This window comes from Blautia sp. MSJ-9 (genome assembly GCF_018919065.1).
Lineage (GTDB): Bacteria > Bacillota > Clostridia > Lachnospirales > Lachnospiraceae > Blautia_A.
Map to the genome: position 1 here is coordinate 1 of NZ_JAHLQG010000052.1, position 57,671 is coordinate 57,671.

At 42.2% G+C, this 57,671-nt stretch carries 48 protein-coding genes, 2 tRNA genes, 1 pseudogene and 1 riboswitch; of the genes and pseudogenes, 6 read left to right on the forward strand and 45 right to left on the reverse strand.

Translation table 11 applies throughout. From position 1 onward, the window contains the following. Window positions 1–288 precede the first annotated feature (288 nt). The 7 genes from KQI87_RS14520 to tsaE all read right to left on the reverse strand — a co-directional run bounded on the left by KQI87_RS14520 (window position 289) and on the right by tsaE (window position 5,483). Window positions 289–378: transfer RNA gene (locus KQI87_RS14520), tRNA-Ser, on the reverse strand. A gap of 172 nt (window positions 379–550) precedes the next feature. Beyond that, window positions 551–636: transfer RNA gene (locus tag KQI87_RS14525), tRNA-Ser, on the reverse strand. A 216-nt stretch (window positions 637–852) separates the two neighbouring features. After that, window positions 853–1,545: a 2-C-methyl-D-erythritol 4-phosphate cytidylyltransferase gene (gene ispD / locus KQI87_RS14530; RefSeq protein WP_216460759.1), complete on the reverse strand. Its 693-nt coding sequence runs from the start codon at window positions 1,543–1,545 to the stop codon at window positions 853–855. A 1-nt stretch (window position 1,546) separates the two neighbouring features. Continuing rightward, window positions 1,547–2,566, reverse strand: a complete 1,020-nt coding sequence (gene tsaD / locus KQI87_RS14535; RefSeq protein ID WP_216460760.1) for a tRNA (adenosine(37)-N6)-threonylcarbamoyltransferase complex transferase subunit TsaD — start codon at window positions 2,564–2,566, stop codon at window positions 1,547–1,549. Between the two features lie 120 nt (window positions 2,567–2,686). Continuing rightward, entirely contained in the window at window positions 2,687–3,598 is a 912-nt protein-coding gene (locus KQI87_RS14540; protein ID WP_216460761.1) for a ribonuclease Z, read from the reverse strand. A 161-nt stretch (window positions 3,599–3,759) separates the two neighbouring features. Continuing rightward, window positions 3,760–4,920, reverse strand: a complete 1,161-nt coding sequence (gene tsaB / locus KQI87_RS14545; RefSeq protein ID WP_216460762.1) for a tRNA (adenosine(37)-N6)-threonylcarbamoyltransferase complex dimerization subunit type 1 TsaB — start codon at window positions 4,918–4,920, stop codon at window positions 3,760–3,762. 128 nt (window positions 4,921–5,048) lie between these two features. Continuing rightward, window positions 5,049–5,483: a tRNA (adenosine(37)-N6)-threonylcarbamoyltransferase complex ATPase subunit type 1 TsaE gene (gene tsaE, locus KQI87_RS14550; protein ID WP_216460763.1), complete on the reverse strand. Its 435-nt coding sequence runs from the start codon at window positions 5,481–5,483 to the stop codon at window positions 5,049–5,051. 93 nt (window positions 5,484–5,576) lie between these two features. On the opposite strand from tsaE, the gene KQI87_RS14555 reads away from it, so the two are divergent. Then, on the forward strand, window positions 5,577–6,095 hold the full coding sequence (locus KQI87_RS14555; protein ID WP_216460764.1) for a peptidylprolyl isomerase: 519 nt from the start codon (window positions 5,577–5,579) through the stop codon (window positions 6,093–6,095). Window positions 6,096–6,294: 199 nt separating this feature from the next. Here KQI87_RS14555 and KQI87_RS14560 read toward each other — a convergent pair whose 3' ends face one another. Further along, entirely contained in the window at window positions 6,295–6,951 is a 657-nt protein-coding gene (locus KQI87_RS14560) for a YigZ family protein (protein ID WP_216460765.1), read from the reverse strand. 201 nt (window positions 6,952–7,152) lie between these two features. Between KQI87_RS14560 and KQI87_RS14565 the strand changes: the two genes are divergently transcribed. Beyond that, window positions 7,153–9,750 carry a transglycosylase domain-containing protein gene (locus KQI87_RS14565; protein WP_216460766.1) on the forward strand — a complete coding sequence of 866 codons (2,598 nt, stop codon included), beginning with the start codon at window positions 7,153–7,155 and terminating at the stop codon, window positions 9,748–9,750. Between the two features lie 257 nt (window positions 9,751–10,007). Here the strand turns inward: KQI87_RS14565 and KQI87_RS14570 are convergent, their stop codons facing one another. The 4 genes from KQI87_RS14570 to ftsH form a co-directional block, all read right to left on the reverse strand. Then, window positions 10,008–10,952, reverse strand: coding sequence for an ROK family glucokinase (locus KQI87_RS14570; protein ID WP_216460767.1), 945 nt, complete (start codon window positions 10,950–10,952; stop codon window positions 10,008–10,010). A gap of 136 nt (window positions 10,953–11,088) precedes the next feature. Next, window positions 11,089–12,024 (reverse strand): HPr(Ser) kinase/phosphatase, encoded by a 936-nt coding sequence (gene hprK / locus KQI87_RS14575; protein WP_216460768.1) that lies wholly within the window; start codon window positions 12,022–12,024, stop codon window positions 11,089–11,091. Between the two features lie 198 nt (window positions 12,025–12,222). Further along, window positions 12,223–14,082, reverse strand: coding sequence for an excinuclease ABC subunit UvrC (gene uvrC / locus KQI87_RS14580; protein WP_216460769.1), 1,860 nt, complete (start codon window positions 14,080–14,082; stop codon window positions 12,223–12,225). 70 nt (window positions 14,083–14,152) lie between these two features. Beyond that, complete coding sequence (ftsH, locus tag KQI87_RS14585) at window positions 14,153–16,195, reverse strand: ATP-dependent zinc metalloprotease FtsH (RefSeq protein ID WP_216460770.1); 2,043 nt, start codon at window positions 16,193–16,195, stop codon at window positions 14,153–14,155. 484 nt (window positions 16,196–16,679) lie between these two features. On the opposite strand from ftsH, the gene KQI87_RS14590 reads away from it, so the two are divergent. Continuing rightward, window positions 16,680–18,161 (forward strand): DUF1846 domain-containing protein, encoded by a 1,482-nt coding sequence (locus tag KQI87_RS14590; RefSeq protein WP_216460771.1) that lies wholly within the window; start codon window positions 16,680–16,682, stop codon window positions 18,159–18,161. A 75-nt stretch (window positions 18,162–18,236) separates the two neighbouring features. Here KQI87_RS14590 and KQI87_RS14595 read toward each other — a convergent pair whose 3' ends face one another. The 8 genes and pseudogenes from KQI87_RS14595 to KQI87_RS14630 form a co-directional block, all read right to left on the reverse strand. Further along, complete coding sequence (locus KQI87_RS14595) at window positions 18,237–18,536, reverse strand: hypothetical protein (protein WP_216460772.1); 300 nt, start codon at window positions 18,534–18,536, stop codon at window positions 18,237–18,239. A gap of 177 nt (window positions 18,537–18,713) precedes the next feature. Beyond that, window positions 18,714–19,457 carry a glycerophosphodiester phosphodiesterase gene (locus KQI87_RS14600; RefSeq protein ID WP_026649255.1) on the reverse strand — a complete coding sequence of 248 codons (744 nt, stop codon included), beginning with the start codon at window positions 19,455–19,457 and terminating at the stop codon, window positions 18,714–18,716. A 132-nt stretch (window positions 19,458–19,589) separates the two neighbouring features. Further along, window positions 19,590–20,372: pseudogene (locus KQI87_RS14605) on the reverse strand (extracellular solute-binding protein); the annotation flags it as partial. A gap of 104 nt (window positions 20,373–20,476) precedes the next feature. Beyond that, the gene (locus KQI87_RS14610) at window positions 20,477–21,334 is read right to left on the reverse strand and encodes a carbohydrate ABC transporter permease (protein ID WP_026649258.1); all 858 of its coding nucleotides are present in this window, start codon (window positions 21,332–21,334) and stop codon (window positions 20,477–20,479) included. A 196-nt stretch (window positions 21,335–21,530) separates the two neighbouring features. Continuing rightward, window positions 21,531–22,664, reverse strand: coding sequence for an ABC transporter ATP-binding protein (locus KQI87_RS14615; RefSeq protein ID WP_216460774.1), 1,134 nt, complete (start codon window positions 22,662–22,664; stop codon window positions 21,531–21,533). A 100-nt stretch (window positions 22,665–22,764) separates the two neighbouring features. Continuing rightward, window positions 22,765–23,559: an HAD-IIA family hydrolase gene (locus KQI87_RS14620; protein WP_216460775.1), complete on the reverse strand. Its 795-nt coding sequence runs from the start codon at window positions 23,557–23,559 to the stop codon at window positions 22,765–22,767. Between the two features lie 410 nt (window positions 23,560–23,969). Next, entirely contained in the window at window positions 23,970–26,081 is a 2,112-nt protein-coding gene (locus KQI87_RS14625; RefSeq protein WP_216460776.1) for a hypothetical protein, read from the reverse strand. A gap of 143 nt (window positions 26,082–26,224) precedes the next feature. After that, window positions 26,225–27,034, reverse strand: a complete 810-nt coding sequence (locus KQI87_RS14630) for a carbon-nitrogen hydrolase family protein (protein ID WP_216460777.1) — start codon at window positions 27,032–27,034, stop codon at window positions 26,225–26,227. Window positions 27,035–27,222: 188 nt separating this feature from the next. Between KQI87_RS14630 and KQI87_RS14635 the strand changes: the two genes are divergently transcribed. After that, a complete protein-coding gene (locus KQI87_RS14635; RefSeq protein ID WP_216460778.1) occupies window positions 27,223–27,468 on the forward strand; it encodes a type II toxin-antitoxin system RelE family toxin in 246 nt (81 codons plus the stop codon). 4 nt (window positions 27,469–27,472) lie between these two features. Continuing rightward, window positions 27,473–27,706, forward strand: coding sequence for a hypothetical protein (locus KQI87_RS14640; RefSeq protein ID WP_216460779.1), 234 nt, complete (start codon window positions 27,473–27,475; stop codon window positions 27,704–27,706). An 80-nt stretch (window positions 27,707–27,786) separates the two neighbouring features. Here KQI87_RS14640 and galE read toward each other — a convergent pair whose 3' ends face one another. The 6 genes from galE to KQI87_RS14670 form a co-directional block, all read right to left on the reverse strand. Further along, a complete protein-coding gene (gene galE, locus KQI87_RS14645; RefSeq protein ID WP_026649263.1) occupies window positions 27,787–28,803 on the reverse strand; it encodes a UDP-glucose 4-epimerase GalE in 1,017 nt (338 codons plus the stop codon). 349 nt (window positions 28,804–29,152) lie between these two features. Next, on the reverse strand, window positions 29,153–30,253 hold the full coding sequence (locus tag KQI87_RS14650; protein ID WP_216460780.1) for an aminoglycoside phosphotransferase family protein: 1,101 nt from the start codon (window positions 30,251–30,253) through the stop codon (window positions 29,153–29,155). A 4-nt stretch (window positions 30,254–30,257) separates the two neighbouring features. Then, window positions 30,258–31,184, reverse strand: a complete 927-nt coding sequence (locus KQI87_RS14655) for a sugar phosphate nucleotidyltransferase (protein WP_026649265.1) — start codon at window positions 31,182–31,184, stop codon at window positions 30,258–30,260. A 147-nt stretch (window positions 31,185–31,331) separates the two neighbouring features. Beyond that, the gene (locus KQI87_RS14660) at window positions 31,332–32,210 is read right to left on the reverse strand and encodes a carbohydrate ABC transporter permease (protein WP_019160841.1); all 879 of its coding nucleotides are present in this window, start codon (window positions 32,208–32,210) and stop codon (window positions 31,332–31,334) included. 13 nt (window positions 32,211–32,223) lie between these two features. Further along, window positions 32,224–33,129: a carbohydrate ABC transporter permease gene (locus KQI87_RS14665; protein WP_025580677.1), complete on the reverse strand. Its 906-nt coding sequence runs from the start codon at window positions 33,127–33,129 to the stop codon at window positions 32,224–32,226. A 246-nt stretch (window positions 33,130–33,375) separates the two neighbouring features. Beyond that, the gene (locus tag KQI87_RS14670; RefSeq protein ID WP_055200988.1) at window positions 33,376–34,620 is read right to left on the reverse strand and encodes an ABC transporter substrate-binding protein; all 1,245 of its coding nucleotides are present in this window, start codon (window positions 34,618–34,620) and stop codon (window positions 33,376–33,378) included. Between the two features lie 259 nt (window positions 34,621–34,879). On the opposite strand from KQI87_RS14670, the gene KQI87_RS14675 reads away from it, so the two are divergent. Then, the gene (locus tag KQI87_RS14675; RefSeq protein WP_020993456.1) at window positions 34,880–35,779 is read left to right on the forward strand and encodes a helix-turn-helix domain-containing protein; all 900 of its coding nucleotides are present in this window, start codon (window positions 34,880–34,882) and stop codon (window positions 35,777–35,779) included. A 40-nt stretch (window positions 35,780–35,819) separates the two neighbouring features. On the opposite strand, the gene KQI87_RS14680 is transcribed toward KQI87_RS14675, so the two are convergent. The 19 genes from KQI87_RS14680 to KQI87_RS14770 form a co-directional block, all read right to left on the reverse strand. After that, on the reverse strand, window positions 35,820–37,088 hold the full coding sequence (locus KQI87_RS14680; protein ID WP_062807319.1) for an ABC transporter substrate-binding protein: 1,269 nt from the start codon (window positions 37,086–37,088) through the stop codon (window positions 35,820–35,822). A 301-nt stretch (window positions 37,089–37,389) separates the two neighbouring features. Beyond that, entirely contained in the window at window positions 37,390–38,742 is a 1,353-nt protein-coding gene (locus tag KQI87_RS14685) for a sensor histidine kinase (protein WP_216460781.1), read from the reverse strand. A 33-nt stretch (window positions 38,743–38,775) separates the two neighbouring features. Next, entirely contained in the window at window positions 38,776–39,444 is a 669-nt protein-coding gene (locus KQI87_RS14690) for a response regulator transcription factor (protein WP_055153383.1), read from the reverse strand. A 370-nt stretch (window positions 39,445–39,814) separates the two neighbouring features. Next, window positions 39,815–41,584, reverse strand: a complete 1,770-nt coding sequence (locus KQI87_RS14695) for a Na/Pi cotransporter family protein (RefSeq protein WP_216460782.1) — start codon at window positions 41,582–41,584, stop codon at window positions 39,815–39,817. A 342-nt stretch (window positions 41,585–41,926) separates the two neighbouring features. Then, on the reverse strand, window positions 41,927–42,427 hold the full coding sequence (gene greA, locus KQI87_RS14700; protein ID WP_117677284.1) for a transcription elongation factor GreA: 501 nt from the start codon (window positions 42,425–42,427) through the stop codon (window positions 41,927–41,929). 15 nt (window positions 42,428–42,442) lie between these two features. Next, window positions 42,443–45,148 (reverse strand): translation factor GTPase family protein, encoded by a 2,706-nt coding sequence (locus KQI87_RS14705; RefSeq protein ID WP_216460783.1) that lies wholly within the window; start codon window positions 45,146–45,148, stop codon window positions 42,443–42,445. A gap of 220 nt (window positions 45,149–45,368) precedes the next feature. After that, window positions 45,369–45,722 (reverse strand): CGGC domain-containing protein, encoded by a 354-nt coding sequence (locus KQI87_RS14710; RefSeq protein ID WP_216460784.1) that lies wholly within the window; start codon window positions 45,720–45,722, stop codon window positions 45,369–45,371. A gap of 67 nt (window positions 45,723–45,789) precedes the next feature. Continuing rightward, complete coding sequence (locus tag KQI87_RS14715) at window positions 45,790–46,545, reverse strand: ABC transporter ATP-binding protein (protein ID WP_119234327.1); 756 nt, start codon at window positions 46,543–46,545, stop codon at window positions 45,790–45,792. Then, window positions 46,545–47,630: a FecCD family ABC transporter permease gene (locus tag KQI87_RS14720; protein ID WP_243009553.1), complete on the reverse strand. Its 1,086-nt coding sequence runs from the start codon at window positions 47,628–47,630 to the stop codon at window positions 46,545–46,547. Before KQI87_RS14720 ends, KQI87_RS14715 begins: the two co-directional genes overlap by 1 nt. Window positions 47,631–47,644: 14 nt before the next feature. Beyond that, entirely contained in the window at window positions 47,645–48,751 is a 1,107-nt protein-coding gene (locus KQI87_RS14725) for an ABC transporter substrate-binding protein (RefSeq protein WP_216460785.1), read from the reverse strand. 115 nt (window positions 48,752–48,866) lie between these two features. Beyond that, window positions 48,867–49,140: riboswitch (cobalamin riboswitch) on the reverse strand. Window positions 49,141–49,220: 80 nt separating this feature from the next. Then, window positions 49,221–49,871 (reverse strand): ABC-2 transporter permease, encoded by a 651-nt coding sequence (locus tag KQI87_RS14730; RefSeq protein ID WP_216460786.1) that lies wholly within the window; start codon window positions 49,869–49,871, stop codon window positions 49,221–49,223. After that, complete coding sequence (locus KQI87_RS14735) at window positions 49,868–50,713, reverse strand: ABC transporter ATP-binding protein (protein WP_216460787.1); 846 nt, start codon at window positions 50,711–50,713, stop codon at window positions 49,868–49,870. The genes KQI87_RS14730 and KQI87_RS14735 overlap by 4 nt, the downstream gene beginning before the upstream one ends. Window positions 50,714–50,716: 3 nt before the next feature. Beyond that, entirely contained in the window at window positions 50,717–51,088 is a 372-nt protein-coding gene (locus KQI87_RS14740) for a GntR family transcriptional regulator (RefSeq protein ID WP_008705927.1), read from the reverse strand. Window positions 51,089–51,225: 137 nt separating this feature from the next. Beyond that, window positions 51,226–52,092 carry a patatin-like phospholipase family protein gene (locus KQI87_RS14745; protein WP_216460788.1) on the reverse strand — a complete coding sequence of 289 codons (867 nt, stop codon included), beginning with the start codon at window positions 52,090–52,092 and terminating at the stop codon, window positions 51,226–51,228. Between the two features lie 212 nt (window positions 52,093–52,304). Continuing rightward, window positions 52,305–53,432: an aldo/keto reductase gene (locus KQI87_RS14750; protein WP_216460789.1), complete on the reverse strand. Its 1,128-nt coding sequence runs from the start codon at window positions 53,430–53,432 to the stop codon at window positions 52,305–52,307. Window positions 53,433–53,796: 364 nt separating this feature from the next. After that, the gene (locus tag KQI87_RS14755; protein ID WP_118339861.1) at window positions 53,797–55,182 is read right to left on the reverse strand and encodes a sodium-dependent transporter; all 1,386 of its coding nucleotides are present in this window, start codon (window positions 55,180–55,182) and stop codon (window positions 53,797–53,799) included. A gap of 332 nt (window positions 55,183–55,514) precedes the next feature. Beyond that, the gene (locus KQI87_RS14760; protein WP_216460790.1) at window positions 55,515–55,919 is read right to left on the reverse strand and encodes a hypothetical protein; all 405 of its coding nucleotides are present in this window, start codon (window positions 55,917–55,919) and stop codon (window positions 55,515–55,517) included. 149 nt (window positions 55,920–56,068) lie between these two features. Then, window positions 56,069–56,491, reverse strand: a complete 423-nt coding sequence (locus KQI87_RS17620) for a transposase (protein WP_442860626.1) — start codon at window positions 56,489–56,491, stop codon at window positions 56,069–56,071. Window positions 56,492–56,602: 111 nt separating this feature from the next. Continuing rightward, a complete protein-coding gene (locus KQI87_RS14770; protein ID WP_216460792.1) occupies window positions 56,603–56,989 on the reverse strand; it encodes a MurR/RpiR family transcriptional regulator in 387 nt (128 codons plus the stop codon). Window positions 56,990–57,671: the final 682 nt, after the last annotated feature.

Sequence of the window (57,671 nt, forward strand, 5' to 3'; positions counted from 1 at the left end):
CAACCAACTAGCTTAGTTATCTCTCGTTTTTACTGTTTTTGGTTTATTCAACCGTTCTTAAAAATGTAAAGAATTTTCGAGAATCGTATGTGTTTCACTGTTTAGTTATCAAGGTTGTCTGTCTTGCGACAGCTTTGCTATTTTATCATGTTGTTTTTAGTTTGTCAAGAACTTTTTAAGCTTTTTTTCAAACTTTATTTTCAACATTTGTTCTTTTCAACAGCCTTTCGAGTTAATCACAACTCTTTCGTTCTGTCAAGAACTTTTTCTTTCTTTTTTCGAAAGAAACGGAGAAGGAGGGATTTGAACCCTCGCGCCGCTATTAACGACCTACTCCCTTTCCAGGGGAGCCCCTTCGGCCAGCTTGGGTACTTCTCCAAATTGTCCTAGATTCGTTATTTTTCAAAATAACTCTTTTCGCATTCTCATGCTCTTTATCCAGTTTTTAAGTTCTTCACTGAAGAACCTTGTGCATTATATCGCACTTTCTTTTTGTTTGTCAAGTACTTTTTTAGTTTTTTCAAAAACTTTTTTTCAGCAACCTGACGAGCGGAGAGAGTGGGATTCGAACCCACGCGCCCTTGCGGACAAACGGTTTTCAAGACCGCCTCGTTATGACCACTTCGATATCTCTCCATATGTTGTTGTTTGCGTTCGTTGTGTTCTCACCGCCGACGCAAGTGATATTTTAGCACTAAAGTATTCACCTGTCAACAACTTTTTTACATTTTTTTCATTTTTTATTTCCAGTTTCTGTTTTTCCCTGCAAAATCCGCATAAATACGGCATTTGCAGGGATCCAGTTTTTTTGAAAACCCTGTGATTTTATCAAAAAATCTTCTTGCCGACACATTAATGTTTCAAAAATTCTTCCGCAATATCCAGATCTTCCGGTGTGGTGATCTTAATGTTCTGATAAGAACCTTTTGCCAGAGCAACCTTTACTCCTGTCTCCTGCTCTACCACCATAGCATCATCTGTGATCTTACTCATATCTTTCCGACGAATACTGTCATGTGCCCCACGGATCAGTGAATAAGAAAAAATCTGTGGAGTCTGAATGGTCCATACGCATTTTCTGTCTGGCGTTTCTTTTACATATCCTTCGGCATCAGAAAGTTTAACCGTGTCTTTGGACGGCATGCCGATCACACATGCACCTGTTTCTTTCACTTTCTGCAGGCCACGTTCAATGATTTTTTCTGTTATAAAAGGTCTCGCACCGTCATGGATCAATACATACTCACAGTCTCTGCACTCACAGAGTCCTGCATAGACAGAGTCGTAGCGTTCTTTTCCACCCGGAATTACTGCTGACACTTTTGTAAATCCATATTTCTGTACGATTTCTTCTTTACAGTAGGATATAGACTCCTCACCTGTTACAAGAATGATATCCCGGATCAGCGGACTCTCCTGAAAACAGCGCAGGGAATAATACAAGACCGGGTAGCCCTGTATCTCCAGAAACTGTTTCTGTATTTTGCTGTGCATTCTTTTTCCCTGTCCTGCTGCCAGAATAATGGCTGTATTTTTCCCCGCCATTCTAGCGTTCTCCCAGTTTAAGATTCGGTACAGCATTCAGGTCCCATCCATGGCGTGTACCTTTGATATATTCATAATAAGCCGCTACGCCGATCATCGCTGCATTATCTGTACAGAAAATCGGTGACGGACGGTAGAAGCTGTAGTTATTTTTCTTACAAGCTTCTTCCATCGCTGCTCTTAATGTTCCATTGGAAGCCACTCCACCTGCGATTGCAATCTTGTTCATTCCATAATCTTTTGCAGCAAGCATCGTATGTTCCACCAATACATCAACAACTGCTTTCTGGAAAGATGCAGCCAGATCAGCTCTGTTAACTTCTTCTCCTGTCATCTGGGCATGATTAATATAATTTAATACCGCAGATTTCACACCGCTGAAGCTGAAATCATATGGGCAGTCCCCAATCTTAGCCTTAGGAAATTCGATTGCATCCGGATTTCCCTCTTTTGAAAGTTTATCAACCTTTGGTCCTCCCGGATAGCCCAGACCGATTGCTCTTGCAACTTTATCAAAAGCTTCTCCTGCAGCATCATCACGGGTACGTCCCAGAATTTCAAATTCGCCATAATCCTTGACAATTACAAGGTGTGTATGTCCGCCTGATACGATCAGACAGAGAAATGGCGGTTCCAGATCCGGATGTTCAATATAATTTGCAGACACGTGTCCTTCAATATGATGAACTCCTACCAATGGAAGTTTCTTTGCATAAGCGATTGCTTTTGCTTCTGCCACGCCCACCAGAAGTGCACCTACCAGTCCCGGACCGTAGGTGACACCAATTGCATCCAGATCATCGAGAGTTACTCCTGCATCTGACAGAGCCTGCTCAATTACCTGATTGATTTTTTCAATATGTTTACGGGAAGCAATTTCCGGAACTACTCCGCCGTATAAAGTATGGAGAGCGATCTGTGAGGAGATCACATTTGACAGAATGGTTCTGCCGTTTTTGACAACTGAAGCTGCGGTCTCATCACAGGAACTCTCAATTGCGAGAATTAATGTATCTTTCATTTTTTATTCCTCATAATATCTGCACTATCTTTGATTTGGTCTCCTGAAATCGCAGGTCCGAAAAATGTAAACTGAGCCAAAAAAATCTCGGTTTCAATAGATCTGACCTCCGATATCATCTTATTCTTCTTCAAAATTTAATTCAACACTCTTGCCATCTTTTCCCGGATATGCATTTGGAAAAATCTCGCGGACTTTATCCATAAATTCATCCGGTCTGACCAGAGATGGACTGTAATGTGTCAGCCACATTTCCTGTACCTGTGCATCACGGGCCAGAACTGCTGCCTCACGGAACGTCATATGCTTGTATCCGCGTGCTTTGTCTGCTTTATCATCTTCTCCGTACATTCCTTCGCAGATAAACAGGTCTGAATCCTTTGCGTTGCGCAGAATAGACTCTGTCGGTCTGGTATCTGTTGTATAAGTAAGTTTGATTCCCTTTCTTGCAGGGCCAAGTACCATCTCCGGTGTATAGGTAATGCCGTCTGCTTCGATGGTCTGCCCTTTCTGAAGAGGATTCCAGTATTTCAACGGGATTTCCTGCTCTTTCGCTCTCTCTGCTGAGAATTTTCCCTGACGCAGGATCTCAAGGGTATAGCCATAGCAAAGTACATTATGGTTTACTTTAAAAGCCGTGATCCGATAGCCATTTAATTCAATGACCTGCTCAGGCTGTGTGATTTCAATAAATTTAATTTCAAATGGAAGTTCCGGTGCGATCACGCGGAGCGCATTAACTACTCTTTCCAGACCTTTTGGTCCTATAAGAGTCAACGGCTCTGTACGGTCGGCATTTCCCATAGTAAGAAGAAGTCCCGGAAGTCCGCTGATGTGATCGCCATGATAATGAGTAAAACAGATCACATCAATAGGTTTAAAACTCCATCCTTTTTCTTTGATTGCTACCTGAGTACCTTCACCACAGTCGATAAGCAGACTGCTTCCGTTATACCTTGTCATAAGTGCAGTCAGCCACCTGCGCGGCAAAGGCATCATTCCTCCGGTTCCAACTAAACATACATCTAACATATATTATATATTTCCTCTGTTTTCCAGCTGTCTGCTGCTTTTTCAGTCATTATATTTCTGACAGCTGATTCTTTCTGCTACGATTTTTAATTTTTCAGATACTAAAACTAAAAGTTCAAAGATCCTATCTTTATAACAGGATCTTTGAACCTGTTAAACATCTATTGAGGATGACGTGTCATAAGTAGTGCGTCCTCTACAGGATCACTATAATATGCCTTGCGGATCCCGTCTCTGGTAAATCCCATACGTTCATAGAGACGGATTGCAGTCTCATTTCCTACGCGGACTTCCAGATGGATGGTTGTAACATCCTGTTCTGTCGCAAGACGGATCAGACTCTGCATCAGAAAAGCACCGATTCCTTCTCTCTGCCGGTCTCTACGCACCGCCACATTCGTGATATCTCCCTCATCCAGAACCATTAAAAGACCACAGTAACCCAGAATTTTTTCTTTCTCTTCTACTACCAGAAACATGGCATCATCCCTTGTCAGGAAAGTAAAGAATCCCTCTTTTGTCCATGGCACATGAAAAAGATCCTGCTCGATCTCCATCACCTGATCCAGGTCATCTACAAGCATTTCCCTCAGGATCATATCTCTGCACCCGCCTGTTTCTGTACTTTCTCTCTCTGCACGTTCACGTTCTGCCTGAGATACACGGAGATACTCAGGAACATGTTCCATAGCAGTCTCTGTGCGTCCTTCTTTATAATAAATGCTTCCAAGAGCAGCTACTGCTGCAGCTCTCTGTTTATTTACATGCGCCGGTGCAAAGGAATATGGCACCTGCAGTTTCTCTGCGATCAGGTCGCGAAATACAGGTACGCCATCTCCTAAAAACGTAACCATCTCGCCTCTGTGGTTCAGTTCTTCCAGCAGTTCCTCGATCGGTGCTGCCCACTGTTCCTTCAATGTTACAAACTGATGTTCCTCAAATCTGTAGATTCCTGTGTACACCTGTTTTCTTCTGGCATCCATGATCGGGCAGATTACTCCCTGTGCATCATAAAGATTATATGCCAGTGCATCTACTGTCGGTACTGCTACCAGTGGTTTCTTCAGTGCAAGTCCCAGTCCTTTCGCAGTTGCTGAACCGATACGGAGTCCTGTAAAAGATCCCGGACCTGCTGCCACTGCGATGGCATCTATGGATTCCAGATCCAGTTCTGTCATCTTCACAATCTCATCCAGCATCGGAAGCAAAGTCTGAGAATGTGTTTTCTTATAATTTACAGTATATTCAGCCAGTAGTGTATCATCCTCCACAACTGCTACAGATGCTACGATCCCTGAGCTGTCCAAAGCTAAAATTTTCATTTCTACCTCCTGACTGTCTTTCTACAATAACAGTCTTCTAAACTATAGCCTTTTGTTTTCAGGCTGTATTCTGCACTGCTGTCTGTATTTTTACTTTGTACAGATGCTGTGCTTTCATTTTCCTCGGATCAGGCTTCTTCCAGACCGGTTACCGTGATCCTTCTGTAATCAAAACCTTTTTCCAGATCTTTCTCTATAGTTACTTTGATCAGATTTTCTGGAAGAATCTCTTCGATCAGATTCGCCCATTCGATTAGACAGATTCCCTGTCCGAAGAAATAGTCATCATATCCGATCTCTTCCATCTCTTCAATATCACCGATACGGTAAACATCGAAATGATATAATGGAAGACGTCCGCTCTCATATTCCTGAATGATCGTGAATGTCGGACTGCAGATAGGCTCTGTAATTCCAAGTCCTGCCGCAACCCCCTGGGTAAATACAGTTTTTCCAACTCCCAGATCACCTGTCAGAGTGTAGATCTGACCCGGTTTTGCATTCTCTCCGATCTTCTTTCCCACATCAAATGTTTCCTGTGGTGTTCTTGTCTCTATAATCATCTTTTCCACCTTTTTCTTGCAGAATTGTTCTTTGCATATTATAATAGAGCGAACAGGGAAATACAATACTTTTTGAAAAGGAGACTTGAAACTATGGCAAATCCAGTAGTTACAATTACCATGGACAATGGCGATGTGATGAAGGCAGAATTATATCCTGAGATCGCACCGAATACAGTTAACAACTTTATCAGTCTCGTAAAGAAAGGCTTCTATGACGGACTGATCTTCCACCGTGTTATCAACGGATTTATGATCCAGGGCGGATGCCCGGACGGAACCGGTATGGGCGGCCCGGGATACAGCATTAAGGGTGAATTTACTCAGAACAGATTTAAGAATGATCTGAAGCACACAGCAGGTGTTCTTTCCATGGCACGTGCTATGCATCCAAACTCAGCAGGAAGCCAGTTCTTTATCATGCATAAAGACGCTCCACATCTTGACGGTGCTTATGCTGCATTCGGTAAGATCACAGAAGGTATGGACGTTGTAAACCGTATCGCAGAAGAAGATACTGATTACAGTGACCGTCCGCTTGATGAGCAGAAGATCAAATCCATGACAGTCGATACTTTCGGTGTTGATTATCCGGAACCGGAGAAATGCTGATCAGCTCAGACAATTAATAGGTATATCTGTAATTAGCAGAAATGCCCAGTAATTATTATACCCCATGCAGCACTTCCACTGTATGGGGTATATTTATATCTTCTTTACTCATAATCATAATAATGTTCTGTCTGCTTCGATTTTCATCTTAACAGATTACTATTATAGGCTTTCTGCTTTAGCAGAGATCCCGGACATCTCAGTCTGCAAATACCTTCACTTCGCCATCGATCACTGCATAGTAAAGGTCTTTCTCTTTCTTCATCTTCGCTCTTCCGTTTGTTCCCTCTGTGATTGCTTTCTCTACAGATGCGATCTGATCTGACGGAACCAGCAGATGCAGAACTACTCTGTCTGTGTATTCAGAATCCAGGATTGGAAGCTTCTGCTCTCCTGCAATGTACTGAATCTTACCGATTCCTGTATAATCTGTGATCACTTCCATGGAAATCCCATATGTTTTCTCTATTACTGTACTGGCTGCAAGTCCTTCCTGAAGACTCTTTGAATATGCTCTGACAAGTCCGCCAGTTCCAAGCAGCACCCCACCGAAATATCTGGTAACTACAGCTGCCACATTATAAATATCTTCCCCCAGAATCACATCCAGCATCGGTCTGCCCGCTGTTCCTGACGGTTCGCCATCGTCACTGCATCTGGTATATTCCCGGTTCTTTCCCACAGAATACACATAACAGTTATGTCTGGCATCCCAGTATTTCTTCTTCATTTCCTCTATAAAAGCCAGAGCTTCCTCTTCTGTTTCCACAGGGCGTACAGTTGCAATAAATCTGGACTTTTTTTCCACGATTTCACCCTCGCCGCCTTCATAGACTGTCTTATATTTCTCAAGCATATATAATACTCCTCTTTCCATTCTCTTATTGACCCAGTGTACCATGAATTACAAAAATGTGCCAGCACAGTGTATACTTATCCTGTAAAAAAACACAATAACCATTAAAAAGCCACAAAAGCAATTGTGAATTTTTATTTTTCTGCTTTATTTACTTATTCTTATTTGATATAATAGAACGGATTATAAAGGAGGTTTAACATGAACTACGGTAAAAAGTCGACTGCAAAGAAGCGGACTGCGCTGATTTCCCGTTCTTCCATGATGGGAAAACGAGCAAGAGTTTCTTTCATCAGAGTCCTGTTCGTATCACTGATCGCACTCTGCATCGCAGTAACCTGCCTGGGTGTGGGGTCATTCAGAGGCGTGATCGATAATGCTCCTGATGTGAATGATATTGATATTATGCCTTTGGGCTATGCAACATTTCTTTACGACGACGCCGGAAATCAGATCCGTAAGCTGGCCGCACCGGATTCTAACCGACTGCCAGTTACTCTGGATCAAATTCCTGTAGATCTGCAGCATGCAGTAGTCGCCATTGAGGATGAACGATTTTATGAACATAATGGTATTGATGTGAAAGGTATTCTCCGTGCAGGAGTAAAAGCTATCACCACCGGAGATTTTTCCGAGGGTGCCAGTACAATTACTCAGCAGCTTCTGAAGAATAACGTATTCACAAACTGGACCAGCGAGTCTACTCAGCTTGAGCGATTCACACGTAAGTTCCAGGAACAGTACCTTGCCATTCAAGTTGAAAAGAAAACCAGCAAAGATACTATCCTTGAGAACTATCTGAACACAATTAACCTTGGTGCTGGATCCTACGGTGTACAGGCAGCTGCTCGACAATATTTCGACAAAGATGTATGGGATCTGAATCTGTCCGAATGTGCAACTCTGGCAGGTATCACACAGAACCCTACCAAATTTAACCCGATCACCAATCCTGACAGCAACCAGAAGAGACGTAAAGAAGTTCTCCAGCATATGCTGGATCAGAACTATATTACTCAGGAACAGTACGATGATGCTCTGGCGGATGATGTTTACTCCCGTATTCAGGCAGCGCAGGAAAAGAATTCCAGCACTGAGAATACAGTTTACACCTACTTCGAAGATGAGCTGACAGACCAGATCATTAATGACCTGATGAATATTAAGGGTTATACCAAGACTCAGGCAACCAACCTTCTGTACAGCGGTGGACTTAAAGTATATACAACACAGGATTCCACAATCCAGAATATCCTGGATGAGGAATATTCTAATCCTTCTAATTTCCCGGACGAGGTTCAGTACGAACTTGACTACGCACTGACCGTTACAGACCCGGACGGAAATCAGGTAAACTACAGTAAAGAAATGCTACAGCTATATTTCCAGAATGAAGATCCAAGTTTCGATCTTCTCTTCGATTCTCCGGAAGAAGGACAGACTTATGTAGACAGATACAAAGCAAGCATTCTTGCAGACGGAAGCAAAGTTGTTGCAGAACGTGTGAATTTCGCTCCGCAGCCACAGTCTTCCATGAGTGTCATTGATCAGCATACCGGCTATGTCAAAGCTCTCATCGGCGGACGCGGTGAGAAAACCGCCAGCCTGACTTTGAACCGTGCAACAGATACTACCCGTCAGCCTGGTTCTACATTTAAAATTGTTTCCACTTACGCACCTGCTTTAAACGAAAAAGGCATGTCTCTGGCAACAACTTTTGAAGATGAACCTTATGAATATCCGGATGGTTCTCCTGTAAACAATGCGACCCGTTCTTACAACGGAACCACAACAATCCGTACAGCAATCCAGAATTCCATCAACGTTGTAGCAGTTAAATGTCTGGAAGAGGTAACTCCTGAACTTGGATTAAAATATCTCGATAATTTCGGATTTACAACTCTTGCTCACGGAACCGAGGCAGATACAGATGCCAACGGTAATGTATGGAGTGATGCAAACCTTGCAACTGCACTTGGCGGTATCACCAAGGGCGTCACAAACGTAGAACTGTGCGCATCCTATGCAGCAATCGCAAATGGTGGAAATTATATCAAACCGATTTATTACACCAAAATCCTTGACCATAACGGAAATGTCCTGATTGAGAATACTTCCGCAGAACGATCCGTAATCAAGGAAAGCACTGCTTATCTTCTTACCAGCGCAATGGAAGATGTTGTTAAGAAAGGTACCGGTACTGCCTGCCAGCTTGATAATATGGCAGTTGCAGGTAAAACAGGTACAACCGAAGCATATAACGACTTATGGTTTGTAGGTTATACTCCATATTACACATGTGCTGTATGGTCTGGTTACGACAACAATGAGAAATTACCGGATTACGCACGTAACTTCCACAAAGCTTTATGGAAAAAGGTTATGACACGAATTCACGAGGGACTTCCTTCAAAAGAATTCGAGAAACCTGCAAGTGTAGAAAAATTAAGTGTATGCTCCGAAACCGGACTTCTTCCAAGAGCCGGTTGTCCTGTGATCACAGAGTACTTTGATGTAGGTACTATGCCAACTGAATATTGCGATCAGCATTTCTATGACAGTGATTATGATGAGTACGATAATAGCTATGATAATACCGCTGATTCTTCAGATCAGCAGGACGGAAATACTGATACTGACACTGATAACAATGGAACCGACAATAATGGTGATAACACTGATAACACCGATAATGGTGATAATGGTGATAACGGTGATTATGATAATAATGGCGGCGACAATGGTGATGGCGATAATGGTGGTGGCGATACTGACGATGCCTACCAAATCGATTATTAATTTTATATCCTGCAGCAGTTCACTCCTGCTGCAGGATATTTTTATGTCGTAGAAGATTGTTGCTCCGCAATGTTTCAATAATAAAAAGATTGCGCAAAATTGCATTCCAATGGCGGGGAATTATATCGTTGAATCATCCGTTGCAGACAAAAAATCCTGTTAGCAGAATTCTTTCTTGTAATATAAAAAATCCACAATCTCTGCATCTGCTGAGACTGTGGATTTTTTATTATATCATTTCTGAATCTATATACTTTTTATGCTTCTTTAATAACCATACGTGCGGATCCATAGATACCTGCATCATTTCCAAGGTTTGCAAGAATGATCGGTGTTTCCTTGCATGCTGAGAATGCATATTTCTTATAATATTTCTGGATACAGTCGATCAATGGCTGTCCTGCTTTGGAAACGCCGCCGCCGATAACGATTGCTTCAGGGTCTGTAACGCATGCAAACATAGCAAGTGTTCCGCCAAGCATTTCGCCAACCTGAGCCATAACATCGCATGCGACTTTATCACCATCCTTAAATGCGTCCAAAACATTCTTTGCTGAAAGTTTTGCACATTTGCGAAGTACAGAATCTTCTTCTGTAGCTGTCAGAGTTCTCTGAGCTACACGTACGATACCAGTTGCAGATGCATACTGCTCCAGGCATCCGCAGTTTCCGCAGTTGCATGCTTCTTTTTCTTCATGATTTACTGCTGCATGACCGATTTCTCCGCCTGCACCATGAGCGCCGCCTACGATCTTTCCATCAACGATAATTCCGCCGCCTACGCCTGTTCCAAGAGTTACAAGGATTACATTCTTAGAACCCGCTGCTGCACCTTTCCAAGCTTCTCCAAGCGCTGCTACATTGGCATCGTTTCCTGCTTTGGATTCAAGGCCTGTCAGTTCTGTCAGTTCTTTTGTAACTGCTTTAAATCCCCAGTAAAGGTTTACTGCGCATGGCACTTCACCTCTTTCATTAACCGGTCCAGGAACACCGATTCCTACACCGTCAATGTCTTCTTTATCCAGTTTACGCTCTGCAATCTTGTCCAGAATTGTTTTCGCAATATCCGGAATAATTGCCTCACCTTTATTCTCTTTGCGGGTTGGAATCTCCCATTTCTCAACTAAAACTCCATCTGTCTGAAAGAGTCCACATTTTACAGATGTACCGCCAACATCAATTCCAAAACAATACTTTCCCATGATAACCTCCAAATTACTATACTATATTACAGCTGCCGTCTTCGCTGTATACGGCAGCTACTTATCTACTGTTAAGATCAGTTACCGTTTCATCTGTGAAAAGTAACTATTTTTACTCCTTACAGTAAATTTCATTTTATCTCTCCTCACGTTTCTTAGCAAGGTTTGCCTGAACACGCTTGTACAGTTCTTCTGCCGCATTGTAGCCCATCTTCTTCTGTCTGTGGTTGACTGCCGCAGATTCAACGATGATGGCAAGGTTACGACCAGGACGGATTGGCAGAGAATGGCATACAATCTTGTTTCCAAGATATTCTGTGTACTCCTCATGCAGTCCCAGACGGTCGTATTCTTTTTCTTTGTCCCACTCTTCCAGTTTGATAACAAGGTCTACAGACTGGGTATCCTTAACACTCTCAACACCGAACAGAGTCTTGACATCGATGATGCCGATGCCACGAAGTTCAATGAAGTGACGTGTGATATCAGGAGCAGAACCTACCAGTGTTACATCACTGACTTTACGAAGTTCTACAACATCATCACTGACAAGACGGTGTCCACGTTTGATCAGTTCCAGAGCAGCCTCACTCTTACCGATCCCGCTCTCACCTGTGATCAGGACACCTTCACCATATACATCCACAAGTACGCCATGGATGGAAATACACGGTGCAAGCTGTACACCAAGCCAGCGGATGATCTCTGCCATGAAGCTGGATGTGGTACGCTCTGTCACAAATGTCGGAACATTATATTTAACAGCAAGATCGATCATATCCTGTGACGGTCTTGTCATTGTACTGAAGATTACGCAAGGGATCTTGCTGGAAATAAATCTCTCATATTTGAATTTCCGTTCTTCATCGCTGAGCTGCATCAGATACGTATATTCTACATATCCGATGATCTGTACACGTTCATTTGCAAAATGCTCCAGATATCCGGTCAGCTGCAGCGCCGGTCTGTTGATCTCGGCTGTCTTGATCACAATCTCAGACAGGTCAATTTCAGGAGTCAGATTGTGAAGTCCCAATTCCTGAACTAATTTTGTCAACTGTACACCCTTCATTTGTTTCTCCTTTTCAGTTCAAAATTTTACGTTATTTTTATTATATCACATCATTGTGCGCAACTTCAATTGCAAATAGCAGATAGTAGTTGGGTAACATGTAGAAGATTAGGAGAATGTTTCTACATATTTTATAAATTACTGATTGTTTTTCCACATCAGATAAAAAATCTCCACCAAAACCAGACTAATCTTTCGTTATTTATTTTCTGCAGGTACATGGAAAAACTCATAAACTTTTTGCGCACTTCCTGCATTCATGCTTTCTGTCTGCGCCAGTTCTTCCAGGGACGCATCTCTGATATTCTCAATGGATTTAAACTTTCTCATCAGTGCTTTTCTTCTCGTATCTCCGATTCCCGGGATGTCGTCCAGCAGAGAATGTACCTGATCTTTGCTTCGCAGAGAACGGTGGAATTCAATTGCAAAGCGGTGTGCCTCATCCTGGATTCTGGTGATCAGCCGGAAGCCTTCGCTATTGGTATCAATAGGGATCTCCAGATTATTATAATACAGTCCGCGTGTTCTGTGGTGGTCATCTTTGACCATGCCGCAGACTGGAATATCAAGCCCCAGATCTCCCAGTACTTTCAGAGCGATATTCACCTGACCCCGGCCACCATCCATCAGGATCAGGTCCGGCATGATGGAGAAGCTGTCGAACTCGTCTTTTCCCTCATGGGTGAAACGTCTGGTAAGTACCTCCTCCATACTTGCGTAATCATTTGGTCCCTGCACCCATTTAATTTTGAATTTACGGTAATCGCTGCGTTTTGGCTTACCTTTTTCATAGACAATCATAGAACCGACAGATTCGAAACCGCTGATATTGGAAATATCGTAAGCCTCCATTCGTCGGATGTCTGACAGACCAAGCCAGTCTTCCACTTCATGGACCGCACCGATAGTTCTGCCCTCTTCACGTTTAATCCGCTCTCTGTCCTTATCCAGAACCATCTTTGCGTTCTCTTCTGCCAGTTCTACCAGTTTCTCTTTCGTACCTTTCTTCGGTACGCGAATATAAACACGCTGTTTTCTTCTTGCAGTAAGCCATTCCTCGATGATCTGTGCATCCTCAATTTCTTTCTGCAGCATAATTTCGCGCGGAATAAACGGCGTCCCCGCATAGAACTGTTTCATAAAGCTGGACAGCACCTGTGCTTTCGTATCACCACGTGCCACACGCAGATAGAAATGCTCTCGTCCGATCAGCTTGCCATCACGGACAAAGAATACCTGAACAACTGCATCCTGTTCCCTCAGATCAAGACTCTCATCCATTGCCACTGCAATGATATCCTTATCCTCTTCGCCATAGCTTGTAATCTTCTGACGCTCTCCAATCTTCTGAATACTGCGTATCAGGTCTCGATATTCCATGGCATCCTCAAACCGCATTTCCTCTGATGCTGCCATCATTTTGTCTGTCAGCATATCTATTGTATCCTGAAAATCCCCATTGAGAAATTTCAGCAACTCTGTGATATTTTTCTTATATTCTTCTGAGCTTACATATCCCTGACAGGGAGCCGTGCACTGCTTCATATGATAATACAGACACGGACGGTCTTTTCCACAATCTCTCGGCAGCACACGATTGCAGGAACGAACTTTATAGATCTTGCGAACCAGCTCGATCACATCTTTTACTGCCCCTGCACTTGTATATGGTCCGAAATACTTTGCCTTATCCTTCTTCATTCTTCTGGCAAAAAGAACTCTGGGATATTCTTCATTGACTGTTACTTTAATAAACGGATAACTCTTGTCATCCTTGAGCATGGTATTATACTTTGGTCTATGCTCTTTGATCAGATTACACTCCAACACAAGAGCTTCCAGTTCCGAGTCCGTAATAATGTATTCAAATCTGGTGATGTGAGTGACCATCTGCTCAATCTTTGCCCCTTTATTTCTGCTGCTCTGGAAGTACTGGCGAACTCTGTTTTTCAGGCTGATGGCCTTTCCCACATAAATGATCTCATCTTTCTCCCCATGCATAATATAAACTCCCGGTTTCCCCGGAAGCTTCTTCAGTTCCTCTTCTATCTGAAACATAAAATTTCCTCCATTTTATGATCCTAATATACTAACAAGAGCCGGGATATTTCCCGGCTCTGTTATTGTATCACTGAATCTCTGTCTTATCCAGCGTTACTGTATTCTCTTTTGAATCTAAATCTGTTTCTTTGACCTGATCTACAGTTGGTTCCATTGTTGATTTCTCTGCAGATCCTTCCGGTTTGTCTTCTGTTTTCTCCGGGATCACCAGATCATCCAGATTCTCAGGAATCTCGATCCCGCGTTCTACTGCGCGGAAGATCTTCATGAATTCCTTACCTGTGATGGTTTCTCTGCGGATCAGATAGTCAGCGATCTTATCCAGTGCTTCTCTGTGGCCGCCGATGAGTCTCTTGGCTTCTTCATAGGAATTGTGGAGAAGTACCATAACTTCATGGTCAACCTCTGTAGCAGTATCATCGCCGCAGTTTAATATTGTTCTGCCGCTGAGATACTGATTCTCCTGCGTTGCCAGTCCCATCAGACCGAACTTCTCGGACATGCCGTACTGTGTGATCATTGCACGTGCCACCTTGGTAGCCTGTTCAATATCATTTGCAGCACCAGTAGTTACTGTGTCAAATACCAGCTCCTCTGCGGCACGTCCACCAAGATATCCCACAAGCATTGCTTCCAGTTCTTTCTTGGTATTGAGATATTTCTCCTCTTCCGGCACCTGCATTACATAGCCAAGTGCGCCCATTGTTCTCGGTACAATGGTGATCTTCTGTACAGGCTCTGCATCTTTCTGCAGGGCGCTTACCAGTGCATGTCCAACCTCATGGTAAGATACGATCCTGCGCTCCTGCGCACTGAGGATCCTGTCTTTCTTTTCTTTACCTACCAGAACAACCTCTACTGCTTCCAGCAGGTCTTTCTGGGATACTGCACTGCGTCCACTCTTAACTGCGAGAATTGCAGCTTCATTGATCATATTTGCCAGATCAGATCCCACTGCTCCGGAAGTTGCAAGTGCAATATTCTCAAAGTCAACCGTTTCATCCAGATGTACATTTCTGGCATGTACTTTCAGGATCTCGATCCTTCCTTTCAGGTCCGGACGGTCAACGATCACTCGTCTGTCAAAACGTCCCGGACGGAGAAGTGCTGGGTCAAGAACTTCCGGACGGTTGGTAGCTGCCAGGATCAGAAGCCCCTTGGAAGTATCAAAACCATCCATTTCGGCAAGCAGCTGGTTCAATGTCTGCTCACGCTCGTCATTGCCGCCGCCATAATGGGAATCACGGCTCTTACCAATCGCATCGATCTCATCGATAAAGATGATACACGGCGCATTCTTCTTCGCTTCCTCAAACAGGTCGCGGACACGGGATGCACCCACACCGACAAACATCTCCACAAACTCAGAACCTGACAGGGAGAAGAACGGCACATGTGCCTCTCCTGCTACTGCTTTTGCCAAAAGTGTTTTACCGGTTCCCGGAGGGCCTACAAGCAGGGCACCTTTCGGGAGCTTGGCTCCGATCGTCGTGTATTTTCCCGGATTGTGCAGGAAATCAACAACTTCCTGAAGTGATTCTTTCGCTTCATCCTGTCCTGCCACATCCTTGAACGTAATTCCTGTGTCTTTCTGAATATAGGCTTTCGCACGGCTCTTGCCAACGCCCATCATTCCGCCGCCTTTATTCATGCGGCGCATAAATACCATCAGAAGTACAAAGAGCAGAATCGTTGGCAGAAGCACACTGACCAGCATGGAAATAATTTCCCCTGCTGCATCCGGTTTCTTATACTCAAACTTGATTCCTGTTCCCTCAAGTCTCTCAGTCAGTTTATCCACTGACTCCATCTGATTGGCATAATAAACATCTTCTGAAAATCCTGATGACTGATGTTTCGGCGTGATGGTCAGTGTCTCTGACTGAAGAGTTACCTCTTTCACATCTCCATCCTCTACCATCTCAATAAACTCATCGTAAGTAATCTCACTGGAATTGTCTTTAAGCATATTGGTGAACATGGCGAAACATACTAAAGTAATCAGGAGGCATACCAGAAAAGCCAGAATCGACTGATGATTTTTATTCGGATCCTGTTTGCCAGGACCTTTATTATTATCAGGACGATTGCCATTCGGATTATTGTCCATATGATTATTCCTCCTAAACGTTATCGTTCTTATTATAAAGAGAATTTGGGTATAAATCAACCGGGAGATTGTGAAAATTGCGTTACTACTTACATTTTCCGCTTCCTGAGCCACTGTTTTCTGTGTAAAAGTTTCTAAAATTTTTTGATAAGCAGACTCCCCGGACAAGTATCTCAATTTCGCAAAATGCATTCCGGTTGTGCATATCTTTCTATAAATCTGAGAAAATTCCTCTGAACTTTTACAAATTCACCTGTTACAAATGGCTTCATTTGTAGTATACTATTGACAAAGTGATTACTGCTCACTTCGTTCCCAGTAATGCGCTCCGCGATGCACAGAATTTATGCTGACCGCATAAATTCGCGCTGTATGTCTCGGGATTTTGGCATATTCATGTCAAAACGCCTCGCGGGATATTCCAAATGGGCAGTACTCAAAATATGACTTATGTGATTAATGTGATGGGAAAGGAAATTAACAAATGAAGATAGGATTTGACAACGACAAGTATCTGAAAATGCAGTCCGAACATATTCGGGAACGTATCAGCAAGTTTGGAAACAAACTTTATCTGGAATTTGGCGGCAAGCTTTTTGATGACTACCATGCTTCCAGAGTTCTTCCGGGATTTGAGCCGGACAGTAAACTGCGCATGCTGATGCAGCTTTCTGATCAGGCAGAGATCGTCATCGTAATCAGTGCTGCTGATATTGACAAGAACAAAGTCAGAGGTGACCTTGGTATTACTTATGATGAAGACGTACTCCGTCTTATGGAAGTGTTTACAGAGCGCGGTCTTTATGTAGGAAGCGTCTGCATTACTCAGTATGCAGGCCAGGAAAGCGCAGATGCGTTCAAGAAACGTCTGGAGAAGCTTGGAATTAAGGTTTACGTGCTTTATCTAATCCCTGGTTATCCGAACAACACTTCTCTGATCGTAAGCGATGAGGGATACGGCAAGAATGATTATATCGAAACAACAAGACCGCTGGTTGTCATCACTGCTCCCGGACCGGGAAGCGGAAAAATGGCTACCTGCCTTTCCCAGCTTTATCATGAATACAAACGTGGTGTCAAAGCCGGATATGCGAAATTTGAAACTTTCCCGATCTGGAATATCCCGCTGAAGCATCCGGTAAACCTGGCATATGAAGCAGCTACTGCTGACTTAAATGATGTCAATATGATCGACCCGTTCCATCTGGAAGCATACGGTGAGACTACTATTAACTACAACCGTGACGTTGAAGTTTTCCCTGTTCTTCAGGCTATGTTTGAGAAGATCATGGGCGAGTGCCCTTACAAATCTCCGACAGATATGGGCGTAAATATGGCCGGTAACTGTATCGTTGATGATGAATCCTGCAAGGAAGCTGCACGCCAGGAAATCATCCGCAGATATTATAAGAGCATGGAAGCTCTGGTTCGCGGAACCGGACGTGAAGAAGAAGTTTATAAGATCGAACTTCTGCTGAAACAGGCTCATGTTGCATTGGAAGACCGCAAGGTTGTCCCGGCTGCACTGCAGCGCGAGGAAGAAACCGGTGCACCTGCTGCTGCCATGGAGCTTGATGATGGACGTATCATTACAGGAAAGACTTCCGATCTGCTTGGTGCTTCCTCTGCTCTGATTCTGAATGCACTGAAAGAGCTGGCAGGAATTGACCATAGCAAACACGTAATCTCTCCGGAAGCTTTAAGACCGATCCAGACTCTGAAGACAGAATATCTTGGAAGCAGGAACCCGAGACTGCATTCTGATGAGACTCTGATCGCGCTTTCTATCAGTGCTGCTGATAATGAAGATGCGAAGCTTGCACTGCAGCAGATCCCGAAATTAAAGGGCTGCCAGGTTCATACTTCTGTGCTGCTGTCTCAGGTGGATATTCTGGAGTTCCGTAAGCTGGGCGTAGAGCTTACTTGCGAGCCGAAATCTGAGCATGCTAAGAAGCTGCAGAAATAATTTCACAATAGCATAAAAAATCTCCTCTCTGAACATATGATTATTTCATATGAACAGGAGGAGATTTTTATTATACTATTTTCTGTCTATTCTTCCACTGTTTACATATCTAATCGTAAGGAAAATATCCAACGCAAAAATGATAATTGCGAGGATTAATAAAATCGGGCGCTGATCACCAGCATACAATATTAATCCGCCATTTAAAAGGCATATCGTCATGCTGATTCCAATGGTATTGTATGCTTTTCTTGCATCAAGTTTTCCATTGGAAGTAATTTTTTCTTCAATAATACCGCCTGGTTTTACGATACTGATAATAATCAAAGAAACAACAAGTATTGTACCAACAAATGCATTTGTATTCCACCGCATACTCATTTCTCCTCTTCATCAGATATAGGACACCTCACCTATGTCTCACGTCTTAGATTTTGTCAGAAATTTCTTCATTTACCTCTATTTATCTTTAAATTATCATTGTCAGGCACATCTGTCAATATCTTTATTTGATTGAATCAAGAAAATACTGAAGTGGATGATTTTATCCTCTTAACTATTTACAATCTCTAATGCTCTGTCCGGATAATTGGTGATGACGGCTTCTGCGCCTGCATCTTTTACAAGCTGGATGTGTTCTGGTTTGTTGGCGGTCCATACGTGCATTTTCAGGCCGGCGCGTTTAACTTCTTCCATGAACTGTGGGTATTTCAGGTGGTAAACTGCCGGGTGTACGGCGTTGATTCCGAGATTTTTAGCGTACATGGCTGGGTTTACCCATCCGTCGCTGAAAAGGATTCCGGTCTGTACATGGTCGTCGAGCTGTTTTAACTGTAACAGGCTGTAATGGTTAAAAGAGGAATAGATCAGCTGGTCTTCCATGTTCATTTCTTTTACCAGTTTCAGGATTTTCTCTTCCATTCCTGGATAGAAGCAGATGCTGTTCTTTAGTTCGATGTTTACCATCATATCTGTGGTGCGCATGAGATCCAGTACTTCTGCCAGAGTTGGGACGCGGTAGATTCCGGTTGGTTCTGCAGGGGTACTGACTTTTAATTCTTTTAACTGCGCCAGGGTCATGTCTTTGATCAGTCCAGTTCCATCTGTGACGCGGTCTACGGTTTCGTCGTGCATAACGATGAGTTCACCGTCTGCGGATGTATGTACATCCAGTTCGATTCCGTCTGCGCCTTGTTTGATGGCGAGTTCAAATGCTTCCAGAGTGTTCTCCGGTTTGTATCCGCTGGCACCTCTGTGTGCCCATACTTTTGTTGTTCTCTTTGCTGTTTCTGTCATTTTTTTTCTGCCTCTCTTTTTTAATCTTCATAAACAGGGAACCGCATACGCAGTTCCCTGTCATCATTTAAATATAAATATTTTTCCTGTGAATGATTATAACACCTCTCGGTATACTGTTATCAATATTTTTTATTCATTCAGTAAGTTATAATCTTCGATAGATTTGTTCATATCAGAAGCCATTTTGCTGACTGCATCTTCTGCGGACTGTTTTCCATTGAGCATGTTCTCGATTTCTGTTTCTACGATGGAACGTGCTTCCGGGAATACGCTGAGGAGTGCGCCTGCATATTCCGGTGCGGAATCATGGAGCTGGTCGATGGCTGTCTGGAACTGTGGGTATTCTGCGATGTTGTCTTTGAATACCTGTTCGTCATGTGCTGCTGTTGTTACAGGGAAGTATCCTGTCTGTGCATTCCAGTATGCCTGGGATTCTGCAGATACCAGATATTTTACGAATTCCCATGTTGCAGCTTTCTTTGCGTCATCCTGGTTGTCGAGCATCCAGAGGGAAGCACCACCGATGGATACACCACCTTTGTCATCATCTGTGATGGATGGGAAGTATGCAGTACCTACTTCAAAGGAACCGTTTACATCCTGCAGGATCTGTTTCAGGGATGCTGTGGAGCCTAATGTGATAGCAGCTTTTCCTGATGAGAAATCAGCAAGTCCGGAATCTCCGCCTCTTCCTACATTTGGTGCATAACCTGCGTCATAGAGTTTCTTCCACTCATTGAGGATATTCAGAGCGCCGCCGTTTTCGTCAAATACAACTTTCTCAGCTGCTGCCTCACGTCCGTTTCCGTTGTCTACATACTCAAGGCCCTGTTTGCACATGAATTCTTCGAAGAACCATCCGTAGATTCCCATGGATAATGCTTCTCCTGCGCCGCCTTTGTTTACAAGGTTATATTTCTGCTGCGCCAGCATTTTTGCCTTTGCTTCCTGAAACTTCTGGCGTTCCAGAGCCATCTGTTTTTCTTTTTCAGCAGTGATGCTGCCTATCTGTGACATTAATATTTCACTCCTTTTTTCTCGATTTTAAACATTACCAGTGTAAGTACCAGCACGATCAGGAAAAGTACAACTGACTGGGCTGCTGCACTTCCAAAACGGTAGTTAAAGAATGCATCTCTGTAAATAGAGTACACGATCAGGTTTGTAGATTCTCCCGGACCGCCCTGTGTCAGGATCTTGACCTGTCCGAATGACTGAAATGCCTGGATGATGTTTACTACTAATGTATAGAACATCATTGGTGCCAGTCCCGGAAGTGTCAGGCGGTAGAATTTCTGAAATGAACTTGCTCCGTCTACAGAAGCCCGTTCATAAATAGTTTCATCAATGTTACTTAATCCTGCTGAAAAATACAGGAAGTTGATCCCGCTATTGAGCCATGCAGTAAGAACTGCTACGCAGATCAGTGCATATTTCGGATCACTGACCCAGTTGATATCCAGATGGAAAATCTTGTTGATGATTCCCACGGACGGATGAAGCATGATCTTGAAGATCATAGCTGCGGAGCTGGATGCGATTGCCATCGGCAGTGCATACGCAGTACTGAAAAAGCGGATTCCAGGGAATGTTTTGTTGCAGAGAACTGCTGTTGTAAGTCCCAGGATCATGCTGACTGCTACTACGATCACAACAAAGATCAGGGTTACTGCCAGACTGTTCCAGAATGAGGATGACTGTAATAATTCTTTGTAATTGCCAAGTCCTACGAATAATTTTGCCTGTCCCATCTTATTTGTTTTAAAGAGACTTAAGTATAAGGTCTTAAAAAACGGATAGAATAAGAAGATTCCGAAGATCAGGAAACTTGGGAGCAGGTATGCGTAGGCACCTGTGTTTTTTAACTTCTTCATGTGTTGAACACCTTTCCTTTTTATTTTTTATGAGTTACAGATAACTCCAGAACCACACTGCTGCATTTTTACATTGTTACTTTGGCTATATCAAAGAAAAACTCTTCTTTAATTGTGATAATTAACAAACATTACCGCAAAACTTTCTCAAAGTTATAAAAACATTTTTGGCTGTAAAATGTAATTGTCTATGCCTTTATGAAAAAACGCCTTTTCTCAGAGTAATATTTTCCTGCGTTTCCAGGTCAAACGCAGAAATATATGCCATATCGATCCAGAGCGTTACTTTATCGCCTTTATCAATCAGACTGTCACCGGAAACTTTTGCGCAGCAGTCCTGCCCGTTGTGGTTGAAATGGAGGATGACCTCCGCTCCCAGAAGTTCTCTGGCTGTGACTGTAACTTCCATTTTCCACTCGCCTCTGGTATCTGCTCCTGCTGGTCTTTCCAGAAAATGCTCCGGGCGGATTCCGAGTTCGATATTTCTGCCAACATAACCCTGACGCTTCAGGATTTTCCATAAGAAATCCGGGATCGGGATATCTCCGTCATTCTCAGTGCAGAATGTAGGGATTCCTACTTTTTCTATTACCAGTCCTTTGATAAAGTTCATGGATGGAGAACCAATGAATCCTGCAACGAAACGGTTTACCGGGTAATCGTACAGGTTCTGCGGCGCATCTGCCTGCTGTACCACGCCCTGATTCATTACTACAATCCTGTCTCCCAGAGTCATTGCTTCTGTCTGATCATGGGTAACGTAGATGATCGTATTTCCAAGAGCTTTGTGAATGTTTGCAAGTTCTACCCGCATCTGGGTACGAAGCTTGGCATCCAGATTGGATAACGGTTCATCCATGAGAAGTACTTTTGGCTCACGGATGATGGCATTTCCGATGGCTACTCGCTGACGCTGGCCGCCGGAAAGGTTCTTTGGCCTTTGTCTGAGCAGATTTTCCAGTCCCAGAAGTTCTGCTACATGGTGAACTCTTTTATCAATTTCTTTTTTCGGTACTTTTCTTACCTGTAAAGAAAAAGCGATGTTATCGTAAATGTTCATCTGTGGATAGAGGGCGTAGCTCTGGAAAACCATTGCCAGGTCACGCTCTTTTGGTTCCAGATAATTGACTAGTTTGTCTCCTATCCATAATTCACCATCACTGATATCTTCCAGTCCGGCGATCATTCGGAGTGTGGTTGATTTTCCACATCCGGACGGACCAACGAATACTATCAGCTCACCTTTTTCTATTTCCAGATTAAAATTCTTTACTGCCTGAAAGCCGTTTTCGTAGCTTTTACAGATGTCTCTTAATATGATTTCCGACATTTCATTTCCTCTCCTGCTTTTACAACTTTTACAATCAATATTTTTCATCAGATATCTTGTGACGGGCTGATTTAACAGCATAATGCCTTTGCAGATATCTTTATGAAAAATATCCGGCAAGTTTTCCCAGTGACTGGCACTGGAAGCCATTTTTCCATTCTTCTGCACTGGCTTCGCCTGTCAATACCAGGCAACTGTCAACTCCTGCGCGTTTGCCACATTCCATGTCTGTGTAGATTCTGTCACCGATGAGCAGGGTCTGCTTCGGAGTGCATCCTGTTTCTTCCAGACAGGCGTACACCATTCCGGGTGCCGGTTTGCCGATGTATTCCGGTTCTCTGCCAACGGATGCAGTGATCATCCGGCAGATAGATCCGCAGTCCGGCACCATTCCAAAATCAATCGGACACCGCAGATCCGGATTTGTTGCAAACCAGGGAACATTTGTCTCCGTGAGCTGTTTACAGACCTGAATCAGTTTCTCGTAAGTAAGTTCTGTATCATAAGCACAGAGTACACAGTCTACATCATCCCCTGCCTGATCTGTAATGTTCAGGCCTGCTTTTCGCAGTTCACTGCAGTAGGTTTCGGTAGCTGCTACCAGGATTTTTTTATTTCCGTAATATTTCTTCATGAAATCTCTGGCATAAGTTCCGGCAGTGATAAATTCGTCTTCTGTCGTTTCAATTCCCCAGTCATGAAACTGTTCTACATAATCGTTGGCGGCTTTAGATGAATTATTTGTCAGGAAGCGGAAAATTCCGCCGTTTTCTTTTACTGTTTGAAGAAAGTCTGCCGCACCTGGAAGCAGCTCGCTTCCCAAAGCAACAGTTCCGTCAATGTCCAGAAGAAACAGCTTTTTTTCTTTTATCATTGATGCAAGATTGTGATGCATGTTAAATTGGTCTCCTCTTTTTCTCTTTTAATTCTCTGTACTGACAGTCAGCTTTGTGTATTTATTTCTGTCTGTGCTGCTGGCTGTTTTTGACCACTGGCATTATTATAAAAACTTTTTGGTGTCGCCAACAATCTTGTTTACGTCAAATAATTGTTAAATGCATATAAAAAAATCACGGTTGTTCGCCGTGATTTTTTTACATTTTTGTTTTATTGTTATTGTCTTAGCTGCCTTTTATGCCTTAGTCCCTCCCCACTGCTTATTGCATTCCACAATTGAAGCAGGAGGTTTACTTGATCCGGTTAAGGCATTTTAGATGAAACATTTTTCTACTTTACTTAGATTTTATATATTTATCCAAAACTCACCTACTATTCTTATAGGCTTCTAATATATATTTTCTTGTTTTACAGTGATTCCGGTCTTTCTACTTCATAGTTGGACCAGTCATCGATTGCTGTGGCACTTGAGGTATCTGCCTTGTCCTGATAGGAGCCTACTGTGATCGTATAATCACTGTCGCCCTCTACATAAGTAGTTCCGTCTGTACCTACGATGGAAACTGTTTTGCCATCTGCATCTGTGATGGTTCCTTCGTTTGACAGGGATGTGATGGTGCTATCGCCTGTTACTGTCCAAGTAGAGTCTTTGTCGATCACTACGTTGCAGTAACCGTCTCCGCCGTTTCCTGCATAAGTTTCGTCATTGACGAATGCACCTTCCAGTGTGCTGCCGTTGGTCATGTAGAAGTCAAGGTCGCTGATGGAATCCCAGATTACATTGCCCTTCATATCCTGGCTGTCTGCGGTAAAGTTGCAGTCGGATCCATTGGCACCACTCTGACCCCATCCACGCTGGTTGTTGTTTCCTGTGCACTGCAGGAAGAATTCACTGTCATCATTGTATGTGATATCTACGTCTTTTAATGCAATGGTGCATTCCGTGTTGGTTGTGTAGAATAAGCCGCCGTTCTTAGATGTGATCGTACCGCCATCCATCTGGAATGTGCTGTTACCTACTTCGGAGTCACCGGACATGCTCTGATAAAGGATGACTGTCCATGTTGTGTCGTTCTGGTCATCATCGCTCATATTTCCAGTCAGGTTGCTGTTGTAGAGTCTCAGGGAGTTTAATCCCTCGATGCATACTGCTTCTGAACCGTTTGCTGTCAGTTCTGCATTGTTGACTGCGATATCTGCGGTACAGTAAACTGCCGGAGAGCCTACGCCGTTAGATGTATAAGTACCGCCGTCTACTACCATTGTTCCACCGCCTCTGTCACTGCGGATAGCTGCTGAAGATTCACCGTTTGTCTCTACACTCAGATCCCATGCGTAAAGCGTTCCGCCACCTGCTGCGTGGATTCCACCTGAGGTATCCTGCTGTGTGGTGATATCTGTATCTGCTGCGTATACAGTTCCATCGCCGTATGCAAAAAGTCCTGCGCCGCCTTTGCTGTCTGTTGTTACTGTGCTGTCTTTGACATATGCTGTTCCGTCTGTGGCAAGGACTGCGGCACCTACGCCATAGAAACTGGAGTTGTCACCGCCCTGGCTGTCGGAAGATGTTCTGGAGATTGCGTCGTTATTAAATGTAACTTCTGCGCCATTGGAAACAAGTGCCGCGTTTTCGTCTGTTCCTGTGGATTCCAGAGATGTATCGGAAACTGTTTCGTCTGAGCTGTATTCGTTAGCTGCATCATAGCTGTCCACACCGGAAGCCTGACTGCCAGGACCTCCCTGACCGCCGCCCATTTCCATGGACTGAACTGTGATGGTTGCTGCGTTTCCGTCATCGTCTAATGTGATGGCTACTACATCACCTTCTTTAATGTCATCTAATGTAATTTCTTGAGTCTGACCTGCATCGTCTGGAGCCTGGCCATCAGGTTTTTCTGGTGCTTCTCCGTTATCCCCATCTGGTTTCTCCGGAGCCTCTCCGCCAGGTGCACCCTGGCCGCCGCCCATGGTCTGTTTTGTGATTACTGTACTGTCTGTAACTGTGATTTCCTGTTCTTCTCCTGTCAAGTCTAACATAGATGGTTTTTCTCCATCTGGAGCACCCTGTCCATCACCGTTGCTGTCTGATGCTTCGTCCGTTGATTCTGTGTCTTCTGTTCCTTCATCTGTATCTGCTGACTCGTCTGTGCTGGCATCGTCTGTTTTTTTTCCATCTGCATCTTCAGAATCTTTAGCATCACCATCTGCCTTTGCATCATCTCCGTCCGGTTTCTCCGGCGCTTCGCCATTTTCGCCGCCCTGCGGCTGTTCACCAGGCTGGCCCATTTCTTTTCTGGTTCCTACTGCGATGGTGATTTTTCCATCTTCTACGGACTTTACTTCTCCAAGGATTTCATTTGATTCTTCTTTATCTGATGCCTCTGCTGTATCTTCTGTGGTGTCGCCTGCATCCTGAGTACTTTCTGTCTTGCTGTCTGCTGCAAATGCTGTTTCTGCTGATCCAACAGATGTTGCTGTGATCATAACTCCCATAATCATTGCCAGATGTTTATACTTCATAGTGATACCTCTCTTTATACTTTTCTAATTCTTATTTTTTTAGTTTCTCTGTTTCTTTTGTTTTTGTTGATAGTATGACTATATCTGATAAATGTGTCTGATTTATGGTAAGTTTACGAAGAAAATGTGTCCTCTTATTTTTCTTATAAATGATACATCTCACATTTGCGATGCTTTAATAATGGAAGCTGCTCTCGAATCTGGTCTTCGCAGTCCAGATTTATTTCTTCTATTAAGATGCCTTCTTTCTCATCCAGTTGTTTCATAACCTGTCCCCAGGGATCGGTCACAATGGAATGTCCCCAGGAAATGTAGCCTGCCTGTGTGTCTCGTGCAGGAGCGCATCCAAGCATGTAAATCTGGTTATCAAGGGCTCTTGCACGGAAACTGAGTTCCCAGTGTGCAGGACCTGTAGTCATATTAAATGCTGCCGGGACGAAAATCATCTTCACACCGTCCAGCACCATTGTTCGGGCAAATTCAGGGAAGCGGATGTCGTAACAGATCATGACACCCATTTTTCCGAATTCAGTATCAAATACTGTGGCGTGGTCTCCCGGAGTTAAAGTATCGGATTCTTTAAAGTACTGTCCATTTTTTACATTGATATCGAAAAGGTGGGCTTTTCTGTGTTTGCCGATCTGTTTTCCGGCTCTGTCAAAAATATAAGAAGTATTATAAACATTTCCTGACTCATCTGTTTCCGGCATGGAGCCTGCGATCAGATAAATATGGTATTTTCTGGCATAATCAGACATTGCCTGCCAGGATGGGCCGCCTTCTTTTTCTGCATAAATTGGGAAGTTTTCAGTCTGATATGGACAGCAGAACATTTCCGGGAGAATCACGAAGTCCGGATTTTCTGCTTTTATTTTTTCTATATAAGTGCCTGCAGTGCGGATATTCTGCAATTTATCTTTTACTGTGGGCATCTGGATTGCTGCTACTTTCATTTGTATCCTGTCCTTTCTGTATTAATGACATAGTTTTCTACCTATATTATAGCAATAAAAAATACAGTAGCAATCATGTTAGATAAAGTTGATTCCATCATTTTTATATGCTATATTAAAAATACCAGAATAATTTCTGCTTTACGAAAGATAAAAAATAGCAATTTTTATCATAATTTCGTAAAGGAGTGAGAAAACTGGAAATCAAATATTCAAAACAAGCCCTTAAATTTTTAAAGAAACAAGAGATTGTAACTCAAAAACGTATTATCAACGCAATTTCTAATTTACCTAAGGGCGATGTAAAGAAATTACAGAACAGGAATGGTCGTCGATTACGCATAGGTGATTATCGCGTAATTTTTGATAATGTAGAAAACATTATCTTTATCCAAATTATTGATAATCGTGGACAAGTATATAAAGGGGTGTGACTTTATGACAGCTGTTAAAGAACGTATTATAGGTGCTGTATCCATTATGAGCGATAGGGACGCTGATATCTTCTGGCATATCATCCAAAAACATTTTACAGCTCCTGATTTATTTACAAATATTGAGGAAGTAGAACCTGATGAAGTAGATTTAATGATGTTAAAAGAAATTGAAAACAATCCTGACTGTCATGAATTTATTTCTCAGGAAGAACTAATGAAAGAACTTAATTTGTAATTTTCATATTTACATTCAAAATATCCCCCACACATGAGCTATTCTTCCCATGTGTGGGGGATGTTTGTATTCTGTATTAATTAGTCATCATAACCATTCGGGTTATTGGACTGCCATCTCCAGGAGTCGGCGCACATTTCTTTGATGTCGTTTTCTGCTTTCCATCCGAGTTCTCTTTCTGCTTTGGAAGCGTCGGAGTAGCATGTAGCGATATCTCCTGCACGGCGTGGTTTGATCACGTATGGAATCTTAACGCCTGTAGCTGCTTCGAAATTCTTTACGATATCAAGAACGCTGTAACCTTTTCCTGTACCAAGGTTGTAGATGCTTAATCCGGAGTTGTCTTCGATTTTCTTAAGGGCTTTTACATGTCCTTTTGCAAGGTCAACTACATGGATGTAATCTCTTACACCTGTTCCGTCTGGTGTATCGTAGTCGTTTCCGAATACACCAAGTTCTTTCAGTTTTCCAACTGCAACCTGTGTGATGTATGGCATCAGATTGTTCGGGATTCCGTTTGGATTCTCTCCGATAGTTCCACTCTTGTGAGCACCGATCGGGTTGAAGTAACGAAGAAGAACTACGTTCCATTCCGGATCTGCTTTCTGGATGTCTGTCAGGATCTGTTCAAGCATGGATTTTGTCCATCCATATGGGTTTGTGCACTGTCCTTTCGGGCACTCTTCTGTGATCGGGATGATGGCCGGATCTCCGTATACAGTTGCAGATGAAGAGAAAATAATGTTCTTTACATTATGTTTTCTCATTACATCTACCAGTGTTAAGGTTCCTGCAATGTTATTTTCGTAATATTCCCAAGGTTTTACAACAGATTCTCCTACTGCTTTCAGACCTGCGAAATGAATGCAGGAATCAATGTCTTCTTTATCAAAAACTTCATTTAAAGCATCACGGTCCAGAATATCTGCTTTGTAGAATTTCACTGGTTTGCCTGTGATCTTGGAAACTCTGTCCAGAGATTTCTCACTTGCATTGCTTAAGTTATCCAGAACTACAACATCATATCCTGCGTTCTGCAATTCTACAACTGTATGGCTTCCAATATAGCCTGCTCCACCTGTAACTAAAATTGCCATAATAATTCCTCCTAACCTGTCTTCCTGCTACAATACCTGTTTTTTGCAATTTCTGTTTTTTTCTCTTTCAACAATACCTATATTAGTTCACAGCGTCAGAAATATCCTTGATAATTCTGAGTGTAATCTATAAAATTCTGCGAATATCCTGTTTCACATCTGCAAAATTTACTTCTGTATTTTACAGCACCCTATATTCAGAACTGTAAAATACCGTTGCCTAGAGCGTGTCTGAAAAATCATGTATTGTAGAAAATCCTGCGAAAATATGATTTCTCTCATATCCCCGCAGGATAATTCTATCCGAATCAGTTCATAAACACAAGTCTTTATGGACATTTACGTTTTTTTATACCTGTTTATACTTATTTACAATCTCTTTCATCCGGGAAAGTTTTTCTTCCATGTCTTTCACCAGTTTAAACTGTGTTCTGCAGCGATCCAGATTATGTCCCTCTCTGTGAATCTTGAAATAATGATCTCCCTCCAGATAGTCTGTGAGAAAACGCATTCCACATTCAAAAGTCATAAGGATTGCTCCCATGGGAAGCATATCCAATTCTGTCTCAGTCAACGCACCGCCACAGCCTTCAATGAAGCCTTTAACATAAACTTCATACAAGTGAAGATCGCAGGACACCTTCGTCAGGTCTTTCTCATCCTCTGCTCCGGTACTTGCGCCAAAGCGGATAGAATCACCGAAATCATTTACGGAAAGCCCCGGCATTACAGTATCAAGGTCAATCACACAGATGGCTTTTCCCGTTGCATTATCGATCATAATGTTATTCAGCTTGGTATCATTATGTGTAACACGTAACGGCAGTTTTCCCTGATCCTGCATATCGCACAGGACATGTGCCAGTTCTGTGCGGTCCAGCACAAACTGAATCTCTTTTTCCACATCTGCTGCTCTGTGACATATATCTTTTTCCACAGCAGTTTTAAACTTATCCAGCCTGTCCACCGTATTATGAAAATTTACGATAGTCTCATGAAGAGTTTCTGCCGGATAGTCTGCAAGCAGCCTCTGGAAATGTCCGAAAGCAACTGCACTCTGGTAAAAATCTTCCTCATCTTTTACCATGTCATAGCATGTGGCATCTTCAATGAACAAATATACTCTCCAGTATTCCCCGTCCTCATCTACATAATAAGGAAGTCCATCCTTTGTCATCACAAGATTCAGAGTCTCTCTCTCCACATCTCCACCGTTTTCCTGGATCTTTTTCTTCAGCCAGGCAGTAACACCGCTGACATTCTCCATCAGTTCCACAGGTTTGGTAAAAATACTCCTGTTCATTTTCTGAAGAATATAATGTTTGCCTGTACCGTAAGTCAGTCGGTAAGTATCATTGATATGTCCGCTTCCATAAGGAATACATTCTGTCAGATTATCTTCCAGAACAAATGCACTGGTGATATTCTTTATTTCCCGGTTAATTTCCACTCAATTATTCCTCCCATAATCTCTGTGGATACAGCCCTCCATCTTTTAAATTCTGAATGGCAGCTACTACCACAGGTTTATCTTCTTTGTAGGTTACACCATACCATTTATCCATAGATTTCAGAACTTTTACAGTTGCTCTCTTCTCACCGAGAAGTTCATCTACTACAAATGGCAGGAAATATTCGCATTTCAGCGGGTTTACTTTCAGATTCTCATCCAGGAATTTAGGGAATCTGTCTTTCAGCTCTTTCAGAATGCTTGCTGAAAATCCCCACATATTCATGGATACTGTACTGCCTTCCGGAAGCATAGTCCATGTTTTTCCATCGTCTTCTGTATAAGCTGTGCCGCCGTCATGCTTTTCGATATGGGTACGCTCGTTGATCTTAAGAAGATGTCCTTCTTCATCTGTAACGCACACACCTCTTGCCACATGGCCATTCTCTGTCAAAGTATTTTCCAGTTTATAGCCGACCATCATATATCTGTAAGTATCTGCGGTATCTTCGTTCTCTGTCAGGAAATCATATGCCATCTTAAATGCATGGCTTCCATAATAGTCATCTGCATTGATCACAACGAATGGTCCGTCGATTTCATTGATACAGCTTAATACGGCATGTCCGGTTCCCCATGGTTTCACACGTCCTTCCGGTACTTCATAGCCTTCCGGAATATTGTGAAGATCCTGGAAAACATATGATACTTCCAGCTGATTGCTGAGGCGGTCACCGATGGCGCTTCTGAAGTCTGCTTCATTTTCTTTTTTGATAATAAATACTACTTTTTGGAATCCGGCCTGTACTGCATCATAAATGGAGAAATCCATGATGATGTGTCCCTCTTTATCCACCGGATCGATCTGTTTCAGACCGCCGTAACGGCTTCCCATACCTGCTGCCATAACTACTAATACTGGTTTCTTCATGATTTTTTTCCTCTTTTCTTTAAATGTTTTTCGTTACTCTCAGACTGCCTGGTAACTTTTTTACATTCATCTTATCATACTATGATTTTGAGGTCAAAACGTGTTACATAATACCTTTCACAATTGTTACTGCCCTGCTGTCCTCTATTATCCCTTAATACCACCGGTAACACCGCCGATAATCTTCTCTGACAGGAAAATATACAGAATAAATGTCGGCAGGAATACAATGATCACCGCTGCAAACATTCCGGCCCAGTCACCTGTATATTTCATGGAGTTAATCATTCCATAAAGTCCGGGTGCAACAGGTTTCAGCTTATCCGAGCTTGCGAAGATCAGTGACAGGAAATACTCGTTCCAAATATTAATAAAGTTAAAGATTGTTACTGTTACGATTCCTGACTGTGCCATGGGAAACATGATTTTCCAGAAAGTACGCATGGGAGGGCATCCGTCGATTGCTGCCGCTTCCTCATAGGTCCTGGAAATATTGCTGAAAAATGTAAGCAGGAAAATGGTCGTATAAGGTACATTAATTCCTACATACAATATGATCAGTACAGTTCTTCCTGCAGCCACATTATTCAGGATTCCCATACCGGAAATAATGCTGAAAAGGGGAAGAACAACCATGATTGCCGGAACACCCATGGCAGATACGAAGCTGGTCTGGATAAATTTGTTTGCAATAAAATCAAATCTGGACAGTACATAAGCTGCAGGTGCACACACCAGAATCAGTATTGTGCAGGAAATTACTGAATAGATCAGAGAGTTTCCGAAGAAGCCTGCAACTCCGGCCCCGTTCCATGCTTTTGCATAATTTTCAAAATGTAATCCGGACTCAAACTTCAGGGCTTTTCCCTGGAAGATTTCTGCTGTTGTTGAAAAACTTGCCCCGAATACCCATCCCAGAAGCGCAATGGTAAAGATTACCCAGAGCAGCAGGATGATGTATCCCGGCAGGAGTTTGACTTCTTTTTTCAGATTAAAGGGTCTGCGTGCCTCTTTTTCTTTTGCCATTTCTCATCCCTCCTTAAAATTCCAGATCATCATCTTTGATCACTCTGTTACAGATTGTAAATACAATGACTACGCAGACACTGAGCAGTACACCGATGGCAGCTCCCAGACCTGCATTTCGTTCTGTAACTGTATTGCCGCCGCCAAAAATCTGCATATACATATAAACATAAGGGGTAATTGTCTGTGTGTCTGCAGTTACTGTGGAGAAAAGCTGTGACCATACAAAAAAGCCTACACTGCTTACAGACCACATGGTAATGTTTGTTTTAAATACTCCCTTTAACAATGGAAGTGTCATGTAACGGAACTGTGCCGGTTTGGTAGCTCCGTCAATGGTTGCCGCCTCATAATATTCAGGGCTGATACGCTCAATACCGCTGAGCCAGATCAGCATATGGTATCCAACCATTCCGAAACAATATGCAAACAACAGTGCCCAGAATTTGTGGTCATTATCCAGGAACTGGATCTTTGCCAGATTATCCAGATGCAGTGCTGTAAAAAGATCTTTCAGCAAGCCATATCTTGGACTGTATACATACTGCAGCCACATAGTAGCAAGCGCTACTGCACTGACAATATTTGGCATATAAATGATCGCGCGGAAAAATTTCTTTCCTCTGATTCCACTGGTAAGAATAACTGCAAATAAAAGAGACAGGCTCATTACCACCAGACCGCCGATCAGCCAGATACGAAACAGGTTAAAAAATGAAGTCTTAAATAAGCTGGTACTCATCAGCTTTGTATAGTTGCCAAATCCTACAAATTTCCATAAATCCATGGAATCTGTAACTCCGTCGATCTTGAAAAAGCTCATGATCACTGTTCTGATGATCGGATACAGAAAGATTCCCAGAAACAGCAAAACTGCCGGAGTCAGAAATACAACGATCATCGTTTTATTCTTCTTCAAATAAATACCTCCTTTGTAAGTTATACCATATCTACGGATTGCTACGCTTCGCTGCCGCAATCCTCCAGCCATTCGGAATCCGCTGATTTACTTCGTAAATCGCTACTTCCTCATGTCTGGCGGTTTCCAAGTCTAAAAGTCTTATCGTGCAAGCACGAACGACTTTTTGCCTTTGAAACCTGGATATTCAAAAAGACAGATGGCGGCAGCGTAGATACGATGCCACCATCTCTATAAATTCTTTATTTATTTCGCTGCGTCCTGCATAGTGGAAACAAATTCATCTGCTGTAATGGAACCTGCCATTAATTTGATAAAGTTTTCTTTGATAACCGGAGTCATATCTACGTTGGATTCTACACCGCATGCCCATGTGAAACGGTTTGTGCTCTGCTCAATAACAGGTTTTGCACACTCAACCATTGCCGGCCATTCTGTGTTTGTTGTATCAGCCGGGATACCTACAGTTTCATCTGCAAGTTTCTGGTCGTATTCACCTTTTGTAAGGAATGTGATCAGATCAAATGCTTCTTTTGCAAGTTTTGTATCTTTGTTAATACCAAATACCTGTGCGCCGAAGTTGTTTGTTTCGATTCCGTTTGCTCCGTCTGTAAGTGCCGGATATGCGAAGCATCCCCAGTGGAAGTCAGGACCTGCCATCTCTTTTACTTCGTTTGGTAACCAGGAGCCATTCAGATACATTGCAGCTGTTCCAAGTGCAAGCTCTGTGTTCTGACCTGCAGGCCATACGTTGGAACCAACCATCTCTGAATAATATCCGTTAGATGCAAGTTCTTCGATATCCTGTGCCATCTGAAGAACTGCAGGATCATCCCATTCACCTTCAGTTACGATTTCTTTTACTTTATCTTCGCCAACCAGTCTTGCAAGATGATATCCGATCACACATGTTGCATAGGCATCATCCATAGTCATTGGTGTGATTCCTGCATCTTTTAATTTCTGGCATACATCTTTGAATTCATCCCATGTCTTCGGTTCTTCTGTGATTCCTGCCTGCTCAAACAGATCTTTGTTATAGAAGAAGGCAAATACGTTTGGCTGATATGGAATTGTTTTTAATGTGCCGCCGCCGGCATCACGGCATGCTGCCATCAGACCTGCGTTTGCAGTTGCTTCATAGTCATTGTCTTTCGCAAGATCTTCCAGATCCAGAAGATATTTACCGTACATTCCGTTTACACGGTCGATATCTTCGTCAAAAATATCAATCTGTGTGCCGCCGTCCAGTGCAGGCTGAAGTGCTTCACGGTTTCCGGTACGTCCCTTAAACTGAAGGTCTACCTTAACTCCTGTCTGTTCTGTATAAGCGTCAACTGCTTCCTGAATCACCTGTCCCTGTGGCTCTGTAGCTTCCCACATTGACCAGTAAACTAATGTATCATCTGCTGCCTGAACAGTGAAAGCCGGTGCTGCAAGTGAACCAACCATAACCGCACATAATGTTGCACTAAGCATCTTTTTCTTCATACCCATAACCTTTTTTCCTCCTTGGTCAGTTTTGACATTTTGTCTTCTTTTTCTCTCTTTTCGCTCTTTTGTTGAATTTCAACAATTATTTCTTTTGGTAGTTCTTATTTTATCATTTTTGCACAAATAGTATTTGCACAAACGTCCATTTCTTTTGTACAAAAATTCATTTTTAACTGGTTTTTCATCTGTTTTTGTTGTATACTTGTACACAACAACCATATTGCAGTTTTCGGACAGGCTGAGGGAGGTGGCAGTAATGGCTTTTGAGAGTATGTATCTGGAAGAAGATATTCATATTGACCGGATTTATACAATCCACTATTTTGAATACAAAAGCGATTTTCACTTTGCAGGAGAACGCCATAATTTCTGGGAATTTCAATGTGTAGATAAGGGAAAGGCAGAAATAGAGACAGATAACGGTATCTACCATCTGACAAGCGGACAGCTCATCTTTCACAGACCAAATGAATTTCATAACCTTATTGCCATAGGAAATACCGCACCTAATATTGTGGTAGTTTCTTTTGAATGCGATTCTCCATGTATGAAATTCTTTGAGAAAAAATTGCTGAAACTTTCTGATTCTGAGAGAAATCTCATGGGAATGCTGATTGCCGAGGCACGCCGCTGTATCAAAACCCCTCTGGATGATCCTTATACAGAAAAGATGGAAAAGAAAGAAGATTTTTTGTTTGGTTCTCAGCAGCTTATCCGTATTTACCTTGAGCAGATGCTGATCTACATGATCCGGAGAAATTCTTCTCCTCCCATGACTGTACCTGTCAGCCAATTTGTGAATCTGAAAAATAATTCCGCTGTCTATAAACGTGTCATTGCTTATATGGAGGACCACATCCGGGAAAATATTACGCTCTGCGATCTGTGCCATGACAATATGATCGGACGCTCCCAGCTTCAGAAAATATTTCAGGAACAGCATCAGTGCGGCGCTATGGATTTCTTTTCCCGGTTAAAGATCGCCTATGCCAGACAGCTGATCCGCGAGAACCAGATGAACTTCACACAGATTTCGGAATTTCTGGGATACTCTTCCATCCATTACTTTTCCAGACAGTTTAAAAAAATTTCCGGAATGACACCCACAGAATATATCACATCAATAAAGGCGCTCTCAGAACGAGAGCGCCAGTAATACCAGACCAATATTTTCATAATGTTGAACAGCCTTTTTCTTATTTCATATTGCTGAGATTCTCTATAAATTCATCCGATGTTTCTTCTAATCTTGTAAGCTTCAGAAGTTCGCTTTGTATCTGTTCTTTATAATCCGGATCTGCCTCCAGACCTGCAGCCCACATGTACGGCTTTGACATCTCTTTCATATACGGTACTGCATCTGCCAGCACTTCCGGCCATTGTGTATTGTCCGTATCTGCCGGGATGGAATTAACCGCATCTGTCATTTTCATATCTGTTTCCCCGGTACAGATGGAATATGCAAAATCAAAAGCTTCCTGTTTCATCTGCGAATCCTTCGTGACTCCAAATCCCTGTGCTCCCACCATAACACCTTCTGTGCCGTCTGTTCCGGCCTTTACTGCAGGCCATGGAAAAAAACCCCAGGAATCATCAGATTCTGTAGCTTCTGTCACTTCATTCGGAACCCAGGAGCCCTGCAGCACCATGACTGCCTCGCCATCTCCCACTTCATCCTGACCTTCCGGATGCTGTGCCGGTGCACTCTGACTCATATATCCCGCAAAAAACAAAATTCTGATATCATCTGCCGCCTCTTTTGCCTGTGGAATCTGTGACCAGGTACAGTTACGGATCAGCTGCTGCACTTTCTCCTGTCCAAGGTATCTGGCAAGCTGATATCCATACAGAAGATTCACATACTCTTCATCGCAGGTCATGGCACTAAGGCCACTGTCACTGTTTTTAATCTTACGGCATACTCTGATCAGTTTCTCCCAGGTATCCGGGATATCCTGTTCTGTAAGTCCAGCCTCTTCCCATAAATCCTTATTATACCAGACGCCTGTGATATAAGGCTGATACGGCATTGCAAGCAATTCTCCATTTCCCCAGTTCTTCACCTGTTCCAACAGTACCGGCATAATATGCTTCTCATAATCCACAGTATCTGCCATTCCTTTTAATTCTGCCAGATAATCCCTGTGTTCCTGAGCCATCCTCTGATAATCATCATCAAAAAGGTCAATCTGTTCTCCGGCATCCAGGGCAGGTTCTATCAGAGACCGGATTCCTCTGCCCTTCCACTGAATCTCTACAGAAATACCTGTTGCTTCTTCATAAGCTTCTGCTGCTTCTCTGATCACATCTGCCTGTGGTTCATCTTCTTCCCACATGGACCAGTATACAATACTCTGTTCCGGAATTTCTGTGATTTCATCTGATGCTGATACAGTAACCGCTCCTGTTGCGAACAGCATTGACAAACAGCTCATACCCGCTGCAATGCTTCTCCATTTTTCCATACTGAAAATACCCTCCATTGTCTCTCAGACTTGTCCACATGAATTTATTTTTGTACCTGCTTCTATAGAGGAACTGTCTGACTTTATTTTCTCTAATAATCACTTGTCTGTCAATCCCCAAAATTCACCTGAAAGCAATGGAAACAAGAGTTTTACTTATAGCAATTCCATAAATTACTGCAAACAATCCAGTCCATCATAGCGTGAAGTCCTGCGTCAGATATCTTTGCTGTGCGTCAGCACGCCTGCAGATATCTTCCTTGTCCTTCGCATTCTGCTGAACTGTCTTGATTGCATTATTTTATGGAATTGCTATAGTTTGATCAAACAGGATTTCCATTTTCGTTCCCTTACCCGGCTCACTGTCCAGAAGAATCTTCGCATGATGCAAAACTGCACCATGTTTTACAATAGAAAGCCCCAGGCCTGTACCTCCGGTTTCACGTGAATGACTCTTGTCCACTCTGTAAAAACGCTCGAAGATTCTCTGTTGTTCGCTTTCCGGAATACCTATTCCGTTATCCTCCACACGAAAGTACGGTTTCCCATTGAGTTTTCCCACAAAAACCTTTACGTCTCCACCATCCTGGGTATAGCGGATGGCATTATCTGTAATATTGTAGAACATTTCATATAGTACATGGCGTACTCCCTGCATCTGTGCAGATTCGCCTGTATATTCCAGATTAATCTTTTTCTTTGCTGCCCTGTTCTGCAGATTGTTAATCACATCTTCCCCAAGTTCTCCGATATCAACCTGTTCAAACATAGTTTCTCCGTTCTTCTCATCCAGTCTGGAAAGCTGAATAATATCTGCAACCAGATTGGATAAACGCTCGGACTCATGAAAAATCCTGCCGGAAAAATCCTGTATCTTGTCCGGCGGTACCATTCCATTCATCATAAGCTCAGCATATCCGGAAATGGACATTAACGGCGTTTTTAATTCATGAGAAACATTTGCGGTAAATTCTTTTCTTGCACTCTCTGCGTTCTTCAGATCTTCCATTTGTTTCTTGATCTGCCGGTTCTGCTGATCCAGCCGAAACAGTAACGGCCTCAGTTCTTCATAACAGACATTGTCCAGCGGCTTTTCCAGATTAATCTGATTAATCGGTTCGATGAGCTTTTGTGTCTGGTTCTGTACCAGAAAAAACTCGATCACAAAGATCACACATACCAGTCCTCCAAGCAGTAGAAAACTGGATAACATAGTCATCAAAAGACTGTCTGTGGTCCTGGCCACACGAAGAACCTGATCATCTTTTAATTTTATCGCATAATAGAAAGTCTGTTTTGACAGGGTATCAGAATATCTGACCATTTCACCGAATCCCTTTTTCTCAGCTTCAATAAACTCTGGTCTGTTGCTGTGGTTTTCCATTTCAGAAGGATTCTCAATGCTGTCAAACAACACATCACCATCTTTTCCCAGAAGAGTGATGCGGCTGCTGGTGGCATCCCCTATCTTATCTGTAAGAAAGTCCCTTCCATCTTCTTCCAGTCCTGTTTTAATGTATGCAGCTTCGTCTCTGACACCTTGTTTCATATAAATATCATATCTGTTATACATGACAGTTCCTGCTGCCAGGAATGTAAGTACTACGGATAAGATAATAAGTAAACTGGTGTGACTGAATATTTTATGCTTCATTTTTCCACTCCTGTTTTTCGTCTGTTTTATCTGTTATGCACCGATCCTGTATCCCACACCCCGGATCGTTTCGATCAGATTTCCTGCCTCGCCAAGTTTCTGGCGCAGGGTTCTCACATGGACATCCACAGTTCTGGTTTCACCGTCAAAATCATATCCCCATACATGACAAAGAATCTGATTTCTTGTCATAACAAGTCCTTTATTTTCCAACAGATACTGAAGAAGTTCAAATTCTTTTCGGGTAAGATCGATCTTTTCTTCCCGGTAACGCACCTCATGACGTCCTACATTCAGATAAAGCTCGTCGTAATGCAGTTCCCTGTCTTCATTCTGACGGGTACTTCGTCTGAGAACTGCTTTTACTCTGGCAACAAATTCCATCATACCGAAAGGCTTGGTAATGTAATCATCGGCTCCGCCTTCCAAACCTTTTACTTTGTCAAATTCCGCTTCTTTTGCAGTAACCATAATCACCGGCACATCCTTTACAGACGGCATACTTTTCAGCTGTTCCAGAATGGTATAGCCATCATCTCCCGGAAGCATGATATCCAGCAGGATCAGCTCCGGTATCTCTTCTTTCAGCGCTTTCATCAGTTCATTGCCATTACCAAACCCCCTGGCTTTAAATCCTGTTGTTTCCAGTGTATAAATAAGAAGCTCCCTGATATTCCGCTCATCTTCTACACAATAGATCATTCTGCTTTGCCTCCCCTTTATTTATCACCTGCTTTGTCGTCACAAGTGTATTTCTTTTTTCAGTATACTTATTTTTTTATCCCTGTACAAGTAGATATCCGGCATCTGCTTCATTTCTTTAAAGCAAAAATCCGGCCATTTTCTCTGAAATATCTCTCAGATACTTCAGAGTGCCCGGATTTCCTGATCATGCAAATAACATCATCCGTTACTGTTCATTTCGTTCTCAGTAACGTTGCCAAAATTCATTCCAAATTGCCTACGGCAATGGAATTTTGGCTTGTATGTCTCGGGATTTTGGCATATTCATGCCAAAACACCTCGCGGGATAATGGCATGTGTACAGTAACCATCATCCATCTGTTTATTTTTATGAAAGCTGATATTTGATTCGTGCGTCTTCCAGTTCATGATAAAATGTTTCGTCCGGATGGCTCTTGACAATATTCAGATGACTGTGAGTATCATACAGATCTTCATTCACCTGCGTCACACAGACTCCAATATTGGAACAATGGTCTGCCACACGTTCCAGACAGGTTGTAATGTCTGAAAGGATAAATCCCATCTCTATTGTACATTCACCGTTTCTCAGTCTCTGTACATGACGACGTTTCACTTCTTTGGAAAGTTCATCAATCACTTCTTCCAGCGGTTCAATTTTCTCCGCAAGTTTCATATCCTGTTTGTCAAAAACTTCATATGCCGTATTTACGATATCTTCTACTGCCTGTCCCAGCACTTCCAGATCTTTCTTTGCATTTTCGGAAAACTTCAGTCCTTTTTCATAAAGCTCCTGTGCTGATTCCATAATATTTACAGCATGGTCAGAAATACGTTCAAAATCCCCGATACAGTGAAGCATAATGGAAAGGCTGTGACTGTCTGCTTCTGAAATATCTTTGTGGCTCAGCTTCACCAGATAAGTTCCCAGTTCATCTTCATAGCGATCAACCTTGGATTCCATGTTTTCCACACGTTCTACGCCTTCTTCACTGTATTTGTCCACCAGACTCAGCGCTGTAAACAGTGCATTGTGGGATTCTTCTGCCATTTTTCTGGCTGCATTGCGGCTCTGCTCTACTGCAAATGCCGGTTTCTCCAGGAAACGTGGTTCCAGAATCATAAATTCTCTGTCCTCTGCCGAAACAGCAACGTCCTCTTTTTTATCCCGAATCGTAAGACAGGCAAGTTTCTCCAGTCCCTTTGCAAAAGGAAGAAGAATGATCGTTGCAGTAACATTAAATACACTGTGGATAACAGCAATTCCTGCCGGTGTTGCTGCCTGATGGAAGAAAGAAAATCCAACAACTGCATTTATAAGATAGAAAACAGTCATAAAGATAACTGTACCGATCAGGTTGAAATACAGATGTACTGCTGCTGCACGTTTTGCATTCTTCTTGGCTCCGATTGCAGAAAGGATCGCAGTAATACAGGTTCCGATGTTCTGTCCCATAATGATCGGGATTGCTGCACTGAACGGTACTGCACCTGTAAGACACAGGGCCTGCAGAATACCTACGGATGCAGAAGAGGACTGGATCACTGCAGTAAGAAGGGCACCTGCTACAACACCTAACAACGGATTTGAGAATTTAAGTAACAGATTTGTAAATTCCGGTACTTCTGCAAGGGGTTTTACAGCAGAACTCATCATATCCATACCGTACATCAGGATTGCAAAACCAATAAAAATTGTTCCGATATCTTTCTTCTTTGAATCATTGATAAACAGAATGAAAATCACACCAATGATCGCAAGCACAGGGGAAAATGATGTTGGTTTAAACATCTGAATGATAAAATTGTCACTCTGTATTCCTGTCAGGCTTAAGATCCAGGAAGTGATCGTGGTACCGATATTGGCACCCATGATCACTCCTACTGCCTGTGATAATTTCATGATCCCTGAATTTACAAAACCTACTACCATAACAGTCGTAGCTGAAGATGACTGGATCACTGCTGTTACTCCCGCTCCCAAAAGTACTGCTTTTATCGGATTTGAAGTAAGATTTTCAAGAATCTTCTCCAGCTTTCCGCCGGAAACCTTCGCAAGACCATCTCCCATTGCATTCATACCATACAAAAATAATGCAAGGCCTCCGATCAATGTTAATATACTGAATAAATCCATGATTATTCTCCTTTTCCCTTTTCATAAGTATACGGTTATTTACTTTCTGCCATCTGCTGGCAGTCTCAGACATATGCAGGTATATATATGTTTTTTGTGATACATATCCCTGACTTGTTTCTCATCATAACCATACTTTGTAAAATCATCCCCATGAGAATGTTAAATCCATGTAAAATTTCCAGTCATCCTATTCATTCTATGCAAAGTTCCCATAAATCCATCCGCATTGTTAATATAAAAATAAAAAGAACCATTGCAAGAGATATGACACTAACCGGTGTTCATCTCTTACAATAGTTCTTTTATCAATCTGGATTCTGTATTTCGACAGTATTATTATCAGAATCCTCGGATTTCTTCATCTTCGGAACCGGTCTTATCAATAGAACGGATTTCCAGGAAGTAACTGTAGTTATCATTTACCTTTACTTCCACTCTGTCTCCAACCTTATGACCTTTTAATGCCATACCAATGGGAGATTCAATGCTGATGCGGTTTTCCATGGAGTTTCCTCTTATGGAAGTTACCAGCTTATATTTCTCAATCTCATCGTCTTCCTCGAAATATACCTCTACAATATCGTCCATTCCAACTTCATCGTCTTTGGAATCATCAGAAACAATGGTCGCTGTTTTCAGCATATTCTCAAGGTAGCGGATACGGCTTTCATTCTGATTCTTATGCTTCTTAGCCGCATAATACTCAAAGTTCTCACTCAGGTCCCCCTGGGCTCTGGCTTCCTTTACAGCTTCTATTGCCTCTTTTCGTACAACCAGCTTGCGGTGGTCGATCTCCTGCTGAATTTTCTCAACATCCTTCTGTGTAAGCTTTTCTCTCATGACTGCATCTCCCTTTTACTGTTTTTCAAGTCGTTTCTCTTTCATATATTGTGCCATCTCATCAGAAATATTGTCAATCAGATAATTCTTACTGCTCTGACGTTTCTCATGCCATTGCTGGCGGATCTGGTTTTCTGTAGCTTTTATTTCGTCACGAAGACCTCTGGCAGACATACGGTGAGCACCCTGTCCCATGATAATGATCTGCTCCAGTCCATCGGATGTTGCTACAGTTACCTGATTTTCCCGGCCAATCTTATGGACCGTTTTCTCAATGTACTGATCCGCTGTCTCAGCTTCTTTGGTGTAGACTACATGGATGTTATGATAAGTGATCACTTCCTCTGCATGGCCTTCTATCTTATAAGCATCAAATACAAGAATTAACGTACATTTCTTAAAGCCCTGATAGTTGCTCAGAATATCCATCAGTTTTGTCTGAGCTGCATGGAGATTTGCATCTGCCAACTCTTTTAAATCTTCCCAGGCATAGATGATATTGTAACCGTCTACAAGAAGATATTCTTTTTCTTTCTTCTTAGCAGAAGAACTGTTACGATAATAACTACCGCTGTCAGATTTTGAAGAAAATGTTCGTTTAAACTGTGGTTCTTTGTAACGCTTGACCGGTCCGAATGTACGCTCGAAAATGGCTTTCAGCTCTTCTTCATCCTCATAGCTTCCTACGCCGGCATTCCTGGGTGGACGATAACCCGAATCTGTCTGATTGTTACTATTCCTGTTTCCTGCTATACTTTCTTCACTATCCGATATGGTACTTCCCAGCTCAGACTCGTCAACCCCTTCCAGGTGCATATAATCCTCTACTTCATACCATGGCACCACAAATCCTGCTCCATGAGCACAGAATACAGAACCTGTGGGATTGTCCAGGTCACGTTCGGAATCATATCCAATCTCCGCTACAATCTCATCCTGATTCTGACATGGTGCATAGCCCTTCAATGAACAGAATAATCTGCCACGTCCCTTTGTATAGGAGGTTACCTGGGTTTGATAATCTCGCATCATTGATACAGGTGCACTGCCTTTCAAAACCATCATATCATCCTCATCTGCTTCCGGCTGCTGGAAGATTCCATTCATTTTCTGAATGTCAGTCATAGCACGCCCGATCATATCTCCCGGAATCTCAAGTCTGAACTCATAATATGGCTCAAGCAGTACACTTTTTGCTTTCTTTAATCCCTGACGCACAGCCCTGTACGTCGCCTGCCGGAAATCGCCTCCCTCTGTGTGTTTCAGATGGGCACGCCCTGTGATCAGTGTGATCTGCATATCTGTGATTGGAGAACCGGTCAGTACTCCCGGGTGCTCCCGTTCTTCCAGATGAGTCAGGATCAGTCGCTGCCAGTTACGGTCCAGCACATCCTCACTGCATGCAGTAAAAAACTGGAGACCGCTTCCCGGTTCTCCCGGTTCCATGAGCAGATGTACCTCAGCATAATGGCGCAATGGTTCAAAATGTCCCACACCTTCTACCGGTTCCGCAATAGTTTCTTTGTACACGATATTTCCTGTTCCAAATTCTACTGCTACATGGAAACGCTCCCAGATCAGATGCTTTAATATCTCAATCTGTACCTCTCCCATCAGCATCGCATGGATTTCTCCAAGCTGCTCGTTCCATACAATATGAAGTTCCGGTTCCTCCTCTTCCAGCTCTTTGAGTTTCTTTAGCATCTGGTGTACATCACAGTCCTCAGGAAGCAGAATTCTGTAGTTAAGAACAGGTTCCAGAACCGGCATCTCGGATTCCTGCTCTATTCCAAATCCCTGTCCTGGATGTGTCTGGGAAAGACCTGTCACTGCACAGATAGTTCCTGCAGGTGCCTCCTTTGCAAGCTCAAATTTCGCACCGGAATAGATACGGATCTGATCCGCTTTCTCTGTATCTGTAAGAAGTTCCTTTACCTTCAATGTTCCTCCGGTGATTTTCATATAGCTTAAACGATTGCCCTGATCGTCTCTGGCAATCTTGAATACTTTTGCACCAAACTCTGAAGGATATTCTGGTGTCTCACAGTATTTTTCCAACCCATGAAGGAATTCTTCTACCCCTGTCATTTTCAGAGCAGAACCAAAGAAACATGGGAAAAGTTTTCGCTCCCTGATCACTTTTTGGATATCTTCTGTTGAAATCTCTTCCGTTTCCAGGTATTTTTCAAGCAGTTCCTCATCACAGACAGAAACATCTTCCAGAAACTGAGACTGCAGATCTGATTTTTCCCAGGTGAAATCAACGCAATTATCACTTAATCGCTTCTTTAATTCTGCCAGAAGTTTCTCTTTATCAGTTCCGTCCTGATCCATTTTATTGATAAACAGAAATGTAGGGATCTGGTATCTTGCCAGAAGTCTCCATAAGGTCATGGTATGCCCCTGCACACCATCTGCACCATTGATCACAAGAATTGCATAATCCAGAACCTGCAGTGTCCTCTCCATCTCTGCCGAGAAATCCACATGTCCCGGCGTATCCAAAAGAGTTATCCCCCTGTTCCCCAGTTCAAACTCTGCCTGTTTGGAAAAAATCGTGATTCCGCGCTCCCGCTCCAGGTTATAAGTGTCCAGATACGCATCCTTATGATCCACACGCCCCAGCTTACGGATTTTTCCCGTTAAATATAAAATTCCCTCCGACAACGTAGTCTTACCTGCATCTACGTGGGCAAGGATACCTACAACAAGTTTCTCCATAGTATATTTAGAACTCCTTTTTTCTTATGAATAATCAGTATATATTTTTTAACGTTCTATCTGTCAGCTTTATCAGTTAATTATTTTAACATACTGATATAGAGAAATCCAATAGAGTTCTGCTATTATACGTTCATTTATTTCATATCACAATTAATTTTAAGCTCCATATTCAAGGCATTTTATATTTTTTTATTTTATAAATTGTATAGAAACTTTTTTATTCCTTATGTGTCCCTCTGACTACTTTGATTCCACGTTCTTCTATCATATTACAGATCTGTGTCATCCTTGGACATTCATGCTTTCCATCCGGGAGACGACAGACACCAACGTGGATGGTACTGATTTTTTCACTGACCAGTCTGTCTATCTTTTCCAGGATTCCTTTGTCTTCTATGGGGTCTGTCGGGTTGGCGTCTTTGCATCCATTGCAGGTCATCATTGCTGCCAGACAGGTATCTTCCGGATAATCCTGAAAGAAATCAGTTCTGTTCTGAAATGCTGTCAGGCATCCGACTCTGGCGCATACATTATTAGAATGAATACACGTCAAAATTCCTATTTTATTCATCTTTTTCCTCCATATATAGCAGGCCAGAGTCAAAAATTTTCCTGACTCTGGCCTGTCAATTCTCATATTATAAAAATAAAATATGCATCTTCCCGCGGCTGTCATTTACCACTTCCGAATCTACCTGGTAAATCCTTTTGATCAGCTCCGGAGTGAGTACTTCCTGTGGAGTTCCATATCCTTCCAGCACACCATCTTTCAATACATAAATCTTATCGCAGTATGCCGCCGCAATATTCAGATCATGGATAGCTGATATTACAGTTACGTTAAGTTTCTTTACCAGTTCCATCAGCATGATCTGATGTGTGATATCCAGATGGTTAGTCGGCTCATCAAGGATCAGTGCAGGTGTCTGCTGTGCAAGTGCTCTTGCCAGAATAACCCTCTGCTGCTCTCCACCTGACAGCGTAGAAAATGTGCGATCCGCAAATGCATCCATCTGTACCGTTTTCAGTGCTTCTTCAACAATCCGGTAATCTTTTGCATTATCCCGTTCCAATGCTTTCTTATGAGGTGCACGTCCCATCAACACGACTTCCCGTACGGTAAAATCAAAGTTGTAGTAATTGTGCTGTGCCACAACTGCCATTTTTCTGGCGGAGCTTTTTACGCTCATGGAATGGAGTTCTTCGCCGTCCAGATAAACGGCACCTGCATCTGGTTTCAGGATACGGTAGATGCATTTTAATAATGTAGATTTTCCGCTTCCGTTTGGTCCGATGATTCCTACCAGTTCCTTATCCTTTGACTCTATGGAAATTCCCTTCAGTATCTGTCTGGCGTGAAATCCAACCTGAATATCTTTTGTAGTAATCTTCATTACTTGCTACCTCCAAATCCATAGGATTTCCGCACAAGCAGATAAATAAAGCATGGAGCACCGATAATTGATACCAGCACACCAATCGGCATCTCAGAATTCTTCAGGATCACACGACATGCCACATCACACCAGATCAGAAAAGACGCGCCAAGAAGTGCGCTCAGTGGAAGTAATCTTCTGTGGTCAGTTCCAAACAGAATCCTGACTACATGAGGAATCACAAGTCCTACAAATCCAATCACGCCAGCACAATATACTGCAAATCCAATCATTACAGAAGCAACGATCAGGTAAAATGTTCTCAATCTGTGTAAATCTGTTCCAAGTGTGATAGAAACTTCATCTCCCAAAAGCATCAGATTCAGGTTTCGATACTGCGTCCAGAAGATGACCACACATATCAGAGTAACCGGAAGCATCACACCTACTCTGGCCCAGCTTGCCCCTGCAAGACTTCCCATGCTCCATTTCATAACTTCCGTAGCTGCATTTTTGTCATTCGTAATGTAAATAACAAAATTTGAAAAAGCAGAGCACACCGCACTGACCGCCATTCCGGCAAGGATCAGCTTAGCTGATGTTGCCTTTCCTCCCATATTTGCAATAGCAATAACTGCAAAGGAGGTAATCATTGCGCCAATAAAAGCAGTAACTCCAACAGAATTTCCGCCAAGAAAGCTTCCAATTCCAAGCATGATTGCCAGCGTTGCGCCAAGAGATGCACCGGATGAAATACCCAGTACATAAGGATCTGCCAGCGGGTTCTGCACGATCGCCTGCATTACTACGCCGCATACAGAAAGAGCCATTCCAACTGCCAGAGCCAGCAGGACTCTGGGCAGTCGGATCAGCCATACAACATCGTGAATTGCACCTTCTGCATAGGCAGACAGACTTTTTATATGAAATAATTTATAAACAATGACACTGTACACATCCTTCAGCGACAGATCAGCATTACCAAAAGTAATCGCCGCAAGTATGGAAAAAATAAGAAATCCGGCAAGCCCGATGAGGACTGCCACATACATGGATGCTCTGAACACATTGCCTTTTTTTGTCTGTGAAACCTGTTCTTTCACTGTATTTTCCTCAATCAGTCAAGATTAACGTCTGGATATAATCCTTTTGCAAATGTTTCGATTCCATCCTGTGTACGTGTTGCACTTGCATACATCTCGCTGAGCATGATCGGATAAACACGACCGTTCTTTACAGCGTCAAGACTCTGAAGTGCTTCGTCATCCTGAATAACTGCAAGCTGGTCATTCTTAACTGTTTCTGGATCATCTCCTGCATATGGCATATATACTACGAAAATTACGTCAGGATTTGCTGCAATAATATCTTCTTTTCCAACTGTAGAAGCATCCAGGTTTGCCAGAGTCGCACCTAACTGTGTTACCATATCTCCACCAAGGCTCTTTGCACCATAGTTTGTGATATCTTCTCCAAGAGGTTCCAAAACCATTACGCTTGGTTTCTCTTCTACATCTGCTGTTGCTGTAAGAGTTTTATCGATCACTGCCTTTGCATCATCTACGATTGCCTGTGCTTTGTCCTGTACATCAAAAATCTTTCCAAGGTTTAAAATATCTGTAAATTCATTTTCCAGAGTTCTGTCTCCGTCAGGGCGTGTGTTTGTGTTGTAATAGGTGTTGCAGCCTTTGTCGATCCAGTCTGTTACATTTCCGAGGTTTTTATCAGAGAACAGGGAACTCCAGGATAAGATCATGTCTGGCTCCAACATCGTTACAGTCTCAAGGGATGGGGTAAATTCATCAAGATAATTTGTTTTAGAGAATGCTTCTTTGAGATCATCCGGAACTTCATTATCAAGACCCGCTGTAGCTACAAGGCGGTCTTCCAGTCCAAGTTTCAGCATAGTTTCAATGCTTCCCTGATATACAGCAAGAACTTTCTCCGGTGCCTTTTCATAGGTTGTTTCAATTTCATTTCCATCATAATCATAGGTTGTGATGGTCAGAGGATATTCTGTCTTTGTACCTTCTGCGTCTGCTGTTTTATCTGCATCTGCTGAATCCTGTGCGTCTGCATCTGCATCTGCTGCCGGCTGGTTGTCCTCTTTGATCGTCTCAGAGTCTGCTCTCTCTGCTGCAAAAGCTGCCGGAGCTGCGGAAACTACCATAGCTGCTGCCATCATAATTGCCATAATTTTTGTAGATAAATACCTGTTTTTCATTTGACTTCCTCTCTTTTCGTATATGTCGTTTACTTGTTCGTGTAACCGAAAAGATGGGACTTCAGAAAAAGTAAAATAGAAGTGATAAAAATAACGGATACTTTTTACGGAAGCTCCTTCTTTACACTGTCAGGCAGGTTTCCTGACTCACAGATCACAAAAAGTTTCCACAAAATAAAAACTGATACAACATCCATGCTTCAGCAGTTCATGAATGTTGTATCAGAAATATTTCCAGATACTCTCTGGCAGCCGGATTCCGCCTTCTCACATATTTATGCAATGACATATTACAATCCCGCTTTTTTCTGTATACAGTGGCCGCAACCGTTCAGGCATTTCACCTGATTCCCTCTCACATTATCATACACAGAATCTGCATATGATAATGTTCACTTAACAGCTATTCAATTACGCTGATATAATTTTAGCACACTGCATTTATAATTACAACTATATTCGAGACACATCAAAATTCTTTCTTCTCCATAAGCCGTACACTACCCCCATAAGATCCCATATATACAATTACTGTAAACAATACAGCTCCGGCCAATACCATTCCCCGGTTCAGTCCATTCAGCCATGCATCGACTGCGTCTGCTGAAAGTCCAATTGTTTTTATCAGACTATAAACTACGGCAATTATAATAGCCCACATGACCATTGCAATATAACGTCCTTTTTCCGCTCCAAAATGTATTACAAGCGGGAGTGATGCCGTCAACATAAGAAGTGCCAGTGGAATGTATATCAGGCTGTCGATGATAGTCTCACTCAGGTCCCCCTGAAGCTCTGCCACGCCTTTGCAGATCACTCCCGTTATCGTTGTAATTCCCCACGCTGCAGCCGTAAGCCCTGCTCCCAGCAGATATTTCTCTGCCACATATTGTTTTCTGGTAACCGGCAAGGTCATAAGAAATGCAAGACCATTATCAAACTCATCATAACTTATAGTCGTAATGGCAAAAATTGCTGTGACAAACGTAAAATATCCTGCAGCAAAACTGCTACTTCCGCTTCCTGCCAGATTCAGGATGACTCCCATTACAATAACCAAGATAAAAAACTGTTTCTGCTGTTTCATCAGTTCTATATCCTTTACAAATAATCCCTTCATACCTGTTCCTCCATCATCACTACCAGATCATCAATCTTTCCATTCTCAATTACAACATCCGGGTAATTTTCCATATAAAATTGTTTCTGGTTTGTCAGACACCTGTATCCATAAGCTTCTTTCCGGATCTTAATAAGGTATTGCTGATCCAGTTTTTCGTACTCTTCTTCTGAAACCTTAAGAACTGCATAATCTGACAGCAGTACATCTGTATCCTCATGAAGGATAATTTTTCCGGCATGGATCATATAAAAATCATCACAAAGACTCTCCAGATCTGATGAAATATGCGAACTGATCAGAATCGAACTGCTTTCATTTTCTTCCATATATTCTCTCAGCATGTTCAGCACCTCATCCCTGGCAATCACATCCAGACCAACTGTAGGTTCATCCAGAATCAGCAGTTCTGCCTTATGGCTTAATGCTGCCAGTACTTTAAACTTTGCTTTCATACCAGTGGAAAACTCTTTAATTTTCTTGTCTGTGGACAGATTGAATCTCCTGCACTGCTGCAGAAATTTCTCTCTGTCAAAATCTGGATATATGCTTTTCATAATATTTGCCACGCCCTCTGCTGTCAGATACATACTGAAGCCTGAATCTGCAAAAACAACTCCCAGTTTCTGCTTATCCTCCGGCTTAAGCTCTTCTGCTTTTTTCCCAAAGACCTTTATCTCTCCGCCATCCGGATGAACCAGGCCAAGCAAAGCTTTAAATGTGGTGGATTTCCCGGAACCATTTCTTCCAATAAGTCCTGTAATCATCCCAGGCTGTACTTCCATAGAACAGTCCAGCGAAAAACCTCTATAATGTTTCTGAAAATGACTGATTTTCAACATGTCTTAGTCCTCCATGATCATTTCAAAAAGATTTCTGATTTCCTCATCGTTCAGTCCACATCTTCTGCCCTTCATGATTGCCTGCTCCAGATCATGTTCTACTTCTTTGAGCTGTTCTTCCCTCATCAGGTTTTTATTTGTGGCTGCAACGTAGGTTCCTTTTCCATGAACAGTGACGGTAAATCCCTCTTCTTCCAGATTGTCGTAGGCTTTCTTCACAGTCAGGGCACTGATCTTCAACTCCTTTGACAGACTGCGTACTGAAGGTAATACAGTGTCCGGCTGTAACTCTCCTCTGATAATCGCAGACTTAATCTGGTCTATGATCTGTTCATAAATAGGTACCATGGATGAATTATTGATTATAATATGCATATGTTTCTCCTCCATCTACAAACAGTATATAACAGCATATAACTGTTGTCAACTGTTTTATACTGTTATATTTCATCTGTTTAAAGAAAAAAGGATATCTTCAGTCACATAACGTTTCTGAAAATATCCCTTTTATATTATTCTGCCAAATATGCCTTCAGTTTCTCCATATCAGCTTTCATTACTCTCCGTCCCACCTCATAAATCTCCTTTAAATGGGCCGGATCACGCTCAACCGGTTTTGCACTGATGTCTCTGTCCGGGCGGATAACATGGATCCTGCCCTCTTTTTCCAGATATGCGATTTTATCCAGTATACGGTTATACTGAATATGACGTTCATCCAGAAGCTTTACAAGCTCCGGATACTCCCTGAACTTCAGTCTGAGCAGCGGCATCAGCTTATTATGTGCTTTTCTGTATCCCGGATGACGGGTACAGACTACCACATTTTTCTCATACCCCTGTGAAAGCATCCAGTTTACAGGAATCGGATCTGAGATACCACCGTCCAGATACATTCTTCCATTCAGCTTTACCGGCCTGGCGGCCAGTGGCAGGGAAGCTGATGCACGCATCCATTCCACATCCAACCTGTCTCCCATTCTGCATTCCTGATAGCAGGGTTTTCCTGTTTCAATATCTGTACATACAACCGTAAACTTCATGGGTGATCTGGCAAATGTCTCTGTGTCAAAAACATCCAGCTTCCAGGGCACCTCCCCATATGCAAAATCTTTGCTGTAAAGATCGCCGGTAGTGATCCAGCTTTTCAATCCCATATATCGTTTATCCTTGCAGAATCTGGTATTATAACGAAGGGTTCGTCCAATCTGGCGGGACTTATAATTACATCCAAAAATTGCACCGGCGGAAACGCCAACTGTAGAATCTGCATAAATCCCCTGCTCCATCAGCTCATCCAGAACTCCGGCTGTATACAGCCCCCGCATACCTCCACCTTCCAGAACCATTCCAAGGCCTTTCCTTTTATTGTCCTCCATAGTTTTTCTCACTTTCGTCTTTTTCTTAATGTCCTATAGCAATCCTCGTAAATAATGCATTTAAGACAGTCAATTGTATTTTTACTCATTTCATTTGAAAAACAAATTATTTAGAACATATTTTAACACCTTGAATGAAAATGTCAAACCTGTAATCTTTAAAAGCCCCCTGAAATTCATCTAGAAGGCTTAATACAACTCACAATTATATGTTATTTTCCAAGAAGTTTTGCTGCAACTTTCTCCAGCTCATCTCTGATCTTAATATGCTGCGGACATACTTCTTCGCACTTACCACATTTCACACATTCATTGGCAGATTTCCTGCCATGTTTGCCTACCAGCCATTCTTCCTGATGAAGTGCCTGATCTTTGCTTCCGTATAAGGTCAGATAATTCATTGCTGTAAAAGAACCGGAAACTCCGATTTCCATCGGACAGACTTTCGCACAGTAATTACAGGTTGTACATGGGATCAGCGGAATTTTCTTTAATTCTTCCTGTGCCTTTTTCAGAGTTTCCTGTTCTTTCTCTGTCAGTCCGTTGAAATCCTTCATATAAGAAAGATTGTCCTGCATCTGCTCGACATTGCTCATACCGGACAGAACAGTGATCACGCCTTCCAGATTTGCAGCAAAACGGATCGCCCAGGATGCTGCGGAAGATTCCGGTTCTGCTGCTTTCAGGATTTCTTCCACACTCTTCGGAGGAGTTGCAAGCATACCGCCTTTCACAGGCTCCATAATTACAATCGGTTTGCCATGTTTACGTGCCACTTCATAACATCCTCTGGCCTGGATTGCCGGATTTTCCCAGTCAGCGTAGTTGATCTGAAGCTGTACAAATTCCATTTCCGGATGTGCGTTCAGGATTGCATCCAGTTCTTCCGGTGTGGAATGGAAAGAGAAACCTGCATGTTTGATCAGACCCTGTGCTTTTTTCTCCTGAACCCAGTCCCAGAGACCGAAATCGTCGAAGTATCTGGTACGTGCTTCTCCGAGATTATGTAACAGATAAAAGTCGAAATATCCTGCTCCTGTCTGTTTCAGAGAAGTGTCAAACTGTGCAGTTGCTTCTTCTCTTGTCTTGCAGTTGATCCATGCTGCGTTCTTTGTAGCAAGCTGGAATTTCTCTCTTGGATAACGCTCTACCAGTGCCTGGCGGATGGCATCCTCGCTGCCTGCATAGGCCCAGGCTGTATCAAAATAAGTAAATCCTGCATCCATAAACAGGTCTACCATCTTTTTGGTCTGCTCAATATCGATCACGTCGCCTTCCAATTTCGGCAGACGCATCAGGCCAAATCCAAGTTTCTTGATGCTTTCTCCTAAATAAGCCATGTGAAGACCTCCTTACTTTCTGAAATTACCAGAATACGATTTCCACTCATATTCCGGTTAACTATTCTATTATAGCGGAAAATTTTATCAATTTCCATTGCATGTCTGCAAAAAATCTCTTATATACCTTTCCCATATCCCAATGTGATGGAATCGCATACTGGCATTCCCCTACATTATCATAATTTCCTGATTTTATTTTTTCAATGATCTATGACCACACTCCAATGCATTATTCTCCCGTATCTCCCATTTTGGACAATATTCTACATCATAAAAATAATACCTCAAATATAAGAAAAACTTCTCCTAAGCAGATTTCAGATTATTTACTCAATCCACTTAGAAGAAGTTATAAGTTTTCTTACATACTGATAATTCCCAAAACGTTTGCAATAGAACTCAGCAAAATAATAATCAGACAAATCGTTGCAAAGTATTTGATAAATACCCTGTACAGTTTCTTTCTGCGGAATGGAGAAGACTGTTCAATTTCTTTTTCCATTCCATCAATACCAACAACACGAAGAATCAGAATACAGGTTGCAAGTGCTGCCAACGGCATCATTACTGAGTTTGTCATAAAATCGAAGAAATCAAGGAAGTTCATTCCAAAGATACGAATGAAATCCAGAAGTCCATATCCCATGGAAGATGCGGTTCCAAGTACAATCATGATCACAACCATCAGACCGCAGCATTTCTTACGGCTCCAGTGAAGTTCGTCCATGAATGTGGAAACACTGGTTTCCATCAGGGAAACTGCACTTGTCAGAGCTGCAAGTAATACAAGTATGAAGAATACGATTCCTGTTGCAGTACCAAATCCCATACTTGCAAATACTTTTGGCAATGTGATAAACATCAGAGATGGTCCTGCCTGAAGTGTTTCAGGATTTCCACCGGAGAATGCAAATACCGCCGGAATGATCATCAGTCCTGCAAGGATTGCGATACCTGTATCGAAAATCTCAACCTGTGTGGTAGATCTCTCAATATCCATATCTTTACGGACATAGGAACCGTAAGTATACAGGATTCCCATTGCAATGGACAAAGAATAAAACATCTGTCCCATCGCTGCTACTACTGTCATCCAGGAGAAATTTTTCACATTCGGGATCAGGAAATATTTCACACCTTCAACAGCGCCCGGACGTGTGACAGAATAGATTGTAACTACGACTGCCAGAACTACTAGAACCGGCATCATGATCTTTGACATTCTCTCTACACCGTTCTGTACACCACCGAGAATGATGATGAATACAAGCGCCGCAAATACCAGAAACCAGAGTTCCACCTGCCAGGAATCGGAAATAAAGTTTCCAAAATATCCGTCTTCCGCTACTGCCTGGACATTTCCTTTGAAATATTCCACAAGATACTTAATTACCCATCCGCCAATCGTACTGTAATAAGGAACAATCAGCATTGGAATCACTGCATTTAACCATCCGCCGATTTTGAATGATTTCGTTTTTCCAAAATGCTCAAATGCACCTACCGGACTCTTTCTGGTCATTCGTCCAAGAGCTGTTTCTGACATGATCAGCACATAACCAAATGATGCAGTCAGAAGAATATAGATCAGCAGGAAAATTCCGCCTCCATATTTCGCTGCAAGATACGGAAATCTCCAGATATTTCCCAGTCCTACTGCAGAACCTGCAACTGCCAGCACATAACCAATCCTTCCGGAAAAGCTTCCTCTGTTATGGTTATGTGCAGAATTGTTTTCTTTTTTCATTATACACCTCACCTCGTTACAAAAACCTCCCATAGGATTTCTCCCATGGGAGGTCTGCTAGTTTTTTACTGATTCTATAGTATCAAAAAGATGCGGGAATGTCAAAGATTAATAATAATTACAGACTTAATTATAACATATTTGGTTACCCGTTTAGCTACAACAAAACCCCGGAAAATCAAGGCTTTCCGAGGTTTTAATAGTTTTCTGTACTCGATTAAAATTATCGTTTTGGTAACTGGGAACGCTTGATTTTACTGGGTTCTTGGAATGTGATGTTGCAAACACGTTACAAATGCAGGGCTTCTCGTTACTCCTCACCACACCTCAAATCATACTAAAAATTCTTCTAAATCTGGATAATCCTTAATATGTTTTCTTACATAGTTTCTTTTAAATGCTGAAAATATGCTGCTTCTACTCAATGTTGCCTTTAGGGTTCTCTTACAACGTTGCATTTCTGGATCTTTTTTATGCTTTTCCAACGTTTTATATAAGAAATTCATCTCCTCTGCCAAACGATCAATTCTGTGTTGACATGCCGCTTCTCGAATCCCAGTATTTCGTTTTTCAAAACATTCTTGTATGAGGTCAGCAGTCATAATCGCCCGTTCTTCATTCACAATATTATGTACATTTACATGTCCCTCTTCATAACACTGCTCTAACATAGCGGGTGGTTTATTGTTTCGTCCATCTACATTTTTCGGATCAACGAAAAACTCCAATGGACTCAACAGACTAAAGTCCATAAAGAAAAGAGAAGTTAGTATCATTTTGGGATATTAACTTCTCTTTTCTTTTCGTATTGCAGATAAATTTTTGTACATGTGGCGCTAAAAAAGAGTTCACTTTTTTAAATTTTATGCTACTCTATACATGAAGCTTATTGCTTGCCTTTCATATTACGAAGTCTTGAACGCCCTGGACGGATAGGCGTTATGTATCTTGCAATAAGTAATTCAATATTAGGTGGAAATATTTCTTTAAATAGGAATTCACGGCATATACGTACCGAGACAGAAAAATTTACTTTATATTCATATTTTCTGTTTCCTTTTTCTATGACTACATGCGAGGTAATCAGTTCAGAAAAGTTGTGCATTATTAGTCCAGCAAAGATTTCCTGGAGAATATATTCCACCTTTTTGGAATGAAAATGAAGCAGTCCCACAGTATATTTTAAATCTCTGAATGAAGTTTCAATTCCCCACCGCATACTCACTAATATACCTTCCGGAATTTGAAAAAATAAGCAGTAGTGTATTTTCTTTTGCACGGCTAATATACGCCACTTGCTTTCTGTCATTTGTAGTTGTGTAAATGAACTTCTGGTAAAAAGACATTTTATGTTGAAAATTCAATGCAGCAGTCTCTGAATATCCTTCTCCAAATGCAGCTACTTCTTCATAATCATGAATTAACGTGACCAAGTGTTCTGTTTTTTAGAGTCAGTATTGAAAAATAAATAGCGAATATCTGAAAACAGCACATCCAGATATTCTTCCGTTCCTTTTTTCAATATATAATCTGTAATATTTATCGTATTTAGATCTTTTATGTAAACTTCTCTTTTCCCTCTACTGTATGCTTCTGCTTTAAATTCTTTGTAATCCTCAAATCCTAATTGCTTAACGAATTTAGAGATTGTAGATTTAGAAACAGAACATAAATCAGCCATAGCACCTATGGAAATGTTATTCAATTGATGAATATGTTCCAGCATAACTCGAGCAATATGATGTTCTATTGATTCTGGTGACATCTCACCAGTTATTGATGATAGTCTTGTATATAGTGTGCCCATATATCTTCTCCCTCACGGTTTTCTCTTGTGACACTTTTGTTTTCATAATAACACAAAAATACTAAGAGAAACCACTATTAGCTGATAATTTTCCTGCATTTTATCAGCTCAAGAAGCATCCATCCAGCTACGTGATTGATTTTGAAGTTCTGAAATTTTGTTTGGATTTTTACTTGATTTCTTGTTGTTATTTTAATTTACATTAAATTTTGAATAATAGATTTTTTCAGATTTAGTTAAGAAAAACCCCAGAACCGAAGTTCTGAGGTTTGTGATCTCTTTGAATTGTATTTCTCTTGCGAGATAATTATCTCTTTGGTAACTAAAATTAACGTTTGGAGAACTACACATCCCGTAAAATAAGGCTTTTTGAGTATTTTGTGTGCTACATGTGTGTTACGAAAAAACATGATACCCTGTTCTGTAAAAGCCTTTTTGTTTTCTTTTGGGTGATTCCGCACATTACCAGACCACCCCACATGTTTATACTATACCCCCTACCCCGGTATATATTTTAAGTACGGGCTTTTCGTACTCATTGTTCTATGATATAATGTCCTTGTTGTCCACCCGATACCCGGCAACGGGAGGAGGTGAGTCTACATGGAAATCATCATTTCTTTTATTGTCTCCTGCATGGCAAGCATAGCCGCCTATTATGTTTGCAAATGGTTAGACGGTG

What these genes read in the sequence shown, in the direction of transcription:
- ispD (WP_216460759.1), bottom strand. Translation starts at nt 1,545, where the DNA reads ATGGCGGGGAAAAATACAGCCATTATTCTGGCAGCAGGACAGGGAAAA.
- tsaD (WP_216460760.1), bottom strand. Translation starts at nt 2,566, where the DNA reads ATGAAAGATACATTAATTCTCGCAATTGAGAGTTCCTGTGATGAGACC.
- KQI87_RS14540 (WP_216460761.1), bottom strand. Translation starts at nt 3,598, where the DNA reads ATGTTAGATGTATGTTTAGTTGGAACCGGAGGAATGATGCCTTTGCCG.
- tsaB (WP_216460762.1), bottom strand. Translation starts at nt 4,920, where the DNA reads ATGAAAATTTTAGCTTTGGACAGCTCAGGGATCGTAGCATCTGTAGCA.
- tsaE (WP_216460763.1), bottom strand. Translation starts at nt 5,483, where the DNA reads ATGATTATAGAGACAAGAACACCACAGGAAACATTTGATGTGGGAAAG.
- KQI87_RS14555 (WP_216460764.1), top strand. Translation starts at nt 5,577, where the DNA reads ATGGCAAATCCAGTAGTTACAATTACCATGGACAATGGCGATGTGATG.
- KQI87_RS14560 (WP_216460765.1), bottom strand. Translation starts at nt 6,951, where the DNA reads ATGCTTGAGAAATATAAGACAGTCTATGAAGGCGGCGAGGGTGAAATC.
- KQI87_RS14565 (WP_216460766.1), top strand. Translation starts at nt 7,153, where the DNA reads ATGAACTACGGTAAAAAGTCGACTGCAAAGAAGCGGACTGCGCTGATT.
- KQI87_RS14570 (WP_216460767.1), bottom strand. Translation starts at nt 10,952, where the DNA reads ATGGGAAAGTATTGTTTTGGAATTGATGTTGGCGGTACATCTGTAAAA.
- hprK (WP_216460768.1), bottom strand. Translation starts at nt 12,024, where the DNA reads ATGAAGGGTGTACAGTTGACAAAATTAGTTCAGGAATTGGGACTTCAC.
- uvrC (WP_216460769.1), bottom strand. Translation starts at nt 14,082, where the DNA reads ATGTTTCAGATAGAAGAGGAACTGAAGAAGCTTCCGGGGAAACCGGGA.
- ftsH (WP_216460770.1), bottom strand. Translation starts at nt 16,195, where the DNA reads ATGGACAATAATCCGAATGGCAATCGTCCTGATAATAATAAAGGTCCT.
- KQI87_RS14590 (WP_216460771.1), top strand. Translation starts at nt 16,680, where the DNA reads ATGAAGATAGGATTTGACAACGACAAGTATCTGAAAATGCAGTCCGAA.
- KQI87_RS14595 (WP_216460772.1), bottom strand. Translation starts at nt 18,536, where the DNA reads ATGCGGTGGAATACAAATGCATTTGTTGGTACAATACTTGTTGTTTCT.
- KQI87_RS14600 (WP_026649255.1), bottom strand. Translation starts at nt 19,457, where the DNA reads ATGACAGAAACAGCAAAGAGAACAACAAAAGTATGGGCACACAGAGGT.
- KQI87_RS14610 (WP_026649258.1), bottom strand. Translation starts at nt 21,334, where the DNA reads ATGAAGAAGTTAAAAAACACAGGTGCCTACGCATACCTGCTCCCAAGT.
- KQI87_RS14615 (WP_216460774.1), bottom strand. Translation starts at nt 22,664, where the DNA reads ATGTCGGAAATCATATTAAGAGACATCTGTAAAAGCTACGAAAACGGC.
- KQI87_RS14620 (WP_216460775.1), bottom strand. Translation starts at nt 23,559, where the DNA reads ATGCATCACAATCTTGCATCAATGATAAAAGAAAAAAAGCTGTTTCTT.
- KQI87_RS14625 (WP_216460776.1), bottom strand. Translation starts at nt 26,081, where the DNA reads ATGAAGTATAAACATCTGGCAATGATTATGGGAGTTATGATCACAGCA.
- KQI87_RS14630 (WP_216460777.1), bottom strand. Translation starts at nt 27,034, where the DNA reads ATGAAAGTAGCAGCAATCCAGATGCCCACAGTAAAAGATAAATTGCAG.
- KQI87_RS14640 (WP_216460779.1), top strand. Translation starts at nt 27,473, where the DNA reads ATGACAGCTGTTAAAGAACGTATTATAGGTGCTGTATCCATTATGAGC.
- galE (WP_026649263.1), bottom strand. Translation starts at nt 28,803, where the DNA reads ATGGCAATTTTAGTTACAGGTGGAGCAGGCTATATTGGAAGCCATACA.
- KQI87_RS14655 (WP_026649265.1), bottom strand. Translation starts at nt 31,184, where the DNA reads ATGAAGAAACCAGTATTAGTAGTTATGGCAGCAGGTATGGGAAGCCGT.
- KQI87_RS14660 (WP_019160841.1), bottom strand. Translation starts at nt 32,210, where the DNA reads ATGGCAAAAGAAAAAGAGGCACGCAGACCCTTTAATCTGAAAAAAGAA.
- KQI87_RS14670 (WP_055200988.1), bottom strand. Translation starts at nt 34,620, where the DNA reads ATGAAGAAAAAGATGCTTAGTGCAACATTATGTGCGGTTATGGTTGGT.
- KQI87_RS14675 (WP_020993456.1), top strand. Translation starts at nt 34,880, where the DNA reads ATGGCTTTTGAGAGTATGTATCTGGAAGAAGATATTCATATTGACCGG.
- KQI87_RS14680 (WP_062807319.1), bottom strand. Translation starts at nt 37,088, where the DNA reads ATGGAAAAATGGAGAAGCATTGCAGCGGGTATGAGCTGTTTGTCAATG.
- KQI87_RS14685 (WP_216460781.1), bottom strand. Translation starts at nt 38,742, where the DNA reads ATGAAGCATAAAATATTCAGTCACACCAGTTTACTTATTATCTTATCC.
- KQI87_RS14690 (WP_055153383.1), bottom strand. Translation starts at nt 39,444, where the DNA reads ATGATCTATTGTGTAGAAGATGAGCGGAATATCAGGGAGCTTCTTATT.
- KQI87_RS14695 (WP_216460782.1), bottom strand. Translation starts at nt 41,584, where the DNA reads ATGGATTTATTCAGTATATTAACATTGATCGGAGGCCTTGCATTATTT.
- greA (WP_117677284.1), bottom strand. Translation starts at nt 42,427, where the DNA reads ATGAGAGAAAAGCTTACACAGAAGGATGTTGAGAAAATTCAGCAGGAG.
- KQI87_RS14705 (WP_216460783.1), bottom strand. Translation starts at nt 45,148, where the DNA reads ATGGAGAAACTTGTTGTAGGTATCCTTGCCCACGTAGATGCAGGTAAG.
- KQI87_RS14710 (WP_216460784.1), bottom strand. Translation starts at nt 45,722, where the DNA reads ATGAATAAAATAGGAATTTTGACGTGTATTCATTCTAATAATGTATGC.
- KQI87_RS14715 (WP_119234327.1), bottom strand. Translation starts at nt 46,545, where the DNA reads ATGAAGATTACTACAAAAGATATTCAGGTTGGATTTCACGCCAGACAG.
- KQI87_RS14725 (WP_216460785.1), bottom strand. Translation starts at nt 48,751, where the DNA reads ATGAAAAACAGGTATTTATCTACAAAAATTATGGCAATTATGATGGCA.
- KQI87_RS14730 (WP_216460786.1), bottom strand. Translation starts at nt 49,871, where the DNA reads ATGAAGGGATTATTTGTAAAGGATATAGAACTGATGAAACAGCAGAAA.
- KQI87_RS14735 (WP_216460787.1), bottom strand. Translation starts at nt 50,713, where the DNA reads ATGTTGAAAATCAGTCATTTTCAGAAACATTATAGAGGTTTTTCGCTG.
- KQI87_RS14740 (WP_008705927.1), bottom strand. Translation starts at nt 51,088, where the DNA reads ATGCATATTATAATCAATAATTCATCCATGGTACCTATTTATGAACAG.
- KQI87_RS14745 (WP_216460788.1), bottom strand. Translation starts at nt 52,092, where the DNA reads ATGGAGGACAATAAAAGGAAAGGCCTTGGAATGGTTCTGGAAGGTGGA.
- KQI87_RS14750 (WP_216460789.1), bottom strand. Translation starts at nt 53,432, where the DNA reads ATGGCTTATTTAGGAGAAAGCATCAAGAAACTTGGATTTGGCCTGATG.
- KQI87_RS14755 (WP_118339861.1), bottom strand. Translation starts at nt 55,182, where the DNA reads ATGAAAAAAGAAAACAATTCTGCACATAACCATAACAGAGGAAGCTTT.
- KQI87_RS17620 (WP_442860626.1), bottom strand. Translation starts at nt 56,491, where the DNA reads ATGACAGAAAGCAAGTGGCGTATATTAGCCGTGCAAAAGAAAATACAC.
- KQI87_RS14770 (WP_216460792.1), bottom strand. Translation starts at nt 56,989, where the DNA reads ATGGGCACACTATATACAAGACTATCATCAATAACTGGTGAGATGTCA.